The 57671-nt window shown below is 35.4% G+C and carries 65 protein-coding genes (2 of these 65 only partly in view); 21 read left to right on the forward strand and 44 right to left on the reverse strand.

The genetic code is table 11. From position 1 onward, the window contains the following. Positions 1-392, reverse strand: the 5' end (the start) of a protein-coding gene (gene hslO / locus C1N55_RS11345) for an Hsp33 family molecular chaperone HslO (protein WP_137728933.1). The gene continues 502 nt to the left of window position 1, outside the view; 392 of the gene's 894 nt are visible here — the first part of the coding sequence; its start codon is at positions 390-392; its stop codon lies beyond the left edge, outside the window. A gap of 65 nt (positions 393-457) precedes the next feature. After that, positions 458-880, reverse strand: coding sequence for a MarR family winged helix-turn-helix transcriptional regulator (locus tag C1N55_RS11350; protein ID WP_137728934.1), 423 nt, complete (start codon positions 878-880; stop codon positions 458-460). A 312-nt stretch (positions 881-1192) separates the two neighbouring features. On the opposite strand from C1N55_RS11350, the gene C1N55_RS11355 reads away from it, so the two are divergent. After that, positions 1193-1729 (forward strand): GNAT family N-acetyltransferase, encoded by a 537-nt coding sequence (locus C1N55_RS11355; RefSeq protein ID WP_137728935.1) that lies wholly within the window; start codon positions 1193-1195, stop codon positions 1727-1729. A gap of 84 nt (positions 1730-1813) precedes the next feature. Here C1N55_RS11355 and C1N55_RS11360 read toward each other — a convergent pair whose 3' ends face one another. Next, positions 1814-2131 carry a hypothetical protein gene (locus C1N55_RS11360; protein WP_137728936.1) on the reverse strand — a complete coding sequence of 106 codons (318 nt, stop codon included), beginning with the start codon at positions 2129-2131 and terminating at the stop codon, positions 1814-1816. Positions 2132-2373: 242 nt separating this feature from the next. Here C1N55_RS11360 and C1N55_RS20890 point away from each other — a divergent pair, with 242 nt between their 5' ends. The 5 genes from C1N55_RS20890 (at position 2374) to C1N55_RS11375 (ending at position 6549) form a co-directional block, all read left to right on the forward strand. After that, positions 2374-2496: a hypothetical protein gene (locus C1N55_RS20890; protein ID WP_255502403.1), complete on the forward strand. Its 123-nt coding sequence runs from the start codon at positions 2374-2376 to the stop codon at positions 2494-2496. An 82-nt stretch (positions 2497-2578) separates the two neighbouring features. Then, positions 2579-2716, forward strand: coding sequence for a hypothetical protein (locus C1N55_RS20550; RefSeq protein ID WP_168193846.1), 138 nt, complete (start codon positions 2579-2581; stop codon positions 2714-2716). A 428-nt stretch (positions 2717-3144) separates the two neighbouring features. Beyond that, positions 3145-4227, forward strand: coding sequence for a glutamate 5-kinase (gene proB, locus C1N55_RS11365; RefSeq protein WP_137728937.1), 1083 nt, complete (start codon positions 3145-3147; stop codon positions 4225-4227). Between the two features lie 41 nt (positions 4228-4268). Beyond that, entirely contained in the window at positions 4269-5534 is a 1266-nt protein-coding gene (locus tag C1N55_RS11370; protein ID WP_137728938.1) for a glutamate-5-semialdehyde dehydrogenase, read from the forward strand. A 532-nt stretch (positions 5535-6066) separates the two neighbouring features. Further along, positions 6067-6549 (forward strand): hypothetical protein, encoded by a 483-nt coding sequence (locus C1N55_RS11375; protein ID WP_137728939.1) that lies wholly within the window; start codon positions 6067-6069, stop codon positions 6547-6549. A 129-nt stretch (positions 6550-6678) separates the two neighbouring features. Here the strand turns inward: C1N55_RS11375 and C1N55_RS11380 are convergent, their stop codons facing one another. The 7 genes from C1N55_RS11380 to C1N55_RS11410 form a co-directional block, all read right to left on the reverse strand. Further along, on the reverse strand, positions 6679-7029 hold the full coding sequence (locus tag C1N55_RS11380) for a DUF3889 domain-containing protein (protein WP_240758274.1): 351 nt from the start codon (positions 7027-7029) through the stop codon (positions 6679-6681). Between the two features lie 470 nt (positions 7030-7499). Then, positions 7500-8870: an argininosuccinate lyase gene (argH, locus tag C1N55_RS11385; RefSeq protein ID WP_137728940.1), complete on the reverse strand. Its 1371-nt coding sequence runs from the start codon at positions 8868-8870 to the stop codon at positions 7500-7502. Positions 8871-8936: 66 nt separating this feature from the next. Further along, a complete protein-coding gene (locus tag C1N55_RS11390; protein ID WP_137728941.1) occupies positions 8937-10154 on the reverse strand; it encodes an argininosuccinate synthase in 1218 nt (405 codons plus the stop codon). Between the two features lie 174 nt (positions 10155-10328). After that, positions 10329-11078 carry an SDR family NAD(P)-dependent oxidoreductase gene (locus tag C1N55_RS11395; RefSeq protein WP_137728942.1) on the reverse strand — a complete coding sequence of 250 codons (750 nt, stop codon included), beginning with the start codon at positions 11076-11078 and terminating at the stop codon, positions 10329-10331. A 136-nt stretch (positions 11079-11214) separates the two neighbouring features. Further along, the gene (locus C1N55_RS20790; RefSeq protein ID WP_137727147.1) at positions 11215-11571 is read right to left on the reverse strand and encodes a group II intron maturase-specific domain-containing protein; all 357 of its coding nucleotides are present in this window, start codon (positions 11569-11571) and stop codon (positions 11215-11217) included. A 20-nt stretch (positions 11572-11591) separates the two neighbouring features. Next, positions 11592-12506 carry a group II intron reverse transcriptase/maturase gene (ltrA, locus tag C1N55_RS11405; protein ID WP_240758276.1) on the reverse strand — a complete coding sequence of 305 codons (915 nt, stop codon included), beginning with the start codon at positions 12504-12506 and terminating at the stop codon, positions 11592-11594. A gap of 551 nt (positions 12507-13057) precedes the next feature. Further along, positions 13058-13501 (reverse strand): RrF2 family transcriptional regulator, encoded by a 444-nt coding sequence (locus C1N55_RS11410; RefSeq protein WP_137728943.1) that lies wholly within the window; start codon positions 13499-13501, stop codon positions 13058-13060. A 232-nt stretch (positions 13502-13733) separates the two neighbouring features. Between C1N55_RS11410 and hmpA the strand changes: the two genes are divergently transcribed. Continuing rightward, a complete protein-coding gene (gene hmpA, locus C1N55_RS11415; RefSeq protein ID WP_137728944.1) occupies positions 13734-14906 on the forward strand; it encodes an NO-inducible flavohemoprotein in 1173 nt (390 codons plus the stop codon). Between the two features lie 105 nt (positions 14907-15011). Here the strand turns inward: hmpA and C1N55_RS11420 are convergent, their stop codons facing one another. Continuing rightward, complete coding sequence (locus C1N55_RS11420) at positions 15012-15959, reverse strand: MBL fold metallo-hydrolase (protein WP_137728945.1); 948 nt, start codon at positions 15957-15959, stop codon at positions 15012-15014. A 674-nt stretch (positions 15960-16633) separates the two neighbouring features. On the opposite strand from C1N55_RS11420, the gene proC reads away from it, so the two are divergent. Continuing rightward, the gene (gene proC, locus C1N55_RS11425) at positions 16634-17440 is read left to right on the forward strand and encodes a pyrroline-5-carboxylate reductase (RefSeq protein WP_137728946.1); all 807 of its coding nucleotides are present in this window, start codon (positions 16634-16636) and stop codon (positions 17438-17440) included. 253 nt (positions 17441-17693) lie between these two features. Here the strand turns inward: proC and C1N55_RS11430 are convergent, their stop codons facing one another. The 3 genes from C1N55_RS11430 to C1N55_RS11440 all read right to left on the reverse strand — a co-directional run bounded on the left by C1N55_RS11430 (position 17694) and on the right by C1N55_RS11440 (position 20287). Next, positions 17694-17924 carry an acyl-phosphate glycerol 3-phosphate acyltransferase gene (locus C1N55_RS11430; protein ID WP_137728947.1) on the reverse strand — a complete coding sequence of 77 codons (231 nt, stop codon included), beginning with the start codon at positions 17922-17924 and terminating at the stop codon, positions 17694-17696. Positions 17925-18034: 110 nt separating this feature from the next. After that, a complete protein-coding gene (gene rnz, locus C1N55_RS11435) occupies positions 18035-18976 on the reverse strand; it encodes a ribonuclease Z (RefSeq protein WP_137728948.1) in 942 nt (313 codons plus the stop codon). Between the two features lie 72 nt (positions 18977-19048). Then, a complete protein-coding gene (locus C1N55_RS11440) occupies positions 19049-20287 on the reverse strand; it encodes a DNA polymerase IV (protein WP_137728949.1) in 1239 nt (412 codons plus the stop codon). A 373-nt stretch (positions 20288-20660) separates the two neighbouring features. Here C1N55_RS11440 and C1N55_RS11445 point away from each other — a divergent pair, with 373 nt between their 5' ends. Continuing rightward, positions 20661-22019 (forward strand): IS1182 family transposase, encoded by a 1359-nt coding sequence (locus tag C1N55_RS11445; protein WP_137727085.1) that lies wholly within the window; start codon positions 20661-20663, stop codon positions 22017-22019. A gap of 154 nt (positions 22020-22173) precedes the next feature. On the opposite strand, the gene C1N55_RS11450 is transcribed toward C1N55_RS11445, so the two are convergent. Next, a complete protein-coding gene (locus tag C1N55_RS11450; RefSeq protein WP_137728950.1) occupies positions 22174-23133 on the reverse strand; it encodes an oxygen-dependent tRNA uridine(34) hydroxylase TrhO in 960 nt (319 codons plus the stop codon). Between the two features lie 330 nt (positions 23134-23463). On the opposite strand from C1N55_RS11450, the gene C1N55_RS11455 reads away from it, so the two are divergent. Next, positions 23464-24012, forward strand: a complete 549-nt coding sequence (locus tag C1N55_RS11455) for a biotin transporter BioY (protein WP_137728951.1) — start codon at positions 23464-23466, stop codon at positions 24010-24012. Between the two features lie 73 nt (positions 24013-24085). On the opposite strand, the gene C1N55_RS11460 is transcribed toward C1N55_RS11455, so the two are convergent. The 4 genes from C1N55_RS11460 to C1N55_RS11475 are packed head-to-tail and all read right to left on the reverse strand — an operon-like array spanning position 24086 to position 27602. Further along, positions 24086-24637: a 5' nucleotidase, NT5C type gene (locus tag C1N55_RS11460; protein WP_137728952.1), complete on the reverse strand. Its 552-nt coding sequence runs from the start codon at positions 24635-24637 to the stop codon at positions 24086-24088. Positions 24638-24653: 16 nt separating this feature from the next. Further along, entirely contained in the window at positions 24654-25736 is a 1083-nt protein-coding gene (locus tag C1N55_RS11465) for an FAD-dependent monooxygenase (protein ID WP_137728953.1), read from the reverse strand. Beyond that, positions 25733-26839 carry a bifunctional diaminohydroxyphosphoribosylaminopyrimidine deaminase/5-amino-6-(5-phosphoribosylamino)uracil reductase RibD gene (ribD, locus tag C1N55_RS11470; RefSeq protein ID WP_137728954.1) on the reverse strand — a complete coding sequence of 369 codons (1107 nt, stop codon included), beginning with the start codon at positions 26837-26839 and terminating at the stop codon, positions 25733-25735. Before ribD ends, C1N55_RS11465 begins: the two co-directional genes overlap by 4 nt. A 19-nt stretch (positions 26840-26858) precedes the next feature. Then, entirely contained in the window at positions 26859-27602 is a 744-nt protein-coding gene (locus C1N55_RS11475) for a GTP cyclohydrolase II (RefSeq protein WP_137728955.1), read from the reverse strand. Between the two features lie 328 nt (positions 27603-27930). On the opposite strand from C1N55_RS11475, the gene C1N55_RS11480 reads away from it, so the two are divergent. Both C1N55_RS11480 and C1N55_RS11485 read left to right on the forward strand, forming a co-directional pair. Next, positions 27931-28788, forward strand: coding sequence for a DegV family protein (locus C1N55_RS11480; protein WP_137728956.1), 858 nt, complete (start codon positions 27931-27933; stop codon positions 28786-28788). 122 nt (positions 28789-28910) lie between these two features. Then, positions 28911-30241 (forward strand): IS3 family transposase gene (locus tag C1N55_RS11485; RefSeq protein WP_240758278.1). Its coding sequence is split into 2 segments (ribosomal slippage): positions 28911-29292 and positions 29292-30241, totalling 1332 coding nucleotides; the frame shifts between segments, so codons are not numbered across the junction. Between the two features lie 59 nt (positions 30242-30300). On the opposite strand, the gene C1N55_RS11490 is transcribed toward C1N55_RS11485, so the two are convergent. From C1N55_RS11490 to C1N55_RS11505, 4 genes are all read right to left on the reverse strand, one after another. Next, entirely contained in the window at positions 30301-31023 is a 723-nt protein-coding gene (locus tag C1N55_RS11490; RefSeq protein ID WP_137728957.1) for an exonuclease domain-containing protein, read from the reverse strand. 35 nt (positions 31024-31058) lie between these two features. Beyond that, positions 31059-32024 carry a DUF294 nucleotidyltransferase-like domain-containing protein gene (locus C1N55_RS11495; protein ID WP_370452518.1) on the reverse strand — a complete coding sequence of 322 codons (966 nt, stop codon included), beginning with the start codon at positions 32022-32024 and terminating at the stop codon, positions 31059-31061. A 71-nt stretch (positions 32025-32095) separates the two neighbouring features. Continuing rightward, entirely contained in the window at positions 32096-33400 is a 1305-nt protein-coding gene (locus C1N55_RS11500; protein ID WP_137728959.1) for an ammonium transporter, read from the reverse strand. 494 nt (positions 33401-33894) lie between these two features. Further along, a complete protein-coding gene (locus C1N55_RS11505; protein WP_137728960.1) occupies positions 33895-34686 on the reverse strand; it encodes a 3D domain-containing protein in 792 nt (263 codons plus the stop codon). A 416-nt stretch (positions 34687-35102) separates the two neighbouring features. Here C1N55_RS11505 and C1N55_RS11510 point away from each other — a divergent pair, with 416 nt between their 5' ends. Together C1N55_RS11510 and C1N55_RS11515 are read left to right on the forward strand one after the other, a co-directional pair. Further along, complete coding sequence (locus C1N55_RS11510) at positions 35103-36044, forward strand: PrpR N-terminal domain-containing protein (protein WP_137728961.1); 942 nt, start codon at positions 35103-35105, stop codon at positions 36042-36044. Between the two features lie 31 nt (positions 36045-36075). Then, positions 36076-36777 carry a helix-turn-helix domain-containing protein gene (locus C1N55_RS11515; protein WP_240758280.1) on the forward strand — a complete coding sequence of 234 codons (702 nt, stop codon included), beginning with the start codon at positions 36076-36078 and terminating at the stop codon, positions 36775-36777. Positions 36778-36883: 106 nt separating this feature from the next. On the opposite strand, the gene C1N55_RS11520 is transcribed toward C1N55_RS11515, so the two are convergent. Further along, a complete protein-coding gene (locus C1N55_RS11520; RefSeq protein ID WP_137728963.1) occupies positions 36884-37099 on the reverse strand; it encodes a hypothetical protein in 216 nt (71 codons plus the stop codon). A 140-nt stretch (positions 37100-37239) separates the two neighbouring features. Continuing rightward, positions 37240-37515: a hypothetical protein gene (locus C1N55_RS11525; RefSeq protein WP_137728964.1), complete on the reverse strand. Its 276-nt coding sequence runs from the start codon at positions 37513-37515 to the stop codon at positions 37240-37242. Positions 37516-37784: 269 nt separating this feature from the next. Between C1N55_RS11525 and guaC the strand changes: the two genes are divergently transcribed. Further along, positions 37785-38768, forward strand: a complete 984-nt coding sequence (guaC, locus tag C1N55_RS11530) for a GMP reductase (protein WP_137728965.1) — start codon at positions 37785-37787, stop codon at positions 38766-38768. 98 nt (positions 38769-38866) lie between these two features. Here guaC and C1N55_RS11535 read toward each other — a convergent pair whose 3' ends face one another. The 5 genes from C1N55_RS11535 to C1N55_RS11555 form a co-directional block, all read right to left on the reverse strand. Beyond that, on the reverse strand, positions 38867-39355 hold the full coding sequence (locus tag C1N55_RS11535; protein ID WP_137728966.1) for an SRPBCC domain-containing protein: 489 nt from the start codon (positions 39353-39355) through the stop codon (positions 38867-38869). A 157-nt stretch (positions 39356-39512) separates the two neighbouring features. Then, on the reverse strand, positions 39513-40076 hold the full coding sequence (gene lepB / locus C1N55_RS11540) for a signal peptidase I (RefSeq protein ID WP_137728967.1): 564 nt from the start codon (positions 40074-40076) through the stop codon (positions 39513-39515). 129 nt (positions 40077-40205) lie between these two features. Next, complete coding sequence (locus tag C1N55_RS11545; protein ID WP_137728968.1) at positions 40206-40994, reverse strand: ABC transporter ATP-binding protein; 789 nt, start codon at positions 40992-40994, stop codon at positions 40206-40208. 234 nt (positions 40995-41228) lie between these two features. Beyond that, on the reverse strand, positions 41229-41768 hold the full coding sequence (locus tag C1N55_RS11550) for an NADPH-dependent FMN reductase (RefSeq protein ID WP_137730628.1): 540 nt from the start codon (positions 41766-41768) through the stop codon (positions 41229-41231). Between the two features lie 191 nt (positions 41769-41959). Then, complete coding sequence (locus C1N55_RS11555; protein ID WP_168193847.1) at positions 41960-43888, reverse strand: FUSC family protein; 1929 nt, start codon at positions 43886-43888, stop codon at positions 41960-41962. Positions 43889-44127: 239 nt separating this feature from the next. Between C1N55_RS11555 and C1N55_RS11560 the strand changes: the two genes are divergently transcribed. Then, positions 44128-44643 carry a methylated-DNA--[protein]-cysteine S-methyltransferase gene (locus C1N55_RS11560; RefSeq protein WP_137728970.1) on the forward strand — a complete coding sequence of 172 codons (516 nt, stop codon included), beginning with the start codon at positions 44128-44130 and terminating at the stop codon, positions 44641-44643. 105 nt (positions 44644-44748) lie between these two features. Here the strand turns inward: C1N55_RS11560 and C1N55_RS11565 are convergent, their stop codons facing one another. The 5 genes from C1N55_RS11565 to C1N55_RS11585 form a co-directional block, all read right to left on the reverse strand. Then, the gene (locus C1N55_RS11565; RefSeq protein ID WP_137728971.1) at positions 44749-45225 is read right to left on the reverse strand and encodes a DUF4064 domain-containing protein; all 477 of its coding nucleotides are present in this window, start codon (positions 45223-45225) and stop codon (positions 44749-44751) included. Further along, positions 45222-45713: a nucleoside 2-deoxyribosyltransferase gene (locus C1N55_RS11570; RefSeq protein ID WP_137728972.1), complete on the reverse strand. Its 492-nt coding sequence runs from the start codon at positions 45711-45713 to the stop codon at positions 45222-45224. The genes C1N55_RS11565 and C1N55_RS11570 overlap by 4 nt, the downstream gene beginning before the upstream one ends. Positions 45714-45762: 49 nt before the next feature. Next, positions 45763-46107, reverse strand: coding sequence for a fluoride efflux transporter CrcB (gene crcB / locus C1N55_RS11575; RefSeq protein WP_137728973.1), 345 nt, complete (start codon positions 46105-46107; stop codon positions 45763-45765). After that, positions 46095-46454, reverse strand: coding sequence for a fluoride efflux transporter FluC (locus C1N55_RS11580; RefSeq protein ID WP_137728974.1), 360 nt, complete (start codon positions 46452-46454; stop codon positions 46095-46097). Before C1N55_RS11580 ends, crcB begins: the two co-directional genes overlap by 13 nt. A gap of 195 nt (positions 46455-46649) precedes the next feature. Then, positions 46650-47159 carry a DUF1648 domain-containing protein gene (locus C1N55_RS11585; RefSeq protein ID WP_137728975.1) on the reverse strand — a complete coding sequence of 170 codons (510 nt, stop codon included), beginning with the start codon at positions 47157-47159 and terminating at the stop codon, positions 46650-46652. Positions 47160-47387: 228 nt separating this feature from the next. On the opposite strand from C1N55_RS11585, the gene C1N55_RS11590 reads away from it, so the two are divergent. Beyond that, the gene (locus C1N55_RS11590; protein WP_240758282.1) at positions 47388-48056 is read left to right on the forward strand and encodes a VTT domain-containing protein; all 669 of its coding nucleotides are present in this window, start codon (positions 47388-47390) and stop codon (positions 48054-48056) included. A 46-nt stretch (positions 48057-48102) separates the two neighbouring features. On the opposite strand, the gene C1N55_RS11595 is transcribed toward C1N55_RS11590, so the two are convergent. From C1N55_RS11595 to C1N55_RS11620, 6 genes are all read right to left on the reverse strand, one after another. Then, positions 48103-48591: a chemotaxis protein CheW gene (locus C1N55_RS11595; RefSeq protein ID WP_137728976.1), complete on the reverse strand. Its 489-nt coding sequence runs from the start codon at positions 48589-48591 to the stop codon at positions 48103-48105. Between the two features lie 21 nt (positions 48592-48612). Further along, positions 48613-49725: a M20/M25/M40 family metallo-hydrolase gene (locus tag C1N55_RS11600; protein ID WP_137728977.1), complete on the reverse strand. Its 1113-nt coding sequence runs from the start codon at positions 49723-49725 to the stop codon at positions 48613-48615. Positions 49726-49800: 75 nt separating this feature from the next. After that, entirely contained in the window at positions 49801-50754 is a 954-nt protein-coding gene (locus C1N55_RS11605) for a hypothetical protein (RefSeq protein WP_137728978.1), read from the reverse strand. Between the two features lie 284 nt (positions 50755-51038). Then, positions 51039-52760 carry a GMC family oxidoreductase gene (locus C1N55_RS11610; RefSeq protein WP_137728979.1) on the reverse strand — a complete coding sequence of 574 codons (1722 nt, stop codon included), beginning with the start codon at positions 52758-52760 and terminating at the stop codon, positions 51039-51041. Positions 52761-52802: 42 nt separating this feature from the next. After that, positions 52803-53570, reverse strand: a complete 768-nt coding sequence (locus C1N55_RS11615; protein WP_137728980.1) for a gluconate 2-dehydrogenase subunit 3 family protein — start codon at positions 53568-53570, stop codon at positions 52803-52805. Between the two features lie 16 nt (positions 53571-53586). After that, positions 53587-53844, reverse strand: a complete 258-nt coding sequence (locus C1N55_RS11620) for a hypothetical protein (protein WP_137728981.1) — start codon at positions 53842-53844, stop codon at positions 53587-53589. Between the two features lie 200 nt (positions 53845-54044). Here C1N55_RS11620 and tatC point away from each other — a divergent pair, with 200 nt between their 5' ends. The 3 genes from tatC (at position 54045) to tatA (ending at position 55353) form a co-directional block, all read left to right on the forward strand. Continuing rightward, entirely contained in the window at positions 54045-54785 is a 741-nt protein-coding gene (gene tatC / locus C1N55_RS11625; protein WP_137728982.1) for a twin-arginine translocase subunit TatC, read from the forward strand. 28 nt (positions 54786-54813) lie between these two features. After that, positions 54814-55041, forward strand: coding sequence for a twin-arginine translocase TatA/TatE family subunit (locus C1N55_RS11630; protein WP_137728983.1), 228 nt, complete (start codon positions 54814-54816; stop codon positions 55039-55041). Positions 55042-55170: 129 nt separating this feature from the next. Beyond that, positions 55171-55353, forward strand: a complete 183-nt coding sequence (tatA, locus tag C1N55_RS11635) for a twin-arginine translocase TatA/TatE family subunit (RefSeq protein WP_137728984.1) — start codon at positions 55171-55173, stop codon at positions 55351-55353. 46 nt (positions 55354-55399) lie between these two features. Here the strand turns inward: tatA and C1N55_RS11640 are convergent, their stop codons facing one another. Continuing rightward, positions 55400-56947 (reverse strand): acyl-CoA carboxylase subunit beta, encoded by a 1548-nt coding sequence (locus C1N55_RS11640; protein ID WP_137728985.1) that lies wholly within the window; start codon positions 56945-56947, stop codon positions 55400-55402. 2 nt (positions 56948-56949) lie between these two features. Then, positions 56950-57363, reverse strand: a complete 414-nt coding sequence (gene mce / locus C1N55_RS11645) for a methylmalonyl-CoA epimerase (RefSeq protein WP_137728986.1) — start codon at positions 57361-57363, stop codon at positions 56950-56952. 121 nt (positions 57364-57484) lie between these two features. Here mce and prli42 point away from each other — a divergent pair, with 121 nt between their 5' ends. Then, entirely contained in the window at positions 57485-57577 is a 93-nt protein-coding gene (gene prli42 / locus C1N55_RS20555) for a stressosome-associated protein Prli42 (protein WP_153062698.1), read from the forward strand. 16 nt (positions 57578-57593) lie between these two features. Here the strand turns inward: prli42 and C1N55_RS11650 are convergent, their stop codons facing one another. After that, positions 57594-57671 carry the final stretch of an aromatic acid exporter family protein gene (locus tag C1N55_RS11650; RefSeq protein ID WP_240758283.1) on the reverse strand. 933 nt of this gene lie beyond the right edge of the window, so the window shows 78 of its 1011 coding nt (coding positions 934-1011); its start codon lies beyond the right edge, outside the window; it ends in the stop codon at positions 57594-57596.

Raw genomic sequence — 57671 nt, forward strand, 5'->3', positions numbered from 1 at the left:
CTTGAAAACATTTCTTTCATTCCTAAATCTTTTACAACGGATAAAAACCCTTCTGTTCCAACACCTGCACGCACGTCTAATTTTCCTTGAGCATTTAAATCAAAGTGAATCTGACCATTTGTTACGAATCCGCGGACATTCCCTTTTGCATCCGAGTCAATTACCATTGCACCAATTGGACCATTGCCTTCTACTTTAATAGTTATTTTATCTTCCCCTTTAAGCATTGCCCCCATCATCAAACCAGCAGTCATCGATCTACCAAGTGCAGCTGAAACAACCGGCCATGTATGATGTCTTTTTTGCGCATCGGCAACAGTTTCTGTTGTACGTGCCGCAAAAGCACGAACTTGTCCATTAAACCCTACTGCTCTTACTAAATAATCTTTCATTTATATTAACTCCTATCTAAAATCTATTTTTCACAGTTTTATGGGATCTACCCTTGATTGAAAGTTTACTTTATATTTACTTGAATACGGTTAAGCATATCCATTAAACACCGTAATTCTACCTCACTAAATTGATGAAACATCTGGTTAGCGAAACTTAACTTATCTTTCTGACAGCTTATGGCTTGTTTGTAGCCGGCATCTGTTAAATGAACAATTGTTTCACGGTTATCTGTTGGATTTCTTCTTCTGGAAACAAGTCCATCTGCCTCTAATTGCTTAAGGTGACGTGTAATAGCAGCATGATCGATATTAACTATTCTTTGTAAACGAGATTGAGAAATTTCACTATGTTGAACTAGCTGATACAAAAGTTCGAATCGAGATAAGCTAAAGTTTGTATTTCTCTCGAATTTTGGACCTAATTGATTGCTAATCGTTTTAAAAAGAAACAGTAGCTCTTCCTGCTCTGAAATTGTAAACTTCATTCTTATACCTACCTCCTCGTCTAAAGTTAAATCTACTTTTATCGTCATTTCAATGTTTGAGCCCTCAATCATTGACCCCTCAATAATATAGACTGTTTCTATTTGGAAATCAAATAAAAAGATTGATTATGCACTTATTTTATTGGATATATGTGGAAATATAGATTAATTCTAATTTATAATAGATTTAATTCGATGAAAGGTGTGATGAAAATGACTAAAAATGAAAAAGTGATTGAAAAGTAAAGCACTAAAACTCTCTTTTCAATCCAATATCTCAACCTATTATTTGCTGAAAAGAGGTTATTCTTAATGTATTCAGATAACGAACTAACAATCCGTCCGATTAAAGAAAATGATCTAACAAGACTTTGGGAGCTAATATATAAGGAAGAACAGCCGGAGTGGAAGAAATGGGATGCTCCTTATTTTCCACATCAAGCATTGTCTTTTGAAGAGTATTTACCCAAGGGAACGACTTTCATAAATAACGAAAAATTCTGGGCTATTGAAGTGAATAGTGAAGTTCGAGGTACCATTTCTTATTATTGGGAGCATGAACCTTCCTTGTGGCTTGAAATGGGTATTGTTTTTCATGAATCCTCTTCTTGGGGGAAAGGTCTTGGAACAAGGGCTATGAAATTATGGATCGATCATCTATTTTCTACCCTGCCGCTTGTAAGAGTTGGCTATACCACATGGTCCGGGAACGAGCGTATGATTCGTGTTGGCGAAAAACTCGGTATGACATTAGAAGCACGAATCCGGAAGGTTCGATTATACAATAATCGCTATTATGATTCGATACGTATGGGGTTACTACGTGAAGAATGGGAAAATAAGAAATAGTTAAAGGAAAAAGAGTTGGTTTGTCTACCTTGGCCAACTCTTTACTAGTTCTTTCCATGAGTAGACATAATTATATTATTTATATCATTGCCCCACTACCGGGATGTTCCTATACTCCTCTTCAACAATTTCAGTTCCAGGAATTAAAGTAGCTTGAAAAGCATTGAAATATTCTTGAATCTCATTTTGCTCATTTATGAGTTTTATTTTTTTCCGATATTCTTCTTTCTCACATTTATAAAAAGCCATCTCAATCCAATTGACCGGAGAGATTTGATTTTGTAAATAGATAACTTCAATATTTAATTGCTCTTTATAGATTTTTAATACTTTTTGCTGAATTTCTAAATAGTGATTAATTTTATCCTCTTGAATTTGATAGCGGTAAACTTTAACAAACATATATAAATCCCCCCTTTTTAAGCTATTCCCTTAAAATATTACCAAATTTTGATTAGAAATTTTGTGAAAATTTATGAAACCGTCATCAATATGAACAATATGTGAAATGTTTCACTAGCTATTTTCTTTTCATTTTTTTAGGTGTACAATGAATTCAAGTTGATATATAACAACGGAAAACAAGTAACATAAAATCTATATTGTTATATAACAATATACTATTAAATGGAGGAGATCCGATCATGTGGGTAATCACTATTTTTGAGAAAAATACGTATCGTATGTTCGAATTTGAAAATGAAATGGAAGCAACTTTAGCCCTCAAAGGATTAAAAAGCTCCGCCATCTTATCGTATACAAAATAATACTTAGTCTTTTGAAAATGTATTTCTTATTGCTGCGGTCTATTTAGATAAATTAAATCAGAACATTAGGAGGCGACCCGACATGTGGGTAGTTACAATTTTTGAGGAAAAAACTTATCGTATTTTTGAATTTGACACAAAAGAAGAAGCCATGACAGTAGTACAAAATACTGAAGCACCAGCAATCCTTTCCTATACAAAATTAACTTTAGTAGCCTAAAATTTTCGAGACATCGCTTTTGATATCTCTTTTATCTATATTTCATTAAATTCAGAACTTTCACAAAACTACATTGACAATATAGAAAATATATTGCATATTAGATTCAAATAATAAACAGCATATCGAAGACTAGTATGTAAAAAACTATTGGAAAGAGAGCGATGTTCACCGGCTGAAAGACATCGTACAAAAAGAATTACAGAACCTACTTCGCCAGCCTCTAGCAAAACTAGACGCAGACTCAAGCGTTATGAGCACAAGTGGGAATTGCATTTGCATTCCAATCTAGGTGGTACCACGGAAAATTAGCCTTTTTCGCCCTAATCTATAGGGTGGAAAAGGCTTTTTATTTTATTAAAAATAGTGACACCTTCCCAAATTAATAAGTTTTATAACCAGTTGACTGAGATCAAGGAGGAACTTATGTGGAAAAGAAACGTATTGTCGTCAAAATTGGAAGTAGCTCCCTCACCAATGCGAAGGGAGAGATCGATCATGATAAGCTACTGGACCATATTTCAGCACTATCAGCATTAAAGCATCTAGGTCATGATGTATTACTAGTTTCTTCAGGAGCGGTGGCTGCAGGATTTAGAAGATTAGGATATCCCTCACGCCCAGTAACATTAAAGGGAAAACAAGCCGCAGCGGCAGTTGGGCAAAGCTTACTTATTCAATATTATTCAGAGTTCTTTTCTATGCATCAAATTACAACAGCACAGATTCTCCTTACCCGTACAGATTTTTCTAAAAAAGAACGATATAAAAATGCTTATGCGACTTTTGGTGAACTACTCGAGCGAGGAATCCTGCCTATTATCAATGAAAATGATACGGTTTCAGTCTCAGAATTAACATTCGGTGACAACGATATGTTATCTGCTTTAGTTAGTGGACTTATTCATGCTGACCATCTCATCATCTTAACAGATATCAATGGCCTCTATGATCATAACCCTAAAAATCCTAACGCCAAGCAAATACGATATTTATCAACAATTACGGAGGACTCGTTGAAATTAGCAGCAGGGTCAGGCTCCAAAATTGGCACTGGTGGGATGCAGTCAAAACTATTGGCATCACGTACTGCAATTCAATCGGGAGTAAAAGTTTTTATAGGAAATGGCAAAGGAACCAATAAGTTAATCGCCATACTCGAAGGTCTTGGGGATGGTACTTATATTGGAAATAATCAGCACGCATTCTTGCCTACTCCAAAACAATGGATTTCGTTTACAGAAGTATCTGGGAAATTATATATCGATAATGGAGCGGCAGAAGCTCTTCTTTCAAAAGGAAAAAGCTTGCTGCCTGCTGGAGTTTACAAGCTAGAAGGAGACTTTTGTAAAGGAGATGTTGTAGAGGTTTATAACGAAACGCATTTGTTGGGCCGTGGTGAGGTGCTATACTCCAGTGATGAACTTTCACTTGCACTTGGAAAGCGAACGAATGAAATTATCAGTTCTTCGATAGAAGTCATTCATCGTGATAAGTGGGTCAGAGTCTAGAAACATCGAAAAAATATACTTTTCTATTGGAGGTTTTATTAGTGTCGAAAGTTACAACAGAAAGTGAAGTTCGTTCAAAAGGGAAACTAGCTAAAAAAGCAAGCTATTCGATGAATTTGAAGACCACCCTTGAAAAAAATAATGCCTTGGTAAAAATTGCAGAACAATTACTCATCGATCAAATTCTGATTATTGAAGAAAATAAAAAAGATTTACTTGCAGGTACTAAAAAAGGGCTGAGTAAATCTACTCTTGATCGAATTATGTTAGATGAATCACGTATCCAAGCAATGGCTGATGGAATTCAACAACTTATCGAATTGGAGGATCCGGTTGGAGAACTTCTAGAGCGGGTAACAAAAGAAAATGGTCTTAAAATCGAGAAACGTCGAGTTCCGATTGGGGTCATTGGAATGATCTACGAAGCAAGACCAAATGTCACTATTGACGCAGCAACACTTAGTCTGAAAACTGGAAATTCGGTTATTTTGCGAGGAAGTTCATCTGCTGGATTCTCAAACAAGGTCCTTGTAGAAACAATTCATCGCGCATTAGAGCATACTACCCTTCCTGTAAATTCAGTTCAATTTATAGAGGACACAAGTCACGAAACAGCAAAAGAATTGTTTCACTTAAAAGAGTATTTAGACGTCTTAATCCCACGTGGCGGCAAAGGGTTAATCGATCTAGTCGTAAACGAAGCCTCTGTTCCGGTATTAGAAACTGGTGCCGGAAATTGCCATGTTTATGTAGATGCGAATGCTAATATTGAAATGGCTAGAGAAATTATTCTTAACGCAAAAACACAGCGCCCCTCTGTTTGTAATGCTGCAGAAAGTTTGCTCATTCAACGGGATTGGTTTAAACAAAACGGGAAAAAGTTATTAGAGGATCTACAGAACGCCCATATCCAAATTATCGGGGATCAATATGTTTGTCAAGAATTCCCAACTGCAACATTGGCAAATGATGAGGATTTTGCAACAGAGTTTTTAAATTTAACACTGAGTGTGAAAATTGTTGAAAATGTAGATGAAGCCATTGAGCATATTAATAGATATGGTACAAACCATTCAGAATCTATCATTACAGAGGATCAGATAGCAGCCGCAACTTTTTTAACTTGTGTTGATGCAGCTGCAGTTTATCATAATGCTTCTACTCGTTTTACAGATGGTTTTGAATTCGGCTATGGTGCTGAAATTGGTATTAGTACGCAGAAGCTTCATGCTCGTGGACCTATGGGGTTACCGGCATTAACCTCCACAAAGTACCTCATATATGGAGATGGACAAATAAGGGAATAGACGAAATGCACTTTTGACTAATAACTGTCAAAAGTGCATTTTTTTCATTTCAACAAGAATATAAGTGAAACTAAGAAACCTACACCCAATGACCAGTGAATTATTTCACACTTCCAATAAATGGGTTGTTTTTGTATTAGAATTTTTATTAAGTAATCAACTATTATTACTATGAATCGAAATATAACAGCTATCCCCTAAGTAAAAATTTCGTGCAATTTTCATGAGACAGCTTAAGAGCTAGATTTTTGTCTATAAGTATGTTGCTGTTTAAATGTTTAATAATCGTTTCTTGGATTAAATCCTCTGTTTATTCTGTTTATTCTGTTTTTCCAAAATATGTATTGATAGATGCGATCACTATGTAATTCATACTCCTGATCAAAATTAAAAGCCAACCATGTCACCACCTTAACTTTATAGACGATTATGATAGAAAATTTACTCAAAAAAATAATTTTTTCTAAAATAAAGCATAATTATTTACTATGGAACGTAAATGGTTATTGAAATAATGGAAGGAGATTGGATTTTGAAAAAAATCTTATCTATCTTATTTTTAATACTTATTCTTGTAGGTTGTTCAAATGATGCTACTCAAGAGTCATCAGTAAAAGACTTAACGAATAGTACTCTTCCTCCGACAGTGCAATTCGAAATTGTGGATACAGTATACTCTACCGAGCAAGGTTCTTTCTGTTGGCGAAATTCCAATTCGGCAAACTGTTTAAGTCTTCCCTCCCCTATCGAGATTGTTGAAGACAAAAACCCAATAAAAGTATCCAATCAGGAAAAAATGAAGCTGCTTGTGCAACGCCAGCCTTCTCATCAAACACTTACAATTACCAGCGCTGATACCCACCAAAGCGAGGAACTCGAGATAAATAAAAACAACCAATTTAAAGCACCTGATATTGAAGGAATTTATATACTCAGCTATTATGCAATATGGGAAAAAGATGATTCAGGTACAAGTGGGGATAGCTCATTTATATTTAAGATCGAGGTAAAATAACAAAATAATGCAAGAAATACATTAACAAGATTTTTGTAAAATTGAGCGATTAAGTAGTTAGTGCAATCTAAAAATGGAAATTTTCATATCAAAAAAGAGGTGCAACTTTCACACCTCTTTTTTATGATTTTATTGTTTTGTTTCAGTATATTTTATGTCTACAATTTCTTCAGTTTGGTTGTTAAATGTAATGTCGACAAAGACGCCAAATTCACTATTGTCCTCAGCCTTTAACCATAGTTTAAACTTCTCAACCGAGTTTACAGTTCCTACTTCTCGCCCGATATGCAAATAATCGATGACATCTGCCGATGGATATTTTGCCATCACATTCTGCATGGCCAATCTTCCCCATTTCGCATAGGCAGGTGCAATCTCTTGCGCATTCGTTGTTTCCCCCTCTGGAGGCACCGTCAATATCTTTCCAACCGCAATCGTACTAAAAACCAATAGCACAGAAACAGCAATTTTCGTTTTCAACCGACCTCAATCCTCCTTTTGATTAGTGTTTTCTAATCGAATGAGGATATTCGTTATTTACCTATGTATTAATTAACAATGATTGCATTCATAATCGATTTAATTTATGAGCAATCTAAAAAAGTATGAACAGATAATTAATAATCATGCTTTAATTTTTTACCGGGATTCTTGAATCATAATTTATTTACCATCGAATGAACTTCCACAAGAGTTCAGCCCTAAACGTTCAGTATCCATTAATAAACTCCATACTCAAAACAAAAAAACCGCCTCGCGACCCCGAGAACGGTTTATGTAACTTTATATGGTCACCTATACTTTAAAAAGTAGTGGTTGCTTATAAAGTTATTCTTTTATCAAGTTACCCTCTGGCTTCTGGATAAAAGTCGGCAAACTATTGTGCATCCCTGTACAACATTAATAGCGCGCCTATATAACAATCCTAAAGTTAGGTTTGTATCCAATTTTCAGAAACAAGCTTTTGCTTTTTCAAGCTGCAGGCGAACTTGTTCAAAGCCTGTGCCCCCTAAAGAGTTTCGTCGTCTTACTGCTGCTTCTGGCGCTAATACGTCGTAAACGTCTTCTTGTATTAAATCACTTTCAACTTTCATCACTTCAAGAGGTAAATCTAATAAGAAGATACCTTTTTGAATACATGTAAAGACTAGCTTCCCTGTAACTTCATGCGCTTCACGGAATGGCATGCCTTTTGTTGCCAAATAGTCGGCAAGTTCAGTTGCATTTGAAAAATCACTGTGCACTGCTTGGTGTAGCCTTTCAGTTTTAACAGTCATTGTGCGAACCATACCTTCAAAGATTTTCAATGCACCCAGGATTGTATGAACTGTATCAAACATTCCTTCTTTGTCTTCCTGCATGTCTTTGTTATAGGTTAAAGGCGTACCTTTTAACACTGTTAACAGCCCCATAAGGTTCCCATAAACCCGACCAGTCTTGCCGCGAATTAGTTCTGCCATATCCGGATTTTTCTTTTGAGGCATGATAGACGATCCAGTTGAAAAGGCATCATCCAGTTCAATGAATTTAAATTCATCGGTAGACCAAATAATAATCTCCTCAGCAAATCGTGATAAATGTGTCATTACCAGAGATGAATTTGCAAGAAATTCTACAATAAAATCGCGATCACTCACTGCATCCATCGAATTTGCATACACATTGCTAAACCCTAGTAACTCTGCAGATTTTTCCCGGTCTATTGGGAAAGTAGTTCCAGCCATTGCGCCTGCACCTAATGGCAAGATATCAATACGTTTCATGGATTCTTTAAAACGTTCTTTATCACGCTCTAACATCCAGAAATAGGCCATCAAATGATGTGCAAAGCTAATTGGTTGGGCTCGCTGCAAGTGCGTATATCCAGGTGCAATGGTTTCGATATGCTGTTCTGCTTTTTCTAAAATCGTTTTTTGGAAAGTTTCAATCAAGTCCACAACTTCAACAACTCGTTTTTTCAAAAACAGATGCATATCAGTCGCAACTTGGTCGTTACGGCTTCGGCCAGTGTGAAGTTTACCTCCAACTGGTCCGATAATATCCGTTAACATCTTTTCTAGATTTAAATGGATATCTTCATTTGCTACACTAAACTCGAGTTCTCCAGCCTCTGCCGAATGTTTTAACTCAGCTAGTCCTTTTAGAATTTGCTCTACATCTTCAGAGGCTAAAATTCCTTGAGCACCTAGCATTGTCACATGTGCAACACTACCTTCGATATCCTCCATCACTAATTGTTGATCAAAACCAATGGAAGCTCCAAATTCATCTACCCAGCTCTCAGCAGACTTTTGGAAACGACCACCCCATAATTTTGTCATCCGCTACACCTACTTTTATCAATACCCTCAAGAAAACTTTCGAGCTTGAATCGATTTCGACTTAACTTAATTTTTTGTTGCTACTTCTTCTTTTTTCTTATTAACTTCTGCAGCAACTACAGTTGGAAGACCCCATAATTCAATAAAGCCTACAGCTGAGGCATGGTTGAACTGATCAGCTTTTGAGTAAGTTGCAAGTTCTTCGCTATATAAGGAGTTCGGTGATTTGCGACCTTCAACAATTGCATGCCCTTTAAATAGCTTCACTCGAACTGTACCGTTCACATATTTTTGAGTTTCCTTCAAGAAACCTTCCAAAGCTACACGGATTGGGTTAAACCAAAGACCTTCATAAATAATTTCAGAAAGCTTTTGTTCAATAATCGGTTTAAAATGAGCAAGTTCTTTAACTAATGTAATATCTTCTAATTCCTTGTGAGCAGTTAACAGTACTTTTGCTCCAGGTATTTCATAAACTTCACGAGATTTAATTCCAACTAAGCGATTTTCAACATGGTCGATACGTCCAATGCCATGTGCACCAGCGACTTTATTTAACTCTTGGATTAAGTCCGCAAGTTTCATCTCTTGCCCATTTAGCGAAACAGGCTTCCCATTAACAAATTCAATTTCAACGAATTCAGGTGTGTCAGGTGCATTTTCTAGAGAAACGGTTAAACCATAGGCTTCTTCTGGTGGTGCTACCCATGGATCTTCCATGACGCCGGCTTCATTTGCACGGCCCCAAAGATTTTGGTCGATTGAGAATGGTGAATCGATCGTAGCAGGTACCGGTACTCCATGTTTTGCTGCATATTCGATTTCTTCATCACGACTCCATCCCCATTCACGAACAGGAGCAAGAACTTCTAAATCAGGATTTAAAGCTTTAATGGAAATTTCAAAACGAACTTGGTCATTGCCTTTTCCTGTACAACCATGTGCTACAGCATCTGCATTTGTTTCGTTTGCAATTTCTACCAATTTTTTTGAAATCAGCGGACGTGACAGTGCCGAAACTAATGGATACTTTTGCTCGTACCAAGTATGGCCTTGTAGAGATATAAGAGCGTATTCTTCAGCAAATTCATCCTTTGCATCTACCATGTAAGATTCAATCGCCCCTACTTGAAGAGCTTTGTTTTTAATAAATTCTAAGTCTTTACCCTCACCAACATCTAAGCATACTGCAATTACATCCCATCCTTGTTCCTTTAACCAAGGAATTGCAACTGATGTATCAAGCCCACCTGAATAAGCTAAAACCACTTTTTTGTTCGCCATTTTCTTGCGCCTCCGATATCTTGTATGTATTTTTATACATTCGATTAATTGTTTATACACGAATGGTAACATTTAATAAAAATAAATTCAAGTGTATTTTTATTAAAATTTAGATTTTTAAAACAAATAAAAAAACGCCTAATTAAATGGCGTTCACATTTACTCGCTCATGTATTATTTTTTATTAAAGAAACCGCTTCCCAACTTTTCTACTAATGTTGGAGCTATTGCATAGAGTTTACTCGTAACCGACATGATTCTAGGTAAATTCACTTCTCGAACCGGTTTTTCAATTGTTCGCATCACTTCATTTGCTACTTTCTCCGGCTTTAATAAGAAACGTTTCATTGAGTCTCGATAAGTATTTGTTGCATCTGCCTTCTGTAAAAATGGTGTATCTATCGGACCTGGATATATGGCTGTGACATGAATATCATATGCAGTCAATTCCATTCTCAGACCATTTACAAAGCCAGTAATGGCATGCTTTGACGCTGCGTAGACACTTGCTTTTTTTGTAGGTACTTTCCCTGCTTGGGATCCAATAAAGATCAATTGTCCTGATTTTTTTTGAATCATAGATTTCGCCAATCTATTTGATAAATAGATAGGAGCTTTTACGTTTACATTAATCATACTTTCAATATCTTCATCCGATAATTCATAAGCATTTTCAAAGATCCCAACACCGGCATTTATAATTGCTATATCAATAAAAGGAAGTTGAGCACAAACTTTTTCAATATCTTGTATATAAGAGAGATCTGCCTGGAACACGTTTGCCCCCATTCTCGCTAGCGTTACTAAGGAAGATTCATTTCTGCCTGTCGCATAAACTGTGTGACCCCTTTCAATACATAGCTCTGTGATAATTCGACCAATTCCACTTGTAGCTCCTGTTATAAAGATTATTTTTTTATTCATAAATTATGTATATTCCTTTCATTTAAGTTGAAACTATCTCGTAGTCCCAAGTCTTTATAAATCGAGTAGGAGACTAACCATTATTTGGCTAGTCGACCTCTCACACCACCGTACGTACGGTTCCGTATACGGCGGTTCAACCTTTTAAGTATCGTTGCTCATAAAGTAAGGAGATGTCTTTTAGTTTCCACTTTATGAGCCTATCTTTTGTTATTGCTCGTTGGAGGATTTCACTTCGTGATATTCTCCAATATCCCTTACGGGAGTTTGCTAATTTCATTGCGTCATCATGGTTAGTTCCATATTTACGAAGCATCTTATATTTAGTCTTTGGTTTCTTCCATCTCTTCCATATGAGTTGTCTTAATCGATGGTTTAACCATTTCTGAGTTTCAAAAATGAATTTCTTCATTCTTGAGATCCCATAGTAATTAATCCATCCAGTTGTGATTTGATTAATTTTCTTTACTATTTCTTCAAAAGTTCCACTCATTTTCCGGCTTGTATTCTTCTTTAACTTGTCTTTGAATCGTTGCTTGGCCGACTTACTTGGTCGGCATCCGACTTTCCCATTAAATTTTGAATATTAAAGCCGAGGAATGTTGCTGATGTTGCACCACAAACCTTACTTTTCTTTTGGTTAATTGTTAAATGTAGGTCATCCTCGATGTATTTCTTGATACTTTCCATTACCCGCTCCCCAGCTCGAACACTTTTCACATAGATGACGAAATCATCCGCATATCTAATAAAACGATGTTCTCTCTTTTCTAATTCTCTATCTAGTTTATTTAAATAGACATTTGCTAAAATAGGAGACAAAGGTCCACCTTGCGGAGCACCATCTTTCGTTTCGATATAGATATCTCGGTCAAGAATACCTGAACGAAGGAATTTCCATATTAATTTTAAAACAATTTTATCTGATATGAATTCTTCTAAATACGCTCTTAACCTTTGATGATGTATTGTGTCGAAGTAACTTTTCAAATCACAGTCTACTACAACTCGATAACCTTCTTCGTAATATTGTTGTGCTGATTTAATAGCTTGGTGGGCGTTTCTACCTTTCCGAAATCCAAAACTATATTCTGAAAAGTGTGGGTCTATAATCGGTTCAATTACTTGAAGAATAGCTTGTTGAACGACTCTATCTAAAACGCAAGGTATTCCTAGATATCGTTTAGAACCGTCCGGTTTTGGTATGGCAACTCTTTTGACTGGTTGAGGTTGGTAAGTTCCATCTTTTAGCTTCCTTTTAAGAGGTTCGTAGTATTTCTTCATGTGTGACTTTAATTGTACTACTGTAATTCCATCAACCCCTGGTGCACCATTATTTGCTTTTACTTTCTTGTATGCTCTCCAGAGATTGTTATTTGCAATGACTTTATCGATTAAATTGATACCATCCTGTTCTTTCATATCCATATTGATATTCCTACGCACTCCTATTTACCCTTTAGTTTCCAACTTATCTCTTAACAGGTAGCCATCTTTCGGACTTTACCACGATGTTTTCTGCGATTATACGGAATATCTATACCTCCTTGTTTTCCAAGATTTAAGATTGTTCAGTCCTTCATTTCCGAAAGGAAACTACTATGACGTCTGCTGACTTCTCATAATTCATCAAGTTATCACTAAATTGATTGTTAATTGAATAACCCTCATGAGACCTCCCCGGGTAAGAGTAATAACCTTCTTCTCATGTAACTGCTATATTTACTGTACGGGATTTGGGCAGTATTGGACTTCGTTTTGTAATGCAAACTCGTCCGTCCCGATTCAGCCTTGTATATAGTTTCTGTTCGTCAGTTCAAGAATTTGCGTCCGGCTTCCTTCAGATTCCGCGTCACCACGGACACCCTTGCCATTCGCTAACAGTTCCTACTACCAAGCCTGTAGTGGACTTTCACCACCAAGTTATTACCCATGCCGGGCGCACATCAAAAAAGAGTATAGACTTTTACTATACTCTTTTAAGACTGTTCAATTCCAAGCAGTCTAAACATTTCATTCTTGGAAATTAAGAAATCAGCTAAACTGTATTGATCTAACACCTGCAAATAAGCATTTAAGGCTTCATTGAGCGCAAATTTCAGCTTACAGGAAGGTGATAATTTACACAAATTATTATCTTCATCAAAGCATTCAACTAGATGAAAGTCCTCTTCTGTATGCCTGACAACCTGTCCGATATTAATATCTTCTGGTTGGACATTTAAACGAATACCACCGCCTCGACCACGAATTGTTTCGATTAAACCAAGTTGACCTAGATCATAAGTAACCTTCATAAGGTGATTTTTTGATATATGATAGCTATCTGCTATTTCTTGTATAGTTGATAATCGATCATTCCCTTTAATACCAAGATATAATAATACCCGTAAGGAATAGTCTGTATATAAAGTTAAGCGCAACTTTAAACACCACTCTTTCTATATCACTATTATATCATTTGGCTTATTGATTTTTACAGAAATATATTGAAATACAGCAATTTTAAAGAAGTATTTTCAATACTTATTTGTGTCAATAATGTTAAACATGTATTTTTCATACTACTTTGTGTCAGAATTGTTAAAGATGCATTTTGAATATTGCTTTTAAGTATCCCTGGGCGTAAGATGACTTTGAAAGGACGTGACCCAAATGTTATCACAACAAACAATCGACATTATTAAATCTACAGTACCAGTATTAGAGCAACACGGAGTTACAATTACTAAAACTTTTTATAGCAATATGTTAAAAAAACACCCTGAATTATTAAATTACTTTAACCGTGCAAACCAAGCAAGAGAACGTCAGCAAACTGCTTTAGCAAATACGGTGTTAGCAGCAGCTAAGTATATCGATAATTTACAAGCTATTGTTCCAGCCGTTATGCAAATTGCACACAAGCACCGAGGACTAGGAATCTTGCCTGAACATTACCCTATTGTAGGTGAAAACTTATTAGGAGCGATTAAAGAAGTACTTGGTGATGCTGCAACTGATGAAATCATTAATGCTTGGGCAGAAGCTTATGGCGTGATTGCAGATGTATTTATTTCGATTGAAGAAGATCTGTATAAAAAAGCTGAGAAAGATGGCGGCTGGAGATTATTTAAATCATTTAAAGTGGCTAGAAAAGTAGAAGAAAGCGAAGAAGTTACATCATTTTATTTAGTTTCTGAAGATGGTGAGAAATTACCTGAATACAAAGCAGGACAATACATCACAGTACGTGTAAAGGTACCTGGTGACGAATATACATCAAACCGTCACTATACATTATCACAACCATCAAATGAAAATGAATTCCGAATCAGTGTTAAACGTGAAAATGCTGTTGATCCAAAAGGAGTAGTTTCGAATTACCTTCACGAACTAGTAAACGAAGGTGACACAATTGAAATAAGTGCTCCAGCAGGTTTATTTACTTTAGAAGATAACAGTAACCCTGTATTATTTGTAAGTGGTGGAATTGGTGTTACACCACTCAATACAATGCTTCAAACAATGGACCTTGGAAGACAGGTAGCATTTGTTCAATGTGCGCGTAATGAAAAAGCAGTTGCATTTAAAGAGCAAATTGATAAAAAAGTAAATGAATTGAACGGCTCTTATCGCGTCTTATTCTCTGATGAAAATGGTTTTGTGGCAAAAGAAGATTTAGCTCCATTTGTAAAAGAAAATACAGAAGTATACATTTGTGGGCCTGCCCCATTCATGGAGACAGTTATTTCTATAGCTCGTGATCTTGGTGTACCAGGTGATAATATTCACTTTGAATTCTTTGGTCCTGCCATGTCGCTGGAAGCATTATCTAATGCTAACTAATTAATCTACAAATACGAGCTGAAAGTGGATATTTCACTGATGTGACGGATTAAATTCCACTCCAAAAATCCACAGGTAGAGTTTTTTCTCTAACTGTGGATTTTTTTAATTTCTTGTATACACAATTACGCCATTAACTATCTCTTCAGAAACAAGACCATCTCTTACTAAACAATCCAAATAGCCCAATGTTTTTGACAATGTTAATCCCAATTCCGTTCTATAATGCGCTGGATATAAATCCAATGTAAGCTCAATGACAGTTTTTGGACTACCTACATCAACATGCTGAATTAATTGGTCTAAACGCATTTGATCCTTCTCTAAACGCTTGTCGATTAACTCGTTTACCTTTACTATATCTTCACCGTGCCCTGCATAAACTTTAGCAACATTTAGCTCACGTAAAAGTTTTAATGATTCTTGTTGTTGGATTAAAGCTCTCGGACGAAGAGTTGAAAGATCCGTCGGCGGCTCAACTAATGGATTTGCCGCCACTTTATCCAGCAAAAGGTCTCCTCCAATGACTTCATTTGTGGATTCATCTAAAAAAATTAAATGACTCTGTGCATGTCCTGGCGTATAAATTGCTTTTAAACCTGGATGTCCGGGTACTTCATCTCCATCTCCAATGAACTTGGTTAATGGCGTTGAACCGTATAACTTTAATGCTTCTTTCGATTCAACGATTTTTTCAAGATACTTTTCAGGCACAGCTTGTAACTGCAGCTGTTCACGGTAAAATTTAGTTCGATATTCCATAAATCCAGGTGTTCTTCGTAGGAAATGGTCATTATATTCGTGTCCTATAATTTCCGCTTGTGTAAACACATCCACCCAGCCAGCGTGATCTGGATGATGATGAGTTAATACTACTTGCTCAATATCATCTAGTGTATAACCTGCATCTTTGAGTCCTTGTTTTAAAGCATCTAACGCATCTTGCGTTTTTGGACCAACATCAAATAAAGAAAGCCGATCACCTTTTACTAAAAATGAATTAACATCTCCTATTGGGTATGGTGTAGGTATGATAATTTTATGTATATTCATGGTCAATCCCCCCTTAGCTTAGAATAAAATTATTTTCTTCCTATAATGAATTACTATTCATTCATTTTATCTCTTTTTTTGAGTTTCGTCACGTATCTAATTGACAGAATTAAAAAGTGTGCTTATAATTTTCATAATTCAAAAAATTACTAAAACGATGATGAAGACAAGTAGATGTATTTAAGGTTGAAGAGAGTGCTACAAAAGGTGCAAGTAGCATAGCCCACTATTTTCATTGAACCTACTTCGGAGTTGTCATGAAAACATGACCGTCCTCCTCTGCGATAAAGAGGATTCGAGTTGTGCCTATATTAGGCAAACAAAGGTGGTACCGCGGAAAAGCTTCAAGCGTTTTCGTCCTTAGTATAAGGATGGAAGCGCTTTTTATATTGATTTTTCAATATTTCATTAATTTTCGTCCTTTGAATCCTATTTCATCTCATGAACAACTTGTGTAAAATGCATCGGTCATGATTCAATACTTCCCATAATAGTAGGCTGTGAAGTATTGATTAAGCTTGACAAAATTCAAGGTAAATCTATTGCAAATAATCATTTATTTCATTGTTATTTTACTGCAATGTATTCCACAGCTCTCTTTTGCTTCTTATTTTTGAAAAGTTGGTTCTATAGAAAGTACTTGTGGGATAAATACACTATATGGAGGGATAGTAATGCAAAAAATACTTTTTGTTGGTGCTGGTTCTATGGCGGAAGCGTTAATCCAGGGTTGGGTTGAACAGAAAGTAATACCATGCGAAAACATCTATATCACAAACCGTTCGAATCAGGAGAGACTAATTAAACTAAATAAAAACTATGACGTAAATATTTTGGAGAATAATGAAAAAATCTATGAAATGGATTTAATTATATTAGCTACAAAACCAAAAGATATCCTGCATGCCATGGAAAGAATACGACCATTTATTTCTTCGAATACAGCAATCCTTTCTGTTTTGGCAGGTATTCAAATTCAAACCATAGAAGACGGTGTTGGAAATAGACCAATTGCCCGTGTCATGCCAAACACTTCTGCAACAATCGGAATGTCTGCAAGTGGTATTGCATTTAATACTCAGGTAAACGATTATCAGAAAACTTTGTACTTACAATTGCTTGAAGCAATCGGTATTGTCATTGAAGTAGAAGAGGATAAATTACATGCTGTAACAGCCCTTTCAGGCAGTGGTCCAGCCTATCTATATTATTTACTTGAGGCATGGGAAGCGGTTGGAGCTGAATTTGGACTAACCAAAGAGGTGGTACGGGAACTAATGGTACAAACAATTGCCGGATCTGCTGCCATGCTTCAGTCCGTAAAAGAAGAGCCTACTGTCTTGCGTAAAAAAGTAACAAGTCCAGGAGGTACTACTGAAGCTGGTATTCTTGCACTGGAAAGCAATCGTTTTAACGAAGCAATTTTTGCCTGCATCAAAAGTGCAGAAGCAAGATCAAGAGAATTAGCAAAAGGTCAATAGATTGTTTCATATTGAAATAAATTTATCATTCTTTTTCCAAACAATTAATTTGAGCAATGTTAATACTTTTTTGTTGAAAATACACTTTTTAATCATATATTTCCTAGGAAATGTCTTTTTTTACTATTTACTTATGTCGAAAAGTGCATTTTTTCCTAGTAATTTCTTTCACCATTTTACAAATATCTATTTTTTTCACACAAAAACGCGTTTGCATTGTAGAAATTTGCACACGCGTTTTCTATATTTCAAATTATAATATGCCCGTTCTGATACGTTTTGCGATAGAATACGTAGTAAAAATAGTCATTGGACCAAGTAACGCAACTAAGATTATCCAGAAATTAAGTGCTTCTGCTGTTTTTAATTCCGAAAAATTTGTAGCAATATATATCAGTACTCCAACTAACAACATATAACTTATTACATTCGGAAAAATTACTAGTAAGCGCAGTACAGCGGGACTTATTTTTGGTTGGTTCATCTTATCCCTCCCCAAGCACTATCATATAGAATATTTCTCGAACAATCTATTATTTTCTTAATATAATCCGAAATTCCTGCATAAAAGTGAGTATATCATATCCACAAGAATTATTTATCTTCTAGCAATTCGCTATTTTTCCACTCGAACTGGGAAAAATCATTCGCAATAAAGCTATTTGGGAAAATCTCTTTTGCTTCATTTAATAGAGCCTCCAGATCATGAGGAAGGAAGCGGGAACTTATATGATTTAAAATTAAGTTTCTTGCATTTGCTTCTTTCGCTACTCTTGCTGCTTCTACATTTGTAGAATGGCCGTAACTTGCCGCTAAATGTTCTGTTTTATGGTCGAAAGTCGCTTCATGTAGGACAATATCTGCATTTTCACTTAATGTTTTTGCTGATTCACAGTATTTTGTATCCCCTAAAACGGTAATAATAAATCCTTTTTTTGGTGGGGCAGTCACGTCCTTGCTTAACACAGTCTGTCCATTTTCTAGCACGATATCGTTACCATTTTTCAATTTTCCTAGTAATGGGCCTTTTGGAACGCCAAGTTCAATTGCTTTTTCAATTATGAGTTCCCCTGGCAATGGCTTTTGTTCGATTCGATAGCCGTAGCAAGGAATAACATGTTCTAGTAATTGTGTACTAACAACAAATTGTTCATCCTCAAAAACTACCCCCTCTTGAACTTCAACAAATTCAATTGGATAAGTTAAATGCGTCTTTGATACATTAAAGCTGGCGGTAATCCACTCTTTTAACCCTTTAGGTCCGTAAAGTGTAAGCGTATCTTCACCACCAAGAAATGATCGCGAACTTAAAAAACCTGGTAATCCAAAAATATGGTCTCCATGGAGATGAGTAATAAAAATTTTCTCGATTTTACGTGGACGTATTGTAGTATGTAAAATTTGATGCTGTGTGGCTTCCCCACAATCAAATAACCAAACCGTTCCGCGTTCTTCTAATAGCTTTAAAACAAGGGCACTTGTATTCCTTTCTTTAGAGGGCATTCCTGCACCTGTTCCTAGAAATTGTAGCTGCATTTTTATTCTCCCGTTCATGATTTACTACTGAATATTTATCATTCTATCGAAATTAAAACTATAATTTTTTACCTAGCTTTCTTTTAAATCTTCTAAAAAGTCCTTACTAAAACTCGTTTTTGATGCATAGCTTGACCGCTCAATCTCAATACCTTTTTGAATAGCTCCTTTTCCAAACTTCTTCTCGATTTCATCGATTACTTCAAAAATCGGCTCTTGTTTTACGAATTGTTCAAAATTAAAGATTGATAGCTGTTCAACTGATTGTTTTCGATCCATTACATTTGAAACGGTGATACCTAAAAGTCGAATAGGTGCTCCATTCCACGATTTATGAAAAAGTTTAACGGCTTCTTCGAAAATGACATCCTTATTATATATTGGATTTTGGAATGTTTTACTTTTAGATTGGTTGTGCCAATCCGCATCACGAATTTGTATACTAATCGTTGAACCACTTAATTTTTTCGCATCCAAACGCTCAGCCACTTTTTCAGATAACTTTAGAAATGTCTTCTCTAACTCTTCTAAATCCGTTTCATCTATCGGAAGTGTTGTGGAATTGCCTACACTTTTTGTCTCGTATATTGAGTTTGGATCCACTTCACGAGAATCCTCACCGTTTGCACGCATTCTTAAACGAACACCATTTTTCCCTAAGGCTTTTCGAATAATATATTCTTCTATATTTGCAAGATCTCCAATTGTGCTAATTTTTATAGAAGCAAGCTTTTTCGCGGTACTTTCCCCTACACCATGCATCTCGATGACTGGTAATGGCCAAAGTTTTTCTGGCACGTCCCTTTTTCGTAAAATTGTTATCCCCATAGGCTTTTTCATATCCGAAGCAGTTTTTGCCAGAAACTTATTAGGGGCTATGCCAATTGAACATGGGAGGTCTAATTCATGAAAAATTCTCATTTGAATTTCTTTTGCAATATCTATTGGATGTCGTTCTGAAGCGATTTCTGTAATATCAATATACCCCTCATCAATGGACACAGGTTCTATTAATTGTGTGTAACTCCTTAATATTGTAAACATCGCCTTCGAAGCTGCTCGATATTTTGGGAAATCGGGAGGTAATAAGATTAACTCTGGACATTTTCGAAGTGCCTCACCTACACTCATCGTCGTATAGATGCCCTTATGTCGAGCCTCATACGAGCTTGTCACGATAATCCCTCGGCGTTCTTTTGGATTTCCTGCTATCGCGATCGACTTTCCCTTTAGTTCAGGATTATGCGATTGTTCCACAGATGCATAAAAACTATTCATATCGACGTGTAAGATAATACGCGCCTTCGACATGCCCTCACCTCCCTTTCGTTCATTAACTTAAATATTATCATATCCTGTATGTACATGCATTTTAGTAATATATAGAGAAAACTTTAAGCCATAAAAAAGGTGAGGAAAATAAATTTTCCTCACCACAGACTGTAGACAAACTCGAATTTTCGAGTTTGCCTACAGTCTTTTTTCTTATAAAATATAGATTAGATAATTGCTTTTGAAAATAGAGTTAGTTGATTTCCGTTTCGGCGGAAGCTTTCCGCGGGCGTGGCCCAATCCTCCTCGTCGCTGTGCTCCTGCGGGGTATCGGCCGTCACGCTTGTCCCGCAGGAGTCACCGCCTACACTACAATCAACTAGTTTCTAAATATAGGTTGAGGTGATTGGATATGATGTCGAAAAATCAAATAAATGAACGGGATCAAATTGAGATGATTACAATTGAACAACTTGTACCACAGAATCATCTTGTCAGAAAGCTTGAGTCAGCTATTGATTTTTCTTTCATCTATCCACTGGTAGAACCACTGTATTCTACCCTAGGTAGACCTAGTGTAGATCCAGTTGTATTAATTAAAATGACATTTGTGCAATATGTATTTGGAATTCGTTCAATGCGTCAGACAATAAAAGAAATTGAAACCAATATGGCATATCGCTGGTTTTTAGGGTTTGGCTTTCATTCAGAAATCCCGCACTTTTCTACCTTCGGTAAAAATTATGAACGTCGATTCCAAGATACTGATATCTTTGAACAGATTTTCTATCGTATTCTTAAAGAAATTGCAGATAAGGGATTACTAAGTGCTGACCATGTCTTCATCGATTCAACTCATGTAAAAGCCAGTGCGAATAAACGTAAATTCGAAAAGAAGATTGTCCGTAAAGAGACTCGTGCATATGAAGCCAAACTTCAAGAAGAATTGAATCAAGATCGTATCGATCACGGGAAGAAGCCATTTCCACCTGATAAATTTGAAAAAGAAGAAGTGAAGGAAATTAAGCAAAGTACGACAGATCCTGAAAGTGGATACTATGTAAAAGATGAAAGAACCAAACAGTTTGCTTATTCATTCCATGCTGCAGCTGATCGGTATGGATTTATACTTGGATCGATTGTGACACCTGGGAATGTTCATGATAGTCATATGCTTCAGCCACTTGTTGAAAAGATTATGGATAAAGTGAAGAAGCCACTTGCTGTTGCTGCCGATGCTGCTTATAAAACTCCTGCGATTACTAAATTCTTATTTGACCAAGAGATTCAACCTGCACTCCCTTATACACGTCCAAAAACGAAGGATGGATTTTTACGGAAACACGATTATGTATATGACGAGTACTATGATTGCTACCTTTGTCCGGAAGGGCAAGTTCTTAAATATTCGACTACCACTAAAGAAGGTAAACGCCAGTACAAATCAAACCCTTCTCAATGTGCAACCTGTCCTTTGCTTACTCAATGTACGAATAGTAAAGATCACCGGAAAATCATTGAGCGTCATATTTGGGCAGAATATGTAGAGGAAGCGGATCATCTTCGTCATCAAAACGAGACCAAACAAATATATGCGAGACGTAAAGAGACGATTGAACGTGTCTTTGCGGATGCGAAAGAGAAGCATGGTATGCGCTGGACAACCCTACGAGGGATTAAAAAATTGTCCATGCAGGCGATGCTTACTTTTGCTGCCATGAATTTAAAGAAGCTTGCCAATTGGACATGGCAAGCTCCAGAAATGGTCTAAATTATAATACTCGAAGAGTACTTTTGACTAAAATCGGACTAAAAAATACCCAAAAGAATCTCAAAAAATACAAAAGGCTTCCAGAATGTGACCATTCTGAAGGCCTTTTGTCGACAATCTGAGGTGAGGAAAATAAATTTTCCTCACCAAATTATTAGGCATTTACTTCTTTTTCTTCAAGCCATTTTAACTGTTGTTGAACGAATTCTTCAGAAAGATTGTGAATGGCGATATAGCGATTGCGTTCGTGTTTTGAACATTCAATCGTACAACCCCCTAAATGTTTTAGTTCATTCTCTTCAGAACTAATAATTTGTTTGTTACATTCTGGATTCGCACAGTTAATGTAACGTTCGCAAGGTGTGCCATCGAAATGATCTTTGCCGACAACTACATGCTCAACTTGGTTAATTGGAACAGTTAAACGCTCGTCAAATACGTACATTTGACCATCCCATAGTTGGCCTTTCGCAACAGGGTCTTTACCATAAGTGGCAACTCCACCGTGTAATTGGCCAACATCTTCACCGATTCCCTCACGTTTTAACCAACCAGAGAATTTTTCACAACGAATTCCACCCGTACAATATGTTAGTACACGTTTACCTTCAAATAATTCGCGGTTGTCACGAACCCATTGAGGTGTATCACGGAAAGTTTCTACCTCTGGGCGAATCGCACCACGGAAGTGACCAACATCATATTCATATGTGTTACGCACATCTAATACGACTGTATTTTCATCCTGCATTTCATTTAAAAATTCTTCAGGTGATAAATAACGACCTGTAATTTCATGTGGATTGACATCATCTTCTAAGCTTAGATTAACTAGCTCCGGGCGAGGACGTACATGCATCTTCTTGAAAGCATGTTTGTCTACCTCATCAATTTTAAATACGATACCTTCGAATAATGGATGATTTTTCATCATTTCCATGTAAGCATTTGTATCTTCAATAGTTCCTGAAACAGTACCATTGATCCCTTCATTCGCTACTAAAATACGACCTTTTAAGTTCATCTCTTTACAAGCCTTTAAATGTTCGGCTGAAAAAGCTGCTGGATCTTCAATCGTAGTATAATGATAATAAAGCAATACTCTGTAATTCATTTATATTCCACCTATCATGTATATTTGCAAGATATATTGATAGTATATCTTTTGTTTTAAGGTCTAGTTTTAATCGACAAGACCAAATAAAAACAGCGGATATAATTATATATCACACTGTTGAATGATGCAAGAAAATGGTCTTTTCAAGACGTCAGATATAAAATATATCATAAAAATACTAACCAATCCATCATACATAAGTCTGATTTCTTATTTTAGTGAAAGAAATTGATTTTATTCAAAAGAGATTGACAACATTTACAATATATACTAATCTTTTTGTGTAAACTAAAAAAGATATAAGTTAACACAAAGGGGATGTAAGAAATGAAAACGAAAACATATTCATATGTCGTTACCGCTTTCGGCGCAGCAATCATTGCTGTACTTGCCCAAATGACAATTCCATTACCACTTATTCCAATTACTGGTCAAACACTAGCAATTGGACTTATTGTAACGATTTTGGGCAAGAAAAATGGGACCTTAGCCGTTCTATTATATATCTTGCTGGGAGCAATCGGTTTGCCTGTCTTTTCAGGCTTTTCAGGTGGACTAGCAGTTATAGTAGGACCTACAGGAGGCTATATTATCGGATTTTTAGTACAGGCCTACCTAATGGGATTATATATGGATAAATTTGGAGTGAACTATACACATTCAATCATAGCCAATTTAATCGGCATGGTAATTACCCTGACTTTTGGTACTACTTGGCTAAAAATTGTTGGGGATTTATCTTGGACAGCCGCATTTATGGGTGGTGTTTATCCATTTATTATAGTAGGAATTATTAAAGCAGTAGCAGCAGCCTGGATTGGGGTTATTGTTCGCAACCGTTTGGAAAGCGCTCAACTGCTTAATCAACTTGCATAGGATTGATTCATAAAAAATCATTTCAAATATAAAAAGAACGAGCTATTCAAATTACGAATAGCTCGTTTAATTGTTAATAAGAAAATTGCTTCCATTCCTTTACTCGAGGAACGTTAACATTTTGGTTATATGATTGATCTTTAACATAAACCTTTGTAGCTAAGTCTTTTAATGTATCAAGAACTGCTGGTTTATCGTCAAAGTAGAAATCTAAATTCAATTGTTTAATAATATCAATTTTCTCTTGGTCTTGCATCCCACAGAAAAATTGATCATCATGTATTGGAAACCCTTGATCTCTAACCCATTGACGCGTTCTTTGACAGTATTCCTTTGGGCGGGATGTAATATAGTAGATTTCATGTCCCTCACGTTCAAGTTGATTTAATAACTCACTAGCACCAACAAATGCTGGACAATCCGTAAAATAGATTTCCTCTAATAAGCTGTTCCACATCTGCCCACCAGCTTCTTTGTCTAAACCAAATGCTTCATGTATTTCTACAGTTTTTAATTCACGAAAAATTTCAATCCCGATATTTTGATTGAGCTTTCGATTATAAATACGAAAAGCATGTTCTCTTAAATTGATGAGTGTATCATCAATATCAAAACCAAATCTCAAAAAAGCTCCTACTTTCCTATGAATAAATTACAAACTGTGTTGCGAAATTTTGTTCTTTTTCAATTTGAATCGCTTGTAATTTTTCCACTTCTTTTTTACGTTGCGTGGCACAATTTACCAAATCTATATTTGAAATAGTTTCGTGCGTTAAAATAGCTGCTAATATATCCGCATCCTTCATCGCACTATTAAGTCCAAATGCTCCAGTTGGTGTCATTGTATGTACTGCATCACCAATCAAAGCTAATCCAGCTTTTCCCCAAGTATCCGAGTAATTACTATGCACATCTAGTAAAACAAAATCCTGCCAAGAGTTGATGTGGAGTCGAGCAATTTCTTTTACCTGAGGAAAGGCTTTTATTAACTTATCAATAAAGGATGTAAAGGGTTGCTTTCGGATTTCAGAATAAGATCCTTCTTTAATATTCCAACCAATCTGAATATAGCCGTTTACTTGGGTGAATAATGATAGTTGCATACCATCAACAAGTGCCATTTTGATGGACGGTTCCCAATTTTGTGGAGCAGGAATTTTTGCCCATAATAAATCATATCCATGTTTCCGTACTGTAACGTCAATTCCCGATTTTTTACGAACCGTTGAAAACCTGCCATCTGCACCAACTACCAAGTTACTCTCAATAGAAATTTCTTCACCTTCACGAATTGCTTTTACCCCTGTAAAACAACCTTCCTCATCTTTTAACAATTCTATTACTCTTGTATCTGTCATTAATGAAAAATTCGAATATTTTTTTGCTTCTTCGATAATAACCGTAAGTAAATGTGCTTGTGGAACATGGATTCCAAGATGGCCTACATTAGGATTGGGATTAATCAATTTGAACAGTTTGCCATTATCCCAATACTCTAATGATTCCATTCGAAGTAATCCCAATCGTTCAACTTTTTCAAATAAACCGTGATTCTTTAATATCGCTTCGCCTTCTTCATTTAAATGTTCACCACGAAATTCTTTTGCAACCTCTTTATGGCGTTCCAATAATGTAACGGAGACATTCTGTTTCGCTAATAAGTATGCAAGCAATGCTCCACCTGGCCCAGCACCAACTATGCATACTTCCGTTGTTAATTTCATCTTGTCTCACCTGTAGGATATGCTGTTATACATAAATCTGGCCCAATTTGCTCAATAGAGTCGAATTCAAGCTGAAGTGCATCATCTATATAATCAATATTCATACCTGCAAATGGCGATTTCGAATGACGACCACCCAATAATTTTGGTGCAATATATACAATGACTTTATTAATTAACCCTTCTCTTAAGAAGGATGCATTCAATTCTGCTCCACCTTCAACTAGTACATCCGTGATTCCCAATTTATATAGTTCATCCAGCATTTCATTCAAATTTAACCCTTGATTGGATTTTGAAACAGTAATAATTTGTACACCTTTTTCAGATAGTTGCTTCACCTTTGTCTCATCCACATCATGAGCAGAAACAATAATTGTCTGTGCCACTGCTGTATTAGCTACATTAGCATTCAAAGGTGTTTTCAATTCACTGTCTAAAATGATTCGTATTGGATTTTTCCCTTCTCGATGCGGAAGTCTTGTAGTAAGCGATGGGTTATCAGCTAAAACAGTTCCCACTCCTACTAATATACCATCCATTTCGTGGCGAAGTTTGTGTACTTGCAAGCGTGCTTCTTCACTCGTAATCCATTTAGATTGACCATTATGTGTGGCAATTTTCCCATCCAATGTCATAGCGAATTTCGAAACGACAAATGGTTTACTAGTCAACATATTGTGAATGAAGCGTTCATTTAGCTTTCGAGCTTCTTTTTCTAAAAGGCCAACCTCAACTTCAAGCCCAGCTTCTCTTAATAAATTTATACCTCGTCCTGCAACTGCAGGGTTAGGATCCATTGTCGCTACTACTACGCGGCTAATTCCTGATTCTTTAACTAATTTGGCACACGGTGGTGTTTTCCCGTAATGAGAGCATGGCTCCAACGTAACATATAAAGTCGCTCCATTTGCATGATCTCCTGCCATTCTAAAGGCATGTACTTCCGCATGAGGTTCTCCTGCTTTACGGTGTAAGCCCGTCCCGACAATGACCCCATTCTTTACAATCACTGCACCTACGCAAGGGTTCGGGTTGGTATTCCCCTTAGCAGAAGCAGCAAGATCTAAAGCTAATTGCATATATTCACGGTCTGATTTCATCAGTCTACTTACACACTCCTTAAACAGGTAATTGCTCTTTAGCAATATGACCAGATTTTTTCACTTTTGTTTCAAGGTAATGACGATTTGTATCTGTTAAACCACCCCAAAGAGGAATATGTTCATGAGCTAGGAGACCATGAGATTTCAAAGCTGCTAGTTTTTTCGGATTGTTCGTGATTAAAGTAACCGGCTTTGCTCTAAGTGTTTCTAACACACGAATTGCTTCTTCATAATTACGTGTATCGTCTTCAAAACCCAATGCGTTATTGGCTTCTACTGTATCATAGCCCTCTTCCTGCAAAATATAGGCTAATGATTTTGAGAACAAACCAATTCCACGACCTTCATGATTTGCTAAATAAAAGATTGCTCCACATCCATGTTCAGCGATCATCTTCATGGATTCATGGAGTTGATAGCCACAGTCGCAACGTTGACTTCCAAAAATATCACCAGTATGACAGATACTATGCATACGAATAATAGCATCATCTGCATTGGCAAAATCGCCATAAACTAATACGGATGATTGTTGCTTCGAAGCTAATTCCGCATTTACGATGGATTTAAGTATTTCCTCTTTTGTATTAAGCTCGCTATTTACAGTCACCCATGTATACCATTGAAAGGTCGTCTCGAAATCACCTTGCTTGATTGGTAATTTCACAGGACCTACCGTACATAAATTTTCTTTATCATCAAACGAAATAATGTTCATTTTATCTTTTAATATACTATTTGCATCCATAAGATTTTTCATCAAAGTATCACCTATCTATTCTTTGTCATTAGTGTGTAATTTTCAAACAAGTTACTTTTCGTAACTAAGTTTACAATAATAAGCCAATAAGGTCAATTCTATTTAATACAATCCATACCACTTTAATAAGATATAAGAAACGTTAATATAAATATAGCTTATGTAGATAATCAAATCAAAAGCAGTGCATGCACACAATGTAGTTAAATTTTCATTTCCCGCCGACTTCATGACAAGTGTCACATTATTACCAACTATTTATGGTATATAATTTCATTAGTTCCATTATTTTGTAGAAGTCGATAACGAAACGAAGGAGCATCAAGTAATGACAGTAAAAATAGCTTGGATTACTGATACTTCCGCTTTTGTAGATGATGTGTTTATAAGAAAATACAACCTCTATGTTCTTCCTATTAATATTATTTTCGAGGATGGTGCACACAGAGAAACGATTGATCTAACAAACGAAGAGTTTTACGATAAAATGCGGAAGTCTAAAGTTCTTCCTAAAACTTCACAACCGATTTATGGTGAAATGGTAGAATTATATAGATGCTTAAAGAATGAGGGCTATACTTGCGGTATTGCCATCCACCCTTCTAGCTTAATATCCAATACACTTAATAGTTCTGTAAACGCTGCTAAGGATGCAGGATTTAAATTATATGCGATAGATTCAAAAATAGTATCGTTTCCAATGATGAAAATGATCGAGACCGGTTTTACCCTGGTGAATAACGGAGATTCAATCGAAGACGTTGTAGAGGAACTTAACAAAATGGCAAATCGCTCGGAGTTAATGGGGATTCCAGCTAATTTGACTCAACTTTATAAAAGCGGCCGTGTTGCAGGAATCTCAGCATTCATCGGTAATTTACTCAACTTAAAAGTCATTGTTTCGTTTCAAAATGGAAGTGTGGGTCTAAAAGAAAAAGTACGCACTACAAAACGAGCCAAACAACATGCAAATGATTACTTAAGACAACAAGTCAGACTGTATGCAATCAATGAAGTAGCCATAATCCATTGTCAAAATGAAAAAGATGCCATTCAGTGGAATGAAGAGTTACAGATGGAATTTCCTGCATTAAATTTTCTGACACTACCTATAAGCGCTTGTATTGCTGTTCATACTGGCGAAGGGACCATTGGCTTAAGCTGGGTTCGTGAAAAATCGCATTAACATAAAGAAAAGCCACCTAAACATAGTAAAATGTACCCTATAAGATGGACACTTTAAAAAAAGTCCTTCTTGTAGGGTACTTTTGTTTATAATGAGAAAAAAGATGTTGGAGCGGAATTAGAATGACGAAAAGATTATTAACGAAAAAAGAACAAGAACTGCTAAAAATAAACCCTTATGTAAAGTCAGTCAGCGAGAAAGCGATTACCTATACCGACGAATTCAAACGTCATTTTATTGCAGAAAATGAACAGGGGAAGCTACCTAGAGATATCTTCGAGGAAGCTGGCTTAAGTGTGGACTTAATTGGAATGGATCGTATTAAAACAGCGGGGAAACGCTGGCGTGCAGCCTATCGTAATTCTGGCATTGTAGGTTTACAAGATACTCGTAAAATGAATTCCGGCCGACCTTCTGAACGGAAATTAACCCCAGAAGAAAAAATCGCCCGTTTAGAAGCGAAAAACCAGTTATTACGTGCAGAAAATGAACTACTAAAAAAGCTCGATCTACTCGAAAGGCAGATGTTGAAGAAGAAATCACAATCGAAACGAAACTAAAATTTGAATTAATCCACCAGACGCTTCAAAAGTATAAACTAAAGCGTATGGTGAGCTATCTATGTAAGGTAATGGGTGTGTCTCGTTCAGGGTTCTATCATCATTTTGATGAAAAATCAGCGCAAAATCGTGCCAAACAAGATGAAGCAGATGAAGTGGTGAAAGACATCATTTTAAAGGCGTATCATTTCCGAGGACGTAAAAAGGGAGCACGCCAAATTAAAATGACGCTTCAAAGCCAATATAGCATCACCTATAACTTAAAGCGGATTCGCCGCATTATGAAGAAATTTAACATCAACTGTCCAATTCGCAAGGCAAATCCTTATCGAAGAATGGTCAAAGCGACGAAAGAACACCGCATTTATGCGAACGAATTAAAACGCAAATTTAAACAAGGTATAGTGAGTAAAGTGTTATTGACAGACATCACATATTTGCCATATCGAAACGGCAAACGTGCATATTTATCAACGATTAAGGACGCTGAAACGAACGAAATTCTAGCTTATGAAGTGTCATCTTCTTTACACTTGGACATCGCTCTGAATACGTTGAAGAAATTAAAAAAACATTCGCATTTAGCAGAAGATGCCTTTATCCATTCCGATCAGGGTTTCCATTATACAAGCCCGATTTACCAGGCATTGGTGAAGAAAATGGGTTTAGGTCAGTCTATGTCACGGCGAGGAAACTGTTGGGATAATGCGCCTCAAGAATCATTCTTTGGGCATTTAAAAGATGAAACAAACTTTAGCAATTGTGAAACGCTTGAAGAAGTAAAACGTGAAATCAAAAGTTACATGACCTACTACAATCATTATCGTGGGCAATGGAATTTAAAAAAGCTGCCGCCTGCAAAATACAGACAGCAGCTTCAACAAGTTGCCTAGGCTCTTTTTCAAAATGCCCTTTACAAAGGGTACACTTTATAGAATTAAGTGGCTTTTCTTTATATTCTCGAAAAATGATTATATACATCATTTAATGATTCACAACCTAATTCAAGGACTTTTCCTAAATAAATCTGCCAAAGATTGGCCGTCATCTTTGCATCCCCTAATGCGTGATGCCGTTCGACAATCGGAATATTGTTCTGTTCACAAAGTTTCTCTAATGAAACATTATGAAAATCCTTTTCGATTAATTTGTAGAGAAATGATGTATCAACAATACGATGCTTAAAAGGCGTCTTAAATAGCTTCGAGCTTATATATTGCATGAAATTTCTTTCATGAGTTGCATGATGGGCAACAAGAGTAGAGTCCTGCACAAATTCAAAAAAACTCATTAAAACATTAGAGATAGGAGGCGCTTCACGAACTGCATCATTTGTAATTCCTGTTAGCTCGACAATACCATTGGGAATTTCTTTGTCATAATTGATTAGAGAATAGAATTGCTGATTCTCCAAAATTGTTGTTCCACACATTTTTATGGCGCCGATGGATAGAATTGCGTCCCCTTTTTCAGGTGAAAATCCCGTAGTCTCGATATCGAAAACAACAACTTTTAATTTATTTAATGGTGAATTCATGGCTTCTTCTTTATTAATTTCTTTCTGCAAGTGTCGCAAGTAAGCCATTTGATGAGAGTTTTGGATACCTCCAATGCCACCATGTACACGTTTTCCTTGAATGCCTCTTAATAATTGCATAAATGGTTCAAATGCCATTTCAACACCCTCTTCTTATGCACTTTACTTCTCTTTCAAATATTTACCAAATCAATAACGGTATCGTGGATTTTTTTTCCGTATTTTAAGATTCTTTTAATCTCTTTTCGTTGTTCCTTGGTTAAATTTTTTACATTTAAATAATGGGTATCTTCATACTCTTCTACTTGAAACAAAGATAATCGATACTGCATCAGCAAAGAAAAATTTACAAAGCAGTATTTTAATAACTCTCTATATTCTTCCTTCTCTTGCAACCCCGTAATTCTTCCTAATGTTGATGTTTCAAATAGACCCTCTTTAATTGAGAGGAGTCGAACTGAATTTACATAAGGTAAGAAAGCTGAATATTTCAAATTAATATACCCCTGATAAATCCCATGTTGTTCTACTAAAATCTGCCCCATAGGACCAATGGCGTTTTTATGGTGTTTTACATTTTCCATAAAGCGCCTTAGTGTTGTTGGGTGTTCTTTTTGATACTGATGAATTGTTGCTTTTAAACGTCTTATATAATCCTCAACGCCAAATAGAGCTCTTGCATCATAAAATATCTGCAAGTATCGGATCGATTCCCAACTTTCATCCTCCATCCATTTACTTAACTGCAATTCCCATTCCTTATACGATTTACACCAAATAGGATTAGAACTCATAATGTGGCCATTACAATATGGATAACCAACAATATCCAGCCCTTTGGATAATTCCTCCCCTAGGTCCTTAAAATATAAGTCATTCTCAAGGGTAGATTCCTCATAAATAATCCCATGATCCTGATCGCTAATTAGTCCTTGTTCAAAGCGGCCGCCACTACCAGTTATAAACCAAGTAAAATTGCAAGGTGCTTTTTTATGTTTTGTTTTTTCTATCGCAACTTCCAATACTCTTAGCATTACTTGATCATGAAATGTGTTGAGTGAAACGTTATTAGTTAAGCAGAACGAAATATTGGCATTCTTCCACTCTTTTATTGACTCATACGTTTCCAAAGAGAACACTTCCTTTATATAAAAAGCCTCTGAGATTCAGAGGCTTTTTGTTTAAGTATAAGGCTAATTTGTAAAGTAGTTTATAATAATTTATCTTTTGTTGCTGCTGTTGTTAATTTAACCTCTTCTAATACCATTTGTTCAGGATAACCATAGCTTCCGTGTTCCGAAATATCCAAGCCCATGATTTCTTCCTCTTCTGTAACTCGAAGTCCACCCATCACCTTATCCATAATTTTTAGAAGGATGAAAGCTACAACAAATGCATAAGCTCCAGAAGCAACAACACCTAGAGCTTGAACACCTAACTGCTCCCAGCCACCGCCATAGAATAATCCAGCATGACCCCAATCGATGTCAGTTGACAATGCCGGTAAAGCGAATAAACCGTTTGATAGTGTACCCCAAACCCCTACAGTACCATGTACTGATAATGCAGCGATTGGATCATCGATTTTAAGTTTTTCAAATAGTTGCATACTAAATACAACCATGATTCCACCGATTAAACCGATGATGACAGCAGCCCAAGGAGCTACGAACCCACATGATGCTGTAATAGCAACTAATCCAGCAAGTGCACCGTTTAATGTTGTGGGTACATCTGCTTTCCCTGTCTTCACCCAAGCAGTGAACATTGCAGCAACTGCACCTGCTCCAGCAGCTAATTGGGTATTTAAGATCACATATCCCAAGAATCCATCTGCAACACCAAATGTACTAGCTCCATTAAAACCGAACCAACCAACCCAAAGTATTAAAACACCTAGAGTTGTGTATACTTGGTTATGACCTGCAAGAACATTTGATGAACCATCTTTGTTGTATTTACCAATACGAGGCTTTAAAATCATTGTTGCTGCCAAAGCAGCCATCGCACCTGTTAAGTGAACTACTGTTGAACCAGCAAAGTCTTGTTTACCGTGTTCGGCTAACCAGCCACCGCCCCATATCCAGTGTGCAACTACAGGATAAATTAAAGCTGAGAAAATAATAGCAAAGATTACATAGACTGATAATTTAGCACGTTCAGCAAAACCACCAAACGCTATTGTTAATGCAACCAAAGCGAACATTACTTGGAAAGAAAAGTCGACTGCCGGAGTCAACCCTCCCGCGTCAGCCGCAGTTGTTGTATCTCCATAGAAAAAATTCGATAATCCGATAAACGCATTTCCATCACCATATATAAAACCATAACCAACAGCCCAGAAAACTAATGTTCCGATACCTGCTGTGAAAATTGTTTTACCAGCTACGTGACCGGCATTTTTCATTCTCGTCGAACCTGCTTCAAGAAGAATAAATCCACCTAACATAAAGAATACTAAAATTGCACCAATCGCCACCCACAAGTTATCCATAAGAACTTGAACAGCTTCCATAAACTTCATTCTCCCTTCTAATAAAAAAATTTATCATGTTACTTTATATTATTCTGTGATGTTAGGAAATGTAACACGTTTTATTTAAGTTAATTTTACATTATATTCCCTTTATGTCAATACAATTTTCATAAATTATTTTCATAAATGTAAGAAAAGTTCACATTAGATTATTATCTAATAATATATAGGCATTTTGCAATTATTTGAAGTAAACTTGCAAAATTTCCTGTATGCGATTTCATTAAATTTAGTGATATTTCCTCACATATACTACATTTAAGAAGCAAAATAATAAGAAAATAGATATGTTTGGGGTAAGAAGTAATTTATCAAAACTAATTACCGATATGTAACATTTCTTAACAACATTAAAAGTTCTTATGTATAAATATTAGACACAATCTATAATTAGTCACCCTAAATAGCAGCTCCAATCAAAAAAAGCACTAGAAAGTAACAAACTCTAGCGCTTTTATATTTACACAAAATGATTAATTAAGTATTTTCAGTTTCACTTGCTTTCTTCCCCATTGAAGAGCCTCGTTACGTGTCGGGATGAAAACATCGATTTTATTTCCTTTAATAGCACCACCTGTATCCCCTGCAATTGCCTCCCCATATCCTTCAACCCATACTTTCGAGCCTAAAGGAATGACATTAGGATCTACAGCTATCACTTTCTGGTTTGGATTTGAACGTAGATCAATACCGATTGCTGTAGTACCAGAGCATCCTTCACAATATGCTGTATACGCGGTAGCAGTTACTAACAATTCTCTTCCTGACGCTGGCTCTTCCGATGAGCTTTGTACCACTTTGGGTTGACTAGACTCTGTTTTAGTTGATTGTTTTTTCAATGCTTGCTTTTCTACATTTTGAGACTGACTAGTTGATGAAGCATTCGCTACTACAGTTGCCGCCTCTTCTTTTTCACTTCCATTTTCATAAAGTACCAATTCCATACCAGGATGTATCGTATAATTCGATAGATCGTTCCACTTCATTAAGTCCTCTAATTCTACTTGGTGATTTATAGCGATTCGGAAAAGATTATCTCCTTCTTGTACCTGGTACACTTCCGGTTGCATTTGTTTATAAAAAACGACACTTCGATCTAAAGCATCATCAAATATTCCTCCATCTAATTGATCTGTTATTATTATGCCTTCTCCTTCAGCATCGGTGTGCATTGCCGCTCGATCTATTTCCATACCATATACATTTGTTGTTATTGTTATCGTAAATACGATAAGAAGCATCATCATTGATAATTTAGTTTTCATTTTTTCGTCCTCCTGACAATTAATCTCGAATTTTGTAATGATTTTACGAAATAAGTACTCTCCACTGACTTACAAAAATATACATATTGATATAAAAATAGAAATAAAATGTAATATTTGTAATAAAAGTAATATTTTTATAACGTCTTCACCATTAGCGAAAAAGGGGAACTTTCTCTTCTTTTTAAGCAAAAAAAAAGACTGATTTAAAAGCAATAAGCCTCTAAATCAGTCTTAATATATATTTGTACATCTATTTACTATAGATAAGCATTCTAAATTATCCGACTTTCCCTTGTTTTTTCCTAATCATTTTCTACTCTTTACACTTCATGATACAATCAATATTAAAATATGTTTTGATACTACCTATTTCTTGTACAGATGTGCTTAAACGTAGAAAGGTGGCTTAAAATATGAACATAAATGTACATATAATCGCTCCATATGAAGCAATGTTACCTGTCATTAAAGAATGTACTCCACTTTTTCCAAATATGAAAATCTGTGTTTCTGTAGGTGAATTACAAGCTGGTGTTGATATCGCATTGTCAACAAAATGTGATACAGATATATTCATTAGTAGAGGGACTACCGCAAAGCTTATTAAAGAGGCAGTAAAAACACCTGTTATTGATATGAATATTACAGGTTATGATATGATGCGTTCACTTTCGTTAGCCTCGAATTTAAGTAACAAATCTGCACTTATCAGTTTTCCTGATATCACTACATTTGCTACATCGACAATTGATTTAATGGAGCTTCCGATCTCGGTATTTACAATTAAACACATTGATGAAGTTGCTCCTTTAGTTGTCGATTTGAAGACACAAGGCTATAAACAAATAATTGGTGATACAATCACCATCAAAACAAGCGAAGCATATGGTCTTAAGGGATTTTTAATTCATGCTAGTAAAGGTACGATTATTAAAGCACTAGAGCAAGCTACTGAGTTATATCATTACATGAATAAAGTAAACATTCCAAGTAAAATTTTCGAGGTTATTGTTCAAAGAAATTATAAAAATATTGTTTTACTTGATAACCAAAATAATATTGTCTATGAGCATTTTACAAACATACACTTCACTAATGAATTAAAGAATCAACTATACATATTAAATACGGATATCAATCCAAATAATGAAAAAGCTTCAAAAAAGTATGTAGAAGATAATTATATAATTGAAATTAATGGCCATTTTTTGCCCACATTTTCGTATAAATTATATATTTTAAATAAGCATGACCAGCTATTAAATCAAGCAGGATTAAAGGTGCATACAGAAAATTTGCATATGCCATTAATTGCCAATTCTAAAAAAATGCAATTTATCTTACAGCAAATTTAAAAAAATTTATGAAAAAAATGAGCCTATTCTCTTGATTGGTGAACAAGGAACAGGAAAAGATTTTATCTCTACTTATATACATTACCAATACGAAGATGGTTTACTTTTAACAATTAATTTTGATAAATATCCTATCGTTCAATTAGATGAAATCCCGTTAAAACATATTCGTACCATCAAGTTTCAAAACCTGTCGCTTATTAAAGAGAGCCATGATATACTTTCTGCATTTATAAATAAGTGCATAGATTTGGATATTCACGTCTTTATTCTATTAGAGAACATTACTCAATTCGAACCATTTACTTGTAAAGTTTCAAATAAAGTAGAACTCCCTGCTTTAAATGAACGTAATGAAGATATATCCGCCTTTGTACTCTATTTCTTATCTGCTCTGCATGAGAAATACGGAACAATTGCAGTAAAGATCAAAGAACAATCTTTAACTTTATTAAAAGAAACAATATATCCCTTCAACATTGATGATTTACAGATTATCATGAAAGAAATTGCATTAAATGAAAATAATATTGTAATCCAACATTCCACAGTAGAAAAAGTATTGAATTTAGAAAAGCTTCCCATAAAGGCACTATCACTTAAGGGAACCCTTAAAGAAATTGAAAAGGAAATTATTGAATTGGTGCTAAAGGAAGAAAATTTCAATCAGTCAAAAACCGCTGAACGTTTAGGCATCAACCGTGGAACTTTATGGAGAAAACTTAGAGAGTAAAGTAAATATAAGTGCACGCGTGGATAAGTTTGATACCCTATCCACGTTTTTTGCACGCTTTCCAAATTATAAAAAATAATCTATCTCTTCTATTTCAGAAGAATCTTCAATTAAGTAGATCATTATCGCAGCTTGGAAATATATAAATCCCTTGTATTAGTTCATAATCATAATATTTTTGGACAAATTTTGCTTGATATAAATATTCCAATAAACAAATTTCGTCTTCATCTGCATTACATAATACACCCGAGACGCTAAGTCCATTTTTAAACGCAACGCCAATCGGCTGACCAATTAATTGTTTGATTTTATCAAGCATCGATTAGCTCCCTCCTTCCTCTATACTATGAGGAGAGATGAAAGCCTATTGTGCTTTTGTCTAAGATGTAAGTTTACATTTTTTTATATCCCATTTTGCAAGTCAAAAAAATATTGGCCAATACTAATACTTTAACTAAATTATAATACTCCAGAGCAAATTATGAACAACATATAATCATTCGACTTTTTTGTCCCTCTCATTAGCTTCTCGAATCGCTGCATCATCGGATCTACTTTCGGCTTAAATTTGAAAGGATTTCTTCTTTCCATCCCAAATTCCTCACGAGGATATAGTTGAGTTGAGAAAGTTAACTTTCCGTGTGCTGTATCTAGCGGATTAGTTAAAGTTTCTTCGCCTTCGAAATGTGGTGTCGATTCCGATTCTACATGTTGATTTTCTGAGTTTCTTGGCATTATATCATCTCCTTCGTATTCTAATATGAGTACGATGCCCTATCATTATTCACATTTAATACTATTATGTGATTTGTTCTCACATATTTTTTTATAATTATCCATGTAATTGTTTTGTTATATAATAATTATTTTCCTTTAGGATAAGCTAAAAAAAGATATTATATTAGAAATACTTTGACATAGTCTCAAAAATAAGGTAAATTACCAAAGGGCGAACAATTAATGCTCTTATTAAAAAAATATTCGTGATTTCGAGGTGTTCTTAGATGGAAAACGTATTTGATTATGAAGATATTCAATTAATTCCAAATAAATGTATAGTAGAAAGCCGTTCAGAATGTGATACTTCTATCATGTTTGGTGGCTTTAAATTTAAATTACCGGTTGTACCTGCAAACATGCAAACAATTATTGATGAAACAATTGCCATTAAATTAGCAGAAAATGGTTACTTTTATATCATGCATCGCTTCAATCCAGAAACACGTGCAGAATTTATTAAAAACATGCATTCTCGTAAATTAATTGCTTCTATTTCAGTTGGTGTTAAAGAAGAAGAGTATGCTTTCATTGAGCAATTAGCAGTAGAAGAACTTATTCCAGAATTTATCACAATCGATATTGCTCACGGACATTCAAACGCCGTAATTAATATGATTAAACATATTAAGTATCACTTACCACAAAGCTTTGTTATCGCTGGAAATGTTGGTACTCCTGAAGCAGTACGTGAGCTTGAAAATGCTGGTGCAGATGCAACAAAAGTTGGTATCGGACCAGGTAAAGTATGTATTACGAAAATTAAAACTGGCTTTGGCACTGGTGGATGGCAATTAGCAGCCCTTCGTTGGTGTGCTAAAGCTGCAACAAAACCAATTATTGCTGATGGTGGTATTCGTACAAATGGAGACATCGCTAAATCAGTTCGCTTCGGAGCATCTATGGTAATGATCGGTTCTCTATTTGCTGGACATGAAGAATCTCCAGGTCAAACTGTTGTAAAAGATGGCAAAATGTTCAAAGAGTACTTTGGATCTGCTTCTGAATTCCAAAAAGGCGAGAAGAAAAACGTTGAAGGTAAAAAAATGTACGTAGAACATAAAGGTTCTTTAATGGATACTTTAGTGGAAATGGAACAAGATTTACAATCATCGATTTCATATGCCGGCGGAAGCAAGTTAGACGCTATCCGTACTGTTGACTATGTAGTAGTTAAAAACTCTATCTTCAATGGGGATAAAGTTTATTAATAAGTCGGAGTAATTTAAAACGAGTAGACTTCATTTAACGATGAAATTCTACTCGTTTTTGTTATATAAATGATTAATTTACATTTCTCACAATTGTTCTATTGATTATCTAGATTATGAACTAAAAGCTTATATTCAACATACCATTTTTCCCATTCATCTTCAGGCAAAAATGTGGATTCCCCTGTCACAACATCATTAAATCGTAACAAACAAACATGCCATCCAGCTAAGTCTTTCGGAGTATGGTCTGTGAGATTCGTCAAGAATTGCTTCATGACTAAGAGAGTGCCTGAGTTCTCTGGAATGATTTCAAATCGAACCGTGTCTTCACCCCATTCGAATTGAAGAGCTTTATCATCTACATAATCTGTAATTTTTATTTTCTCAAGATTTCCTGACCCGTCATTATAATGAAAATTAATATTCCCACCTTTTCTTAGGTCTGTTATTTCAAGATGCTCCATCCAAAGTTTGAATTTTTCGTTGCTGATTAATAAAGGCCATACTTTTTCGGTTGGTACATCAAAATAGCGATCATATTCTGCTATATATCCAGCTTCACTTTTGTATATTTTTGCAAGCATATAAATTCCTCCTAAATAATGAAAATTAGTTGCATGGATAAGTATTTCATAATAAAAAAATAACCATACAAAAGATATGGTCCAGGTGTAGACAAAGTCGATTAACGTCTTTGTCTACATGTTTTTTCTTATTAAAAGAAAGATTAAGTAGAGTTTTTTATTCTTTGCTTGTATTAAACAATTTGAAATTACTTAATGGATAGATTCGGATTTTGGATTCTCCTAAAACGGAATCAGTCGGAATTAATCCGTAATGTCGACTATCGGAACTTCTTAAACGATTATCTCCTAAAACAAATAAATACCCTTCAGGAACTGTGTCATATCCCGTAATTTCTTCTAACGTAAAGTTTTCAGTTACTCTTATTTGAAGTGGGTTGCTATTATCACGATTCACATAGGATTCCTCATACTCGGTATTATTTATTATTAAAATATCATCCTTCATTTCAACAGTATCACCAGGTAAACCTATCACACGTTTTATATAATATTCATCCTCATAAGGAGCTTCAAAAACAACCTGATCAAATCGATTGATTTCACTTATTTTACTAACAATAATAACATCTTGATTCTCATATGTAGGCATCATGGAAGCACCTTTTACAACAAGTGGGGAAAAAACAAATTCTCGACAAATAAACGAAATGACAATTCCAAATAAAATAGCAACTAACCATGACATAAATTCACTTTTTGGCTTTGTTGGCTGTGTCATATAATATCCCCCCCTCTAGGTTCTAACTAAATTCCATTATTAATGGTTTTATTTATTTCTCGTTTAAACAAAATATATGTTCTGTATTTCTATACATGTATATCATGATGTATGTTTATATTATGATGTTTAGTTCTGTATCAGACTTTCCTTTAAGGCAATCCAAGTCCGATTTTGTTCAATTTGTACTGCTACAGGGCGTTCAAAAAAGTTTGACAAAGTGATCTCCGTTAAAAGTTCTTTGGATAATCCTTGACAAAATACTTCCCCATTTTTTAATAACAAGGTATGCGTAAAGCAAGGAAGAATCTCTTCTACATGATGTGTGACATAAATAAGTGTTGGACAATCCTTTGATTTCGATAATTCTTCGATAATTTTCAGCAATTCTTCCCGCGAAATAATATCTAAGCCATTACAGGGCTCATCTAATATCAGGATTTTTGGATGAGCCATCAAAGCTCTTGCAATTAATACTCTTTGACGTTCACCTTGTGATAAAGTTCCATATTCTCGATCTTGTAGATGCTCGCAATTTAATAATCCAATATATGATTGTGCTTGTTCAATATCTGTTTTTTCTACAGCATCCCATAGACCTATTGATGCAAACTTTCCACTTAAGACAATACTTAAGACACTTTCAAAATCTTTTATTTGTTGTTGGATAGATGCGCTTATTAGACCAATTTGTTTTCGTAAATCAGGTATGTATGTTTTACCAAATAATTCACCTAATACTTCCACATGACCATAAGTTGGATGCAGGTAGCCATTGATTACATTCAACAAAGTTGTTTTACCGGAACCATTCAATCCTAAAATCGACCAATGCTCTCCTTTTTTTACTTCCCAATCCACATTTTTTAAAATATCTATTTTGTTCTTAATAACTGTTACATCACTGAGATTAATCAATACAAAGCCCCTCCAATCCTAATCATCCATAGTCTTAATTTATTTTGGTAACTCACTATCTATCTAATTGCGATTGTTTTTTCTTGAATAATCGAACTATTTACTCTAGTTTAATACTTCTGATGCATAACTGTATAGTTAAATTGTATTAAAAGACCATTACAATTTCATTAAGTGTATCATTCCTTTACAATAAAATCCCACTCACAATAAAGTAAGTGGGATGTTTATCTATTATTTGCGGATAGTTTTTAAAGCCGTACTCCAAGAGATAAGTTGATCCAACATATCATTCACTGATTGAGTTTGTACATCTTTTGGTTTGAAAACTGTACCATTTTCAAAATCTGTAAATAAAGATAACGCTGGGTGTACACGAACATCTGCAACAAGCAATTCACCTAAAATGCCGCGTAAATGCTCTGCAGCCCGAGCTCCACCAACGGAACCGTAGCTGACAATTCCAGCTGCTTTATTGTTCCATTCCTCACGCAAGAAATCTAGAGCATTTTTTAATGCCCCTGAAATGGAGTGATTGTATTCTTGAGTGATAAAGACAAATCCATCACAACCAGCAATACTTCGAGACCACTCAGCAACACCCGATGCATCTCCACCTGGTTCTCCTAATAACGGCAATTTAAAGTTTGCAATATCAATGATTTCATATGTTGCATCTCCACGTCCATCTGCAATTCCTTTTACCCATTCCCCGACTTGTGGACTAACTCGCCCTTCACGAGTACTACCTAAGATAATACCGATTTTTATCATAATTTCTTCCTCCATCTTGTCATAATCCATTCATAACTACCAAATAATATGATGAAAAATACTTCAATTTATCCGTTAACTTTAGATAAAGAATTTTTCTTGGTAGTAATACTAAACATTATTACTTTTTCCAATATTTTAAATTCTAAACTTGTTTTGTTAAGTTCAAAGTAAGTATGCCACTTCTATTTCTAATTAGGTCTATGGATTTTCAATTGCAAGTCTTCAATTTTGTCAACAATACTCGGGAATCCTGCAATTTTGGGTAGGGAGCGTTGATCAACATGATTTCTTCGATCAGCCGCTATTGCGATGGACTTAAAAATTAATAGGTAATGAGCAATGATTTCATCATCTAAAATTGGACGAGTGTTTAATCTTGCACATTTATCAAATAAGAAGCCGAGTTCTTCTAGTGAATTTACAATTGGCCAATAATGTTCAATTGCTTTTTTATCCTTCGGTATTTCTCCTGTAGCAGTATCAAAAACTGTCTTTAAATTACGGATATTTGTCTCCATTTTGTTAAATTCAATATTTCGACCATAATCTTGATAGATTTTCTGGTTTGAAAACAATACATAAAATACTTGTTCCTGAGAACGAATTGTTTTTGCTACTAAATGTGGAAGCCGACTGGAGGCTGATTTTCGACCAACAAACCAAACACCGATTAATCCAATTATTACACCTATCAACACATCAATTAAACGTGTTGATGCTATAAATGCAAATGATAAATCCCCATTTGATCCGGCTTCAGCCATAATAAGTGCTGCGGGAGTAAAAAATAATGCTGCTAATCCATAATTTTTCACAATAAATAACTCGGTAATAAATGTTAGGAGAAAAATTAAAAGAGCGATGATGTATCCTGTGGGATGAAAAGAAATTATTATACTGGCTATTAATATTCCAAAAATTGTACCAAAACTTCGCTGGATTGCTCGATGAAAAGTAGCCACTACAGTCGCACCTGACATGACTGCAACGCATGATAGTGGGATCCAGAAGGACCGATTAAATTCAAATTCAAAAGCAAAGATCGCAGCAAATATCGTAAAAGCACCAAATCTTAACGCATTGATAAATATAATTGAATTCTTATCGAACGCTCCAAGTAAAATTCTTTTGGCTGATGGTTTTTGTATAGAAGCTTGAGCTTTTAGCGTAATACTTGAATCCATTAAACTATCTTTTGCTGCATTTATTTCCATAAAAACTTGTGCAATTTTCTCATCCATTTCATAAGGGTGATTTAAAAGTACCGAGGCAGCAGAATCGTACATATTTGTTGTATCGATAATCTCCGCTATTTTACGAAGAGATTCCCCTAATTCCACTGGTAGTATTGCCTTCTGTTCAGTTAACTTTTGCTCAATGGAAAAAAAATAGATCTTATTGGCATAATTATTTAATACAACTAAATGATTATAAAGATTCGCATTCCTCCAAGCTATATAACCAGAAGCAATCGTCTCATTTGCTTCCTTTAATGTTGCCATTACGCGATGCTGAGCATCATTTTCACTAGTTGTTCCAATAGCATCAAAGTAATTGGCAAGTTCGAGATAGCTTCTTTTAACGATATTTTTTTCAGGACCATGTGGATAAAAAAGCCACCCACTCATAGCAATAATCCATGATAATGCTCCACCCAAAAATGCTAACCCAGCTCGGCTTAATGCTTCCTCTGGTGCAATTGGCATCCCTGTTACCATGGCAAAAATAAGTACAAAAAAGATAGCGGATGGCCCAACTAACCGAAGTGCTCCAAATACAAAGATCCCTATCGCTCCAATAATTCCCATCATAATTGATGTTATTATAGGATATGGGGCAAGTATTGTTCCAATTAAAACGCAGCCAGTAATCGCTAAGACACACCATGCAAGTTTTTTTGCTAATTGTGCATAAGGAATCGGAAATACATAGAGAAATGTAAAACCACCCAAACCAGCAATCAAACCATTATGTAAGCTTCCAAAAAATAGTCCTATAGCTATTGGTAATCCAGCTGCAACTCCAGCTAAAAATGCTTTCAACCAGGGAAACGGTTTTTTATTAACTGTTAATGCCTGTCTAAAAATGGATCGTGAATCAACTTTTGTTTCCCCCATATAGTTCTCTCCTGACATGAATAATATTATTAGATTTCCCTCATTTAGATTCTGTATAATCACATTAAATGAATACAAAATAAAAATCGTCCGGTTCTAATTTAAAAGAACGGAACGATTGCTGATACACCTTATTATAACATAATAGGCTTAGAGGAATTATTATACGTATTCAAAGAGAAAAATAGCTAATAAGTAAACATTTTCATGATAAGATATAGAAAATTGGAGGTGTATAAATGGAAACGATTATCTATTACCAATACCTTTTACATAAACAATGGAAAGTTTATATTGCAGCTACAGAAAAAGGACTTTGTTATTTAGGAACAGAGCATTCTTCAATTGAGGAATTAGTAAAAGCCTGTATAAAGCAATTCCCTAATGGGAGACTGATAGAAGCAATCGATGAATTAACGATATATAAAAAAGAATTAATAGAATACTTTAACGGAGAAAGAACACAATTTGACTTCAATTTTGATGTTATTGGTACAACCTTCCAAATGAAAGTATGGAATGCACTAAGCTTAATCCCATACGGTAAGTCATTTTGTTATTCAGATATCGCAAATCAAATTGGAAACCCAAATGCCGTAAGAGCTGTAGGAACAGCAATTGGTTCTAATCCTGTTGCTATTGTAATCCCCTGTCACCGTGTACTAGGTAAAAACGGTACTCTAACAGGCTTTAGCGGTGGATTGGATGTTAAAGAAAAGCTATTAACACTTGAGAAAATTCCTTATAAAGGATGAGTTGCTCCCTTTCGTTTTTGCAATATATACTTAAGCTAAAACAAAAAGCATTCAGAATGATTCTGAGCATTCTGAATGCTTTTTCAAGATGGTGAGTATGCTGCATTACTCGATCACATATCCATTTTCATCTGTTTTTTGAAGTGGAATTTCAGATTTTGGTTTACGAACAAAGCACATTATGGCTGCAATGATTAACAAGATACCCTGTAATGAAATAATTCCCGATAAAACTGCTGCTATAATAAATAAAATGCCTGCTAATTTAGCATTTTTATTTACTTTTACTGCACCAATAACGCCCAATATAATTGCTATTATGCCTAATACTACAAATATCCAACCTATTCCACTTATAAAGGAAATAAAATCATCCATAAATAATAAGGCCTCATCTATTTCCGCTTCTGTTAATCCACTAGCATACATTTGACTTTCCATTTCACTTTGTATGAGTGGATCGTTCATTCCGGTATCTATTAGCATTTTACCACCAAATAACATCACTATTAAGAAACCTACTGCCAATACATTTAATATAGTTGCAATAATACTTAAAACTCTTTCGCCAGTTCTTTTCACTGTTTTTCCTCCCCTAAATACCTCTTCACATTTTCAACAACAGCTTCCACTGTACTTACAATAACTCCATTTCGTTTAATTATGCCTATGACAAATAAATTTCGATAAATAAACTGATTTTCTGTTCCATCTTTTATAAGAGCATTAATCTTTTCATGATTGTCTCGTCCTAGTTGACGCACATCAGAAAACAATGCGATAACTGGTCGATTATATGTTGAAAAAACACCAATCTCAGCTGCTACGCCAGAATCTATTTCAATCCCATCCAATACAGCAATTAACACATCACTATTCTGCAGTTTTGCCATGTCAGCTTCTGCGATTGCTAAACTATTTGCGAATGCTTGCTTGTCGTTAATCGCATCATTTTCCTGTGGGACGTATAAATCGATTTCCGGTATTGCCTTTCGAATTTCCTTAGCGATTAATTCATTTACTAATCGATCCCCTATTGAAAATAATCCATTTGCTAAATATGCCTTCATGTCTTTACCGCCTTTAATGTATGTATTTCATTATTTAAATATTACTAAATCAAATCAACCAGCCAAACGAAAAGCCAATAAAACCACCGATTAAATTTACACTTACGAACAATAATGCTAACTTATACTTTTTTGCTTCCAGTAACTTTACAATATCAAAAGCAAACGTAGAAAAGGTGGTAAATGCTCCTAAAATGCCAACAGTGAAAAAAGCTAATATAGTACTTGAATCTACTGCGATATTACTAGTAATCCCTAGCATAAAAGATCCAAATACATTGACTAAAGCTGTCGCCCAGTAAGAAGAAATCCTCTTTTTCACTATCCATAATTGAACCAAGTATCTAAGTGTTGCCCCCATACCTCCTCCAAAAGACACCATCATCCATTCCATGTTAGTTTCCCTCGATTCATACAATACCCAATCGATGCTGCTGTAAAACAAGCCAAGGTCATTGAAATCGCATAAACAATACCTATTAAAAAGTGCTCATTCAAAAGTGAAAACCAATTTCCGGTAAAGGTGGAAAAGGTAGTGAATGCCCCCATCATCCCTGTAGTTAAGAATAGCTTTAAAGGCTTATCTTTCTTTAGAAAGTATCCATTTAGACTCCCAAGAACAAAGCTGCCAAGAATATTTACTACCCAAAGCATGACCGAGGTATTTGTATATACTTGTACGATATATCTTAATAGGCTACCTACCATACCACCCAAAAATACTTGAATACCATTTTGCAAATGACTCTCTCCAATCAAAATCCATCAACCAGTATTCTATAATAAATTTTCTTGATGCAAAAATTCCATAAGAAGTTTCAGGACTTCAAACCATACTTTCGATTGCCAATATTATCAATATTATAATATATATCTATTGTCCTCTCACTTAGGAAAAGCATTTTTTTACCTTTCAGAAAATTGATTGAGAAGATTTTATTTAATTTTGGATTGCTTAAACAGCCCTATTCCGATAGCGCCAAATAATATTATAAGAATAACAGGTACAAACCCAATCCCCAAAGTTTCGATCTTTCCTAGGGCAACACGACCAATCTGGACTATCAAATATGCAAACATCATTAAACATATATTCTTAATGACATTTAATAATTTTCGACTATGCAAATAAAATTGTTCCACATTCGATTCGTTGATACGGCTAGGATAATTATGCATATGAGGGGCTTTTTCTAATAGACTCATTAAAACAAATAAAAATAGTCCAATAATTGGGAGGATAATAAACTCAAATTTAGACCCCCATCGATCCACTTCCCCTGCTGCGTTAAAATGCGCGGGGACATCATCAGGGATATTTCCCCAATTCATTACAACATAGAGAATGGCCCCTACAAAAAGTAAAATTCCAATCCCGTCTAAAGTTTTTTCAATTCTTGTTTTGGGTAATTTAAGAATAGGTCTGTAAGGTAAGTAATCTTTCATCCAGAACACCTCACTTTTACATATCTGTTGTTGTATAACTATACGTTTAAATTATGGAAAAGTTTCAAATCTATTTTACCATCTGAGCTAGAGGTCACCTCAATGACAAATTAATTAAAATTTTGATAAAAAATAGTTAAATTAAGGATATATGCAGGTTAATTATTTTAATTTAAGAATATAATCTAATAAGATATATTTAGAAATAACGGAAATGGAGTTAGCTACATGGATATGTCTGAAATAATAGAAGTGCTAAGGAAGCTAGATTCTGAACTTTACTATTACATAGATCAGTTCGGAATCTATATATACCTCTTGTTATTTTTAATTGTTTTTGGTAAAACGGGATTTGTTATTTTGTCTTTCTTACCTGGTGATTCCCTTCTGTTTGCCAGTGGTGCAATTGCTGCTGTAGGGGAGTTAAATATTTTTATTTTGTTAATATTACTTTTTGTCGCTACTTCTTTAGCAGATAGTAATAATTTTTTGATCGGACATGCTTTTAAAAAAATACCTACTGATAAGAATTATCTTACTAAGGTAATTCCACAATCAAGCATCGATAAAGCAAGCGATTTCTTGAGTGAGTATGAAAAAATTGCCATTACTTTCTCTCGTTTTATCCCTTTTATGCGAACAATGATACCGTTCATTGCTGGTTTTACTGGACATTCTTATAATACCTTCGTTCGGTATAATGTGCTGGGAGCGTTGATTTGGACTTTTGTATGGTTAGGAACCGGTTTTGGACTAGGAAATATCCCTTGGGTTGAAGATAACCTGTTATTTACTTTGGCTTTAATTACAGTCATTATGTTTATCCCTAGCATTTATGGTTTTACTAGTCATTTTCACAAGAAAAATTCAGCTATAACCAACAACAGTGAATTATAGCAAAAGAAGCTAATAGGGCACTTACTTCCTATTAGCTTCTTTCTATTTAGGTATTAACTTGATTGTTTTCATCCTCAAGTAGTTTATGCAAATATTCGATGATTTCGCGAATTCCATCCAGTGAATTTACTAGTATTTTCGGATCGACACAAGCAATCATGCGATCTTCCAAATTTGCTACTGCTGTAAAATAGCGAGTTTTTGAATAATTTACAAGTCCAACTTGCTTAATTTCATTTTCTGTAAGATTGATTATTTCCTTTGCTTCATTTACAACTAAACCATAATTTACGATATCCGTGTTTAGCACAACAATTCTACATAAATCACCTTGGCTTGTCTGATTATATAAAATCCGGTTAAAATCAATGATTGGAATAAGCTCTCCTCGTACTCTCCCAAAACCAAGCAAATAATTCGGTAAATGAGGAATTGGCGTAATACGGCTCAATTTTTCAATCGAAACAACCTGTTCTACTGGTACAGCGTATTCTTCTTTTCCACAACTAAATATAACGACTTTTTCAAATGACATTGTTTCACCCCAACTAAAAAGCTACTTTGAAGAACATTTTACTACTTCTATTAATAAATCGGCTAATTTTTCTAATTCTTCAATAGGCATACGTTCGTTTGTTGTATGAATTTCTTCATAACCAACCGAAAGATTCACTGTTGGAATACCAAATCCAGCAATTACATTTGCGTCGCTTCCACCACCTGATATTCCAAGTTGTGGTTTTCTCCCAACATTTTCGACAGCCTGCATTGCAATTTGAACAACACGATCAGCTTCTGTTACTGAGAATCCTGGATACATTAGTTTCACATCAACCTCCGCACGGCCTCCAAGACTTTCTGTTACATTCTCAAACGTTGCTTTCATATGATTCACTTGAGCGTCTAATTTTTCTTTGTTAATAGAACGTGCTTCGGCAAGAATATACACTTCATCACATACGATATTTGTTGCCTTGCCGCCTTCAAATCGACCAATATTCGCGGTTGTTTCTTCATCAATTCTGCCAAGGTCCATTTTCGCTACCGCTTTTGCTGCTAAGGTAATTGCAGAAATTCCTTTTTCAGGGGCTACACCAGCGTGAGCTGTTTTCCCGAAAATTTTCGTTTCCAGTTTAGCTTGGAATGGTGCTGCTGTTACAATTCCGCCTACTTTACCATCACTATCTACTGCAAAGCCTAATTTTGCTTCAATACGTGAAGGATCTAATTCTTTTGCTCCAACTAAACCACTTTCCTCACCAGCTGTGATGATAAATTGAATTGTTCCGTGTGCAATATCTTGTTCTTTTAATCGACGAGCCATTTCAAATAGTGCAGCCATTCCTGCTTTATCATCTGCTCCTAATATCGTAGTTCCGTCTGAATAAATGTAGCCATCTTCTCGAATCTCAGGTTTGATGCCAACACCTGGGACAACTGTATCCATATGAACAGTAAAATAGATAGGCTCTACATCAAGTGAACCTTTTAATGTTGCAATAATATTCCCTGCACCATGACCATTACGGGTATGAGCATCATCTTGATACACATCAAATCCCATTTCTTCTAACTTTTTAACGAGGATTGGCGCGATGATTTCTTCATGTTTTGTTTCCGAATCAATTTGGACTAGTTCTAAAAATTCATTTACTAAACGGCTATTCATGTTAATATCTCCCTTATCCTACAATATTCTTCTATTTTACGCTTCTCAATGAATGAAGACAACCCAGCTCTACTTCTATATCTCCAAAATATCCTTTTTCTTTAATTCGATTTCGTTTAGCTTTTCTTCAAGCAAGCCTAACTTCTTTTCCAATTTCAGCATTGTATTGCGTACATCGGCAATAACTTTTGAAACATGTTCTTTAGAAGAAGATATTTTTGAATGGATTGACCAAGCCGAAAATATATCATCAAAAACATAATCAGCAAATTTTACAAACCCATCTGTATTTACTGTCAAATGATTCGTAGATATATTTTGAATATCCAATAATTCATTTTTAAATCGTTGAAGTGCGATTTGTGCTTGGTGCATTTTACTTTCAGATTCATTTATTTTTTCATGCTTTAAATGTGTAGCGATAAAACCCCCTCCTAAAAATGTATCCCAGGTAGAGTAAGTACTAGCTGATTCTAATGAGGCAATTACATCATGTAATTTATTTATTGCATCATTACCCGCTATTTTTGCTTCATCAATTTCAATTTTCAACTTTTTGCAATTTAGTTCATCTTCCTCTAATTGTTCTAATGCTAACGCTATATTTGGTTGGTGTTCTTTAAGCCATAATTCTTTCTTGACTTTAATCATTTCGAGTTGATTTTTTATTTTTTCTTCATTGTATTTTGAAATCTCGTTATTTTTTTCTAATAAGTCTTCTGATAGATCATTTTTCATTTGTATTGCTTCGATTAATTTTAATTCAAGAGATGCTGCTTTATCTATTTTCTGTTCACGTAACTCTTCCTGTTTTCCAGTCCAGCTACGAATTAAATTAACAAAAGAAAAGGAATCTAGCTGTTCTAGTTTTGCTTTAAGGTTTTTAAGCTCTTCATCATATGTTTGAATTTCGCAACCTGTTTGCGTAATTTGATGAGTTAAAGTCTCTATTTGACTTTGCATTTTCTCAATTTTCATTAACTTTAAAAATAATTCTTCCTGTTCTTTATGAAGTCTTTCCCACGTCATCTTAAATCCCCCTTTTTTTAGATTACGGTTGAATGAATAAATAGTTTCACAATATAAAGGAAGAATGGATTAAATTTCTATGTATCTTATTAAGTTTAGTTCATAGCCAACTGAGTTCATGCTTATTTCTCGAACAAATAAGGTTGTCTCACTATTCGTGAAACAACCTCTTTTCATCGTTGTTGACTAGAAGATATATTCATCATTTTCAAAACAGACACGTCTATTTTGATTGTAGAAAAATGATTGTGTTTACTTTTACTGTAATACTTATTTCTATATTTCTATACTAATGACCCGCCGCCATTTTTAATGTAATTTTGAATACCTTCAGCTGCGCGGTAAGATAAAGCTCCTAGAGTACCTGTTGGATTGAAGCTTGAGTTATGAGGGAATGCAGAGGCACCCACTACGAATACGTTTTCTACTTCCCACATTTGTAAGTAGCTGTTTAATGCAGAAGTAGCTGGGTCAGCACCCATAATTACCCCACCAGTATTGTGCGTATTTGTATCCTTGTTCACACTGAAGTTACCTTGTTCTTCAGACGTTTCAATGATATCCGCACCAATTTTCTCACCGATTTCACGAGTTTTTTGAGCCATGAATTTTACCATTTCACGATCATTGTCTGTATACTCGTAAGTCATACGAAGAAGTGGGTAACCCCAAGCATCTTTGTACTCTGGATCAATATCTAAATAGTTCGTTTTAGATGGCATACTTGCACCTTGTGTTTTAACCGGGAAGTTAGAGTTCGCATATTTAATGGATTGCTTTTTAAATTCTGCACCCCAGTTTGGCGTTCCTTTAGGAACACGATTTACTGCGATAGGACGGTCACCATATTGAGTAGAACGGATACCGGCACCGTGAATAAAGTTTACATCAGAGTGGTCGAAGTTATCCCCCATCCATTCCGCAATCTCAATACCAAGTGCACCAGCACCACCATAAAGGTTAAACTCACGATCTTCAAAGAATAATTGAGTTGTACCCCCTGTTACTTGGTAACAATAGTTTTTACCGATTGTACCAGTACCCGTTGCTGGGTTATAAGGTGTACCCAGGTTTGAATTTAATAATAATCGGGCATTATTAAATACGTAAGAAGCAACAACTACTACATCTGCAGGTTGTTCGAATTTTTCACCTGTTAACATATCAACGTAGATCACACCTGTTGCTTTACCACCACTAGATGTAATTTCTAATACGTTGGCATGTGTACGTAAATCTAATTTACCTGTTTCTTTCGCAACAGGAATTACTGTTACAGCTGGATCACCTTTTGCACCATATTCACAACCGAAGTTTTCACAGAATGCACAATATTGACATGCACCACGTTGAATTCCATCCGGATTTGTATAAGTTTCAGAAAGGTTAGCTGCTGGAATAACAAATGGTTTGTATCCAAGGCTTGAAGTTGCTTCCTCAAAAGTTTTCATTAAAGGAGTTTTTACTAATGGGCCAGTTGGGTATGGATTAGCACGTTTTCCCCATAACTCTGGTACTTCTTCACCAGAAATACCCGCCATATATTCAAATTTTTCATAATATGGTTCAATTTCTTCGTATGTAATACCCCAATCTTGAAGCGTCATCCATTCCGGGATTTTAGCTTCACCATATCGTTCTATGGTTTTAGAACGAATTTCGAAGTCATACGGTAAGAAACGGTAAGTTTGTCCATTCCAGTGAGAACCAGCTCCACCTACACCATCACCAACGATGAATGTACCATAATGACGCATTGGAAGCGATTTTTGATCAGGTGTACTACGATAAGTAATTGTTTCTTTTGATAAATCCTGCATTAACTCCGTTCGATGTTGATAGCGCAATTCATCGTGAGCCATTGTATAATCTGCTGTCGTACGATCTTTACCACGTTCTAATCCCACAACGTTGATACCAGCTTTTGTTAGTTCGGCAGATACGATACCGCCAGCCCAGCCCATACCTATTATTACTACTGGTGCTTTTTCTAATTTTGTTGCCATTTATTTAGTCAATCCTTTCTCTTTTACGTCCAAATTAAATCATTAGCTCATGTGGCTGCTTAGGCCCTCTGGTTTTAGTTCGATAAATTCTTCGCTTTGAATTTCGTTTACATATTGCATGCGAGAACCAGGGTATTTACGCATTGACCAACCGATCATTTCACTGTTACCACCATACATTGGGTCAGCATACACACCTTCAATTGTCATTGTACGTAGTAAATTGAAGAATTCAGATGAACTAGTATTTCCATACAATGTTGCTTTGCCTTCACTAAATGCAGTTAATACTTCATCTTGTTGTTCAGGTTCTAACGCAGTAAATGCGCTTTCATAATTTTCTTTTGAATAAGTATCGAGTGCTACTAATCCCGCACGGAATAAATCCTTGCGCAATAATTTCTGTTGTGGGCCTTGGTTTTCACCCGGAGTATAGAAACCACCTAATCGATAGTCCTTTACATTGTTACCCCATTGACCCGCTAACTGATGGTCGATATATACAGCAGCTAATAATTCTTTTGCACCTGGTCCGTTATCATCTTCTGGATAAATACGATCAGCAGCAGCTGCTGCTGTTTGATATTCTGCTGGTGTAAAGAACATTAATGCGTGATTGAAGTTTGTAGAACCTGTACCGTGTGAAGCGTGTTGTGAGTTCGGATCAGTAGTTGAAGTACCTTCATTGTTTTTAACTACTAAACTAGTTACTGCACCACCAAGAACTAATCCTCCAAGTGTTAATCCTGAATTTTTTAAGAAATTACGTCTTGTCGACTTTTTCTCCGTGAAATTTTCTTTCTCTGCCATTATGAGTCCTCCTTAATTAACTGAACATAGCTCCAAAATTAAAATAAAGTGCGAAAATTATAGACGCCATAATTATTGAAAGCATAAAACCTAAATGTTTAATTCCTATCCAACATCCAATAATAATAGCTAAACCTACAGCTGAACCAATAAGCGCAAATGCGGGTACAACACTATTGTATACAGAAATAGTGAATGCATATCCTACCGTTAATGTAATCCCGGCCAACACTTGAAATATCAGCGAAAGTTCCTCGCGGTTATACTCTGTCATGTTTTCCCTCCTTGAAGATTATACGCAGATTATTTGTTTACTTTTTTAATAAAGCGTGTATAATTTAATTTTGTTCCTCTCAAAAACTATTTCATTCTATAACAGTTTTGTATACAAATCAAAGTTTTTATTATGAATATAGAAATTTTTTTAATAAATTGGTTTCATTTTTTACATATTCTAGAAAGCGTGGTGAAAGAATGGAAGATAAAGAGTATACATTGGTGGAACATCTAGAAGAATTGCGTAAACGGTTGATTATTATTTGTGTAGTCTTTTTAGTAGCGCTATTAGTAGGTTTCCTTTTCGCACCAGACATATTACAGTTCTTAAAATCTCAAGAGGTCGCAAAACAAGTAGATTGGAATGTATTCGGCTATACAGATGGCATCTCAATTTATGTAAAGTGTGCACTTTTAGTTGCTATTTGTTTTACTTTACCTGTTGGGATGCATCAAATTTGGCAATTTACAAAACCAGGATTAACAAACAAAGAAGCAACTAGTGCTGGTACATTTATTCCAGCTGCCTTCCTCCTATTTATAATAGGTGTTTCATTTAGTTACTTTATTTTGTTCCCACTCATGCTAAATTTTATGGCTAATATCAATAAAACAATTGGTGCAACTGAAACTTATGGGATGCAACAATACTTTACACTCATGTTTAACCTACTAATTCCAGTTGGACTTGTATTTGAACTACCTGTAGTTATCTTGTTTTTAACAAAGTTGGGAATAGTTACTCCTGCTCGTTTGCGAAAAATGCGCAAAATAGCCTATTTTATCCTCATTGTAGTTGGAGTTATGATTTCACCACCTGATTTTGTTTCAGATTTCTTAATTATTATTCCGTTATTACTTTTATTTGAAATAAGTATCATCGTTTCGGAGAAGACTTATAAAAAGCAATTAAAAAATGCTGAAGAAGTGACAAACTAAGAACTAAATTATTGGAGGAGGGTTTTCAATGTTTCAATCGATCGGAGTACCAGGATTAGTTATAATCCTAGTCATTGCTTTAATTTTATTCGGACCATCTAAATTACCTCAGTTGGGGAAAGCTGTTGGACAAACTTTAAAAGAATTTAAAGATTCAACAAAAGATGTGGTCGATGATGTGACAGGTGAATTCAAGGAAGCAAAAGAAGAATTCACATTAGTTGATAACAAAAAAGAAGACACAGCAAAAAAATAATTCCTACTTAAACACACTAATAATTTGTCCCCTCTAGATACTAGTGATACTTTCTAGTGGCACTGTTATCTAGAGGGGATTAAAAGGAATTAACTTAGGGTACTGTTCTTTAAATGGAGGAATAATTTTATGTTAAACTCAATCGGAATTCCAGGATTAATCATTATTTTAGTGATTATCTTAATCATGTTTGGTCCTTCTAAGCTACCAAAATTAGGCCGCTCAATTGGTGAATCGATGAAAAACTTCAAAGATTCCACTAAAGGTGTTTTAGACGACGAAGAAGACAATAAAAAAGAAGAAAAAATGTAATATAAAAGAGTTGTCCCAATTCATTTGGAACAACTCTTTTGCTATTTTATAGTGGGATATTCCCATGCTTTTTCGCTGGTCTTGTTTCCTCTTTGTTTGAAAGCATATCTAATGCTTGTATCAATTTAATACGAGTTTCACGAGGGTCTATTACATCATCGACCATCCCGCGAGATGCTGCTACATATGGATTTGCAAATTTTTCTTTGTATTCTTCAATTTTTGCTGCACGAGTAGCTTCTGGGTCTGCTGATTTCGCAATTTCATTTGCAAAAATAATATTCGCTGCACCAGCCGCACCCATTACTGCAATTTCAGCATTTGGCCAAGCGAATACAAGATCGGCACCAATAGCTTTCGAGTTTAGTGCTACATAAGCACCACCATATGCTTTACGTAAAATAACTGTTATTTTTGGAACTGTTGCTTCTGAATACGCATATAAAATTTTCGCTCCATGACGAATGATTCCACCATGCTCTTGTTTTACTCCTGGGAAGAAACCAGATACATCTTCAAATGTGATAATCGGGATATTGAAGGAATCACATGTACGAATAAAGCGAGATGCTTTATCTGACGAATCAATATCTAAACCACCAGCCAGTGCTTTTGGTTGGTTACAAACTAAACCAACAGACTCTCCAGCAATTCGAGCAAAACCTACAACTATATTTTTCGCAAACTCAGAATGTACCTCCATAAAGGATCCTTCATCCACTACTTGTTCTACAACTTTACGGACATCGTATGGTTTTGTTGGTTCGATGGGTACATAGTCGATGATATCTGGACGATAATCATCCGTTTGTGGTCTTTGTTGCTTTGGTGCTTTTTCTTTATAACTTTGAGGTAGATAACTTAGTAATCTACGAATCTGTTCGATAGATTCCTCTTCAGATGGTGCACGGAAATGGGCATTCCCACTAATTGAGTTATGCACCTTTGAACCACCTAGATCTTCCGAAGAAATTTTTTCGCCTGTTACAGTTTCGATAACTTTTGGTCCAGTAATGAACATTTGCGATGTTTTATCAACCATTAAGATAAAGTCGGTAATTGCAGGTGAATAAACAGCACCACCCGCACAAGGCCCCATAATTACTGAAATTTGTGGAATTACGCCCGAATAGATCGAATTGCGATAAAAAATATGACCATATCCATCTAATGAAAGTACCCCTTCTTGGATACGTGCCCCGCCTGAATCGTTAATACCGATGAATGGTGTACCATTTTTCGCTGCTAAATCCATTACAGCAGCAATCTTCATGGCATGCATTTCACCAAGGGCACCACCGAATACCGTAAAGTCTTGTGCGAAAAGATAGACATTACGTCCATTTATTTTACCAAAGCCAGTCACCACCCCATCACCAGGTCCAACTTGCTTGTCCATTCCAAAGTCTGTCGTTCTATGGGTAATAAACGGATTGATCTCTACGAAGCTTCCTTCATCGAGTAGTAAATCGATACGTTCACGAGCTGTTAATTTTCCTTTTTCATGTTGCTTCTCAATTCTCTTGTCTCCCCCACCAAGCTCGATTTCACGCTTTCGGTCATGCATTTCGTTTATTTTATCGAACATATCCATACTCATCTATCCCCTTTTCCACTTTTATCGCAAAGCTCATATAAAACACCAAAAGAATCCTTTGGATGTAAGAAGGCTACCTCAGCTCCCCCTGCACCAGGTTTTGGCTCCTCCGAGAGAATTCTTATCCCTTTTTCTTGTAATTCTTGCATTCTCTCACGAATACCCTTCACCCCAAAAGCAACATGCTGAATTCCCTCACCACGTTTTTCAATATGTTTATAGATTGCACTTTCTTCACTTGTTGGTTCCAATAATTCAAACTTTACATTCCCAGCATCTATGAATGCCACGCGTACGTGCTGGGAAGGAACTTCTTCAATTTTCAGTAATTTCAATCCAAGCGTTTCCGTATAATATGTAATTCGTTCTTCCAAGTTTTTAACAGCAATCCCAATATGATCCACTTTCTCCATTATAACACCCCTCTGTTATAGTACATATCTATTTTAACTAATTTGAAAACAATTGGCTACGTACTTGTGTTATTTTCTAAATTTGATAAACTAAAAATAAGAAACAAAGGAGAGAACGAATATGAGCAATAAAAAATTTCAGAAAATAGTTGTATATTGTATGATAGCAATTATGGTAATCTCTACTTTAGCATTTGGTCTATCATTCTTCTAATTTCTAAACTTTGCGATTACACTTCTTCTGTAATCGCCTTTTTTCTTCTCTTTTTCTTGATTCCTTTAAAGGACTGCTTGATCACCAGATACTC

It is taken from the genome of Lysinibacillus sp. SGAir0095 (genome assembly GCF_005491425.1).
In the GTDB taxonomy this organism is placed as follows: domain Bacteria; phylum Bacillota; class Bacilli; order Bacillales_A; family Planococcaceae; genus Ureibacillus.

Coding starts and splice junctions, on each gene's coding strand:
- C1N55_RS11350 (WP_137728934.1), bottom strand. CDS start 880: ATGAAGTTTACAATTTCAGAGCAGGAAGAGCTACTGTTTCTTTTTAAA.
- C1N55_RS11355 (WP_137728935.1), top strand. CDS start 1,193: ATGTATTCAGATAACGAACTAACAATCCGTCCGATTAAAGAAAATGAT.
- C1N55_RS11360 (WP_137728936.1), bottom strand. CDS start 2,131: ATGTTTGTTAAAGTTTACCGCTATCAAATTCAAGAGGATAAAATTAAT.
- C1N55_RS20890 (WP_255502403.1), top strand. CDS start 2,374: ATGTGGGTAATCACTATTTTTGAGAAAAATACGTATCGTATGTTCGAA.
- C1N55_RS20550 (WP_168193846.1), top strand. CDS start 2,579: ATGTGGGTAGTTACAATTTTTGAGGAAAAAACTTATCGTATTTTTGAA.
- argH (WP_137728940.1), bottom strand. CDS start 8,870: ATGACAAAATTATGGGGTGGTCGTTTCCAAAAGTCTGCTGAGAGCTGG.
- C1N55_RS11390 (WP_137728941.1), bottom strand. CDS start 10,154: ATGGCGAACAAAAAAGTGGTTTTAGCTTATTCAGGTGGGCTTGATACA.
- C1N55_RS11395 (WP_137728942.1), bottom strand. CDS start 11,078: ATGAATAAAAAAATAATCTTTATAACAGGAGCTACAAGTGGAATTGGT.
- C1N55_RS20790 (WP_137727147.1), bottom strand. CDS start 11,571: ATGAGTGGAACTTTTGAAGAAATAGTAAAGAAAATTAATCAAATCACA.
- ltrA (WP_240758276.1), bottom strand. CDS start 12,506: ATGGATATGAAAGAACAGGATGGTATCAATTTAATCGATAAAGTCATT.
- hmpA (WP_137728944.1), top strand. CDS start 13,734: ATGTTATCACAACAAACAATCGACATTATTAAATCTACAGTACCAGTA.
- C1N55_RS11420 (WP_137728945.1), bottom strand. CDS start 15,959: ATGAATATACATAAAATTATCATACCTACACCATACCCAATAGGAGAT.
- proC (WP_137728946.1), top strand. CDS start 16,634: ATGCAAAAAATACTTTTTGTTGGTGCTGGTTCTATGGCGGAAGCGTTA.
- C1N55_RS11430 (WP_137728947.1), bottom strand. CDS start 17,924: ATGAACCAACCAAAAATAAGTCCCGCTGTACTGCGCTTACTAGTAATT.
- rnz (WP_137728948.1), bottom strand. CDS start 18,976: ATGCAGCTACAATTTCTAGGAACAGGTGCAGGAATGCCCTCTAAAGAA.
- C1N55_RS11440 (WP_137728949.1), bottom strand. CDS start 20,287: ATGTCGAAGGCGCGTATTATCTTACACGTCGATATGAATAGTTTTTAT.
- C1N55_RS11445 (WP_137727085.1), top strand. CDS start 20,661: ATGATGTCGAAAAATCAAATAAATGAACGGGATCAAATTGAGATGATT.
- C1N55_RS11450 (WP_137728950.1), bottom strand. CDS start 23,133: ATGAATTACAGAGTATTGCTTTATTATCATTATACTACGATTGAAGAT.
- C1N55_RS11455 (WP_137728951.1), top strand. CDS start 23,464: ATGAAAACGAAAACATATTCATATGTCGTTACCGCTTTCGGCGCAGCA.
- C1N55_RS11465 (WP_137728953.1), bottom strand. CDS start 25,736: ATGAAATTAACAACGGAAGTATGCATAGTTGGTGCTGGGCCAGGTGGA.
- ribD (WP_137728954.1), bottom strand. CDS start 26,839: ATGAAATCAGACCGTGAATATATGCAATTAGCTTTAGATCTTGCTGCT.
- C1N55_RS11475 (WP_137728955.1), bottom strand. CDS start 27,602: ATGAAAAATCTTATGGATGCAAATAGTATATTAAAAGATAAAATGAAC.
- C1N55_RS11480 (WP_137728956.1), top strand. CDS start 27,931: ATGACAGTAAAAATAGCTTGGATTACTGATACTTCCGCTTTTGTAGAT.
- C1N55_RS11490 (WP_137728957.1), bottom strand. CDS start 31,023: ATGGCATTTGAACCATTTATGCAATTATTAAGAGGCATTCAAGGAAAA.
- C1N55_RS11500 (WP_137728959.1), bottom strand. CDS start 33,400: ATGGAAGCTGTTCAAGTTCTTATGGATAACTTGTGGGTGGCGATTGGT.
- C1N55_RS11505 (WP_137728960.1), bottom strand. CDS start 34,686: ATGAAAACTAAATTATCAATGATGATGCTTCTTATCGTATTTACGATA.
- C1N55_RS11510 (WP_137728961.1), top strand. CDS start 35,103: ATGAACATAAATGTACATATAATCGCTCCATATGAAGCAATGTTACCT.
- C1N55_RS11520 (WP_137728963.1), bottom strand. CDS start 37,099: ATGCTTGATAAAATCAAACAATTAATTGGTCAGCCGATTGGCGTTGCG.
- C1N55_RS11525 (WP_137728964.1), bottom strand. CDS start 37,515: ATGCCAAGAAACTCAGAAAATCAACATGTAGAATCGGAATCGACACCA.
- guaC (WP_137728965.1), top strand. CDS start 37,785: ATGGAAAACGTATTTGATTATGAAGATATTCAATTAATTCCAAATAAA.
- C1N55_RS11535 (WP_137728966.1), bottom strand. CDS start 39,355: ATGCTTGCAAAAATATACAAAAGTGAAGCTGGATATATAGCAGAATAT.
- lepB (WP_137728967.1), bottom strand. CDS start 40,076: ATGACACAGCCAACAAAGCCAAAAAGTGAATTTATGTCATGGTTAGTT.
- C1N55_RS11550 (WP_137730628.1), bottom strand. CDS start 41,768: ATGATAAAAATCGGTATTATCTTAGGTAGTACTCGTGAAGGGCGAGTT.
- C1N55_RS11555 (WP_168193847.1), bottom strand. CDS start 43,888: ATGGGGGAAACAAAAGTTGATTCACGATCCATTTTTAGACAGGCATTA.
- C1N55_RS11560 (WP_137728970.1), top strand. CDS start 44,128: ATGGAAACGATTATCTATTACCAATACCTTTTACATAAACAATGGAAA.
- C1N55_RS11570 (WP_137728972.1), bottom strand. CDS start 45,713: ATGAAGGCATATTTAGCAAATGGATTATTTTCAATAGGGGATCGATTA.
- crcB (WP_137728973.1), bottom strand. CDS start 46,107: ATGGAATGGATGATGGTGTCTTTTGGAGGAGGTATGGGGGCAACACTT.
- C1N55_RS11585 (WP_137728975.1), bottom strand. CDS start 47,159: ATGAAAGATTACTTACCTTACAGACCTATTCTTAAATTACCCAAAACA.
- C1N55_RS11590 (WP_240758282.1), top strand. CDS start 47,388: ATGGATATGTCTGAAATAATAGAAGTGCTAAGGAAGCTAGATTCTGAA.
- C1N55_RS11595 (WP_137728976.1), bottom strand. CDS start 48,591: ATGTCATTTGAAAAAGTCGTTATATTTAGTTGTGGAAAAGAAGAATAC.
- C1N55_RS11600 (WP_137728977.1), bottom strand. CDS start 49,725: ATGAATAGCCGTTTAGTAAATGAATTTTTAGAACTAGTCCAAATTGAT.
- C1N55_RS11605 (WP_137728978.1), bottom strand. CDS start 50,754: ATGACGTGGGAAAGACTTCATAAAGAACAGGAAGAATTATTTTTAAAG.
- C1N55_RS11610 (WP_137728979.1), bottom strand. CDS start 52,760: ATGGCAACAAAATTAGAAAAAGCACCAGTAGTAATAATAGGTATGGGC.
- C1N55_RS11615 (WP_137728980.1), bottom strand. CDS start 53,570: ATGGCAGAGAAAGAAAATTTCACGGAGAAAAAGTCGACAAGACGTAAT.
- C1N55_RS11620 (WP_137728981.1), bottom strand. CDS start 53,844: ATGACAGAGTATAACCGCGAGGAACTTTCGCTGATATTTCAAGTGTTG.
- tatC (WP_137728982.1), top strand. CDS start 54,045: ATGGAAGATAAAGAGTATACATTGGTGGAACATCTAGAAGAATTGCGT.
- C1N55_RS11630 (WP_137728983.1), top strand. CDS start 54,814: ATGTTTCAATCGATCGGAGTACCAGGATTAGTTATAATCCTAGTCATT.
- tatA (WP_137728984.1), top strand. CDS start 55,171: ATGTTAAACTCAATCGGAATTCCAGGATTAATCATTATTTTAGTGATT.
- C1N55_RS11640 (WP_137728985.1), bottom strand. CDS start 56,947: ATGGATATGTTCGATAAAATAAACGAAATGCATGACCGAAAGCGTGAA.
- mce (WP_137728986.1), bottom strand. CDS start 57,363: ATGGAGAAAGTGGATCATATTGGGATTGCTGTTAAAAACTTGGAAGAA.
- prli42 (WP_153062698.1), top strand. CDS start 57,485: ATGAGCAATAAAAAATTTCAGAAAATAGTTGTATATTGTATGATAGCA.